A 56,293-nucleotide genomic window follows, 5' to 3' on the forward strand; every position below is an offset into this window, starting at 1 on the left:
TCGTCAAGCGTCAGGCGCTGGACCGCATCATGATCGGCTTTAACGGCGTGAAGCGCGCCAAAACCTCCAACCGTGCTGAAAACCCGCTGCTGCAGGACGTCAATAAAGGCTGGCTGCAGAAAATCCGCGAAGACGCGCCGGATCACGTCATGGGCAGCAAAACCGCAGAAGACGGCACCACTACTGCAGAACCAGTAAAAGTAGGTCCGGGTGGTAAGTATGTAAATCTTGACGCGGTGGTGATGGATACCGTCAACGAGCTGATCGATGTGGAGTATCAGGATGATGACGAGCTGGTTGTTGTCTGCGGACGTGAACTGCTGTCTGACAAGTATTTCCCGCTGGTCAACAAAGAGCAGGACAACAGCGAGAAAATCGCCGCCGATCTGATCATCAGCCAGAAACGCATGGGCGGCCTGCAGGCTGTGCGCGCGCCTTTCTTCCCGGCAAATGCCCTGCTGATCACCCGTCTGGATAACCTGTCCATCTACTGGCAGGAAGACACCCGCCGCCGTTCAGTTATCGACAACCCGAAACGCGACCGGATTGAAAACTTTGAATCCGTCAACGAGGCGTATGTGGTCGAGGACTACCGCTGCGCGGCGCTGGTAGAAAACATCGAAATCGGTGATTTCAGCGCGCCTGCCGCACCGGAAAGTGGGGAATAACGCATGAGCCTGAGTCCCGCACGGCAGCACCGCCTGCGCATTCAGGCTGAACAGGCCGCCCGTGAGGGCGGCAGTGTTCGCCATGCGTCGGGCTATGACCTGATGCTGCTGCAGCTGGCAGAAGACCGCCGCCGCCTCAAGGGTGTCCAGTCCACGGTGAAAAAGGCGGAAATCAAGGTGGAACTGCTACCGAAATATTCTGCCTGGGCAGAGGGCGTGCTGGCTGCCGAAGGCGCGCAGCAGGATGACGTGCTGATGTACGTGATGCTGTGGCGTATCGACGCCGGTGATTATGCCGGTGCGCTGGAAATCGGGCGTCATGCGCTGCGCCATGGCTGGGTTATGCCGCTGGGCAACCGTAACGTGCAGACCGTGCTGGCAGAAGAAATGGCAGACGCGGCGCAAAGCGCTCTGCTTGCTGCTGCCGGTTTTGATGCCGATCTGCTTCTGCAGACACTGGACCTGACAACCGATCTGGATATGCCGGACCAGTCGCGGGCGCGACTGCATAAAGCCATCGGCGCTGTACTGAGCGAAAGCAATCCGGCGTCTGCCCTGAATCACCTTACCCATGCGCTGCAGCTTGATCCCCGCTGCGGTGTGAAAAAAGAAAAGCAGCAGCTGGAGCGCAGACTGCGCAATGACAGCCGCTAAAGAACGTGCCCCGCGCACGGGCGGCACGGGATGGCGAAAGGCACTGCCACATCAAAATTCCGTCCACCGCCCACTTATTCAGGAGAAAGCCGCATGAAGTTTGTTGCGCCCGAACAGGTGCCGGAACAGGCGGAGGTCATCAAAAATACGCCGTTCTGGCCTGATGTGGACCTGTCGGAATTTCGCAGTGTGATGCGAACTGACGGCACGGTGACGCAGCCGCGTTTAAAGCAGGTTGTGCTGACGGCTATTTCTGAGGTTAACGCTGAGCTGTACGACTTCCGCAACCGCCAGCAGTTGCTGGGCTGGCGGACACTTGCAGATGTACCGGCGGATATGCTGGACGGCAAAAGCGAGCGTATCCAGCACTACCACAACGCCGTTTTTTGCTGGGCGCGTGCTGTGCTCAATGAGCGTTATCAGGACTATGACGCCACTGCGTCAGGCGTGAAGCGAGGGGAGGAACTGGCGGAGGCCAGCGGCGATCTGTGGCGTGATGCCCGCTGGGCTATCAGCCGGGTGCAGGATGCGCCGCACTGTACGGTGGAGCTTATCTGATGAAAGTGCGTGCGCATCAGTATGACACGGTGGACGCGCTTTGCTGGCGTCATTACGGGCGCACGCAGGGTGTCACTGAGCAGGTTCTGCAGGCAAATCCGGGGCTGGCTGAGTACGGCCCATTTTTACCGCACGGGCTGCAGGTGGAGCTGCCGGACATTACGGCGTCAACCACGGCGCAGACCGTCCAGCTATGGGACTGAATTATGACGCTTGAACGAATCAGCGCCTTTATCACTTACTGCATCGCCGTGCTGCTGGCATGGCTGGGCGATCTGTCGCTCAAGGACGCGTCAACGGTTGGCGGCGTACTGATTGGTGTGCTGATGCTGGCTATCAACTGGTACTACAAACACCAGTCTTTCAAATTGTTACGTGGCGGCAAAATTTCGCGGGGGGAATATGAATCCTTCAATCGTTAAGCGCTGCATTGTTGGGGCGGTGCTGGCTATCGCCGCCACGCTGCCCGGTTTCCAGTCGCTTCATACCTCCGTTGAGGGGCTGAAACTGATTGCCGATTACGAGGGATGCCGCCTGCAGCCTTATCAGTGCAGCGCAGGTGTCTGGACTGACGGGATCGGTAATACGTCCGGTGTGGTGCCGGGAAAAACCATAACGGAGCGGCAGGCGGCGCAGGGACTTATCACCAACGTGCTGCGCGTGGAGCGGGCGCTGGAAAAATGTGTGGTGCAGCCGGTGCCGCAAAAGGTCTATGACGCGGTGGTGTCGTTTGCTTTCAACGTGGGCACCGGCAACGCCTGCAGCTCCACGCTGGTTAAGTTGCTGAATCAGCGGCGCTGGGCGGATGCCTGCCATCAGCTGCCGCGCTGGGTATATGTCAAAGGTGTGTTTAATCAGGGGCTGGACAACCGCCGCGCGCGGGAAATGGCCTGGTGCTTAAAAGGAGTATAGCGAAATGAAATGGTTAAAAAGTTACTGGCTGCCGCTCTCGGTTCTGGCGCTCCTTGTGATGGTTGATGTGAATTTCCCGGCATCTCATGCGCTTTTCCCACTGGCGCTGGTTATGTGGTTTGAGTATGCCGCTTTTTCACTGGTTTGTTTTGCTGGTTTGTACTCCTGCACCCTGACGGGGAGTGATCGGCTACGCGTCCGTCAGTTGCTCAGCAGGGTGCTGGGGCTAATGGATAAAGTACCTCTCACCTGGTATCAGCGTCTCGCTCTTGCCTTTGTCATGTTGCTTGCCGGATGGAAGCTCACGGGGATGGTGTGTGTTTTTACAGTAGCCATGAGCTTAGCAATAAAAGATGAGCTAAAGGCACTGCGGGAATGAATCGTTTACTGGCAGTGGTTCTGGCGCTGGCACTTGCGGCGCTGGGCTGGCAGTCGTGGCGGCTTAACAATGCCAGCCACACTATCGAGACGCAGGGCGCGGCGCTGAAAAGCAAAACGCAGGAGCTGACGAAGAAAAACAGCCAACTGATCGGCCTGTCCATTCTGACCGAAACCAACAGCCGGGAGCAGGCGCGGCTTTATGCGGCAGCGGAACAGACCACCGCACTTCTGCGCAGCCGCCAGCACCGGATCGAGGAACTGAAACGTGAAAATGAGGATTTGCGCCGCTGGGCTGATACTCCTTTGCCTGCTGACATTATCCGGCTGCGGGAGCGTCCGGCCCTCGCCGGAGGTGCAGCTTACCGTGAGTGGCTGTCCCAGAGTGACGCAGTGCCGTCTGGAAAGGTCAGCGCCGCGCAGTAACGGCGATCTGAACGCGGTGCTGGATGAAACCGAGGCCGCCTGGGCGGTCTGTGCTGACAAAGTGGACACGATTATTGCGTGTCAGGAGCGAGACAGTGAACAAACCGCAGTCCTTACGCAGCGCGCTGAATAAAGCGGTGCCTTATGTCCGCGACAACCCGGACAAGCTGCACCTTTTCGTTGATAACGGCTCACTGGTGGCAACCGGTGCCAGCTCTATGTCATGGGAATACCGCTACACCCTGAACGTGGTGATCGAGGATTTCAGCGGCGATCAGAATCTGCTGATGGCTCCTGTGCTGCTGTGGCTAAGTGACAACCAGCCGGATGCTATCAATAACCCGGAGCTGCGCGAAAAACTGTTCACCTTTGAAGTGGATATTCTGCGCAACGATGTGTGCGATATCAGCCTGAACCTGCAACTGACGGAGCGCGTGCTGGTCAGCACTGACGGCAGCGTGTCAAGCGTTGAAGCGGCACCGGAGCCGGACGAACCCGAAGAAATGTGGACGGTGAAACGTGGATGAACTGCAGAGGGTGGATGACTGGCTGACGGCGCTACTGGCGAATCTGGAGCCTGCCGCGCGCAGCCGTATGATGCGGCAACTGGCGCAACAGTTGCGCCGGACGCAGCAGCAGAACATCAGGCTGCAGCGTAATCCTGACGGCAGCGGCTATGAGCCGCGCCGGGTGACAGCCCGCAGCAAGAAGGGACGCATCAAACGCCAGATGTTTGCAAAGCTTCGCACCGCAAAATACCTGAAAACCACCGCCAGTGCGGACTCCGCCAGCGTGCAGTTTGATGGCAAGGTGCAGCGCATTGCCCGTGTTCACCATTATGGCCTGCGGGATCGCGTCAGCCGAAAAGGCCCGGAGGTTCGCTACGCAGAGCGCCGCCTGCTGGGCGTGAATGAAGAAGTGGAAACCGTCACCCGTGACACCCTGCTGCGCTGGCTGGCGGGGTGATCTTTGTGCCACCGCTGGTACAAGCGCCCGCGCTGCCTCCCTTTTCCCTCTGATGGCAACCTTTCGTTATGAATGCACAACTGACCGAAATTATGCGCCTTATCACCAACCTGATCCGCACCGGCACCGTGACCGAAGTGGACCGGGAAAACTGGCTGTGCCGGGTGAGAGTGGGCGAGCTTGAAACCAACTGGATTAACTGGCTGACGCTGCGCGCCGGTGGTGCCCGTACATGGTGGTGTCCGTCGCCGGATGAGCAGGTGGTGGTCCTGAGCATGGGTGGCAATCTGGAAACAGCTTTTGTGCTGCCCGCCATCTACTCCAATCAGTTTCCGCCGCCGTCGGATTCGGTGGACGGTTGCGTGACGGAGTACCCGGACGGGGGATGGTTTGAGTATGAACCCGCCGCCGGACGATGGCATGTCAGGGGCATCAAATCCATGGTGATCGAGGCATCAGACAGCGTCACCTACAAAACCGGTGAGTTTGTGGTGGAGGCTGACACCACGCGCATTAACAGCGAGGTGGTGATCAATGGCGGCGTCACCCAGGGCGGCGGCGCAATGAGTTCTAACGGGATCGTAGTTGATGACCATGAGCATACAGGCGTTCTGAAAGGCGGCGCTAACACGGGAGGTCCGGTATGACGTTGTATATCGGTATGAGCAGGAATGACGGGCAGGCCATTGCAGATACAGACCATCTGCGCCAGTCGGTGCGGGATATTCTGCTGACGCCGCAGGGCAGTCGTCTTGCCCGCCGGGAATATGGCTCCCTGCTGTCTGCCCTGATTGACCAGCCGCAGAACCCGGCGCTGCGCCTGCAGATTATGTCTGCGGTCTATGTGGCGCTGAACCGTTGGGAGCCGCGCCTTACGCTGGACTCCATCATCATCAACGGCAATTTTGACGGCTCTATGGCGGTTGAGCTTACCGGGCACAGCAATAACGGCGCGCCAGTTTCCCTTTCCGTATCAACAGGAGCAGACAATGGCAGTCATTGATCTTTCCCGGCTACCGCCGCCACAAATTGTGGACGTGCCGGACTTTGAGGCATTGCTGGCAGAGCGTAAGGCCGCCTTTGTGGCCCTCCATCCGGCTGATGAACAGGAGGCTGTTATGCGCACGTTAGCGCTGGAGTCAGAACCTGTCACTAAACTGCTGCAGGAAAATACTTACCGCGAAATCCTGCTGCGCCAGCGTATTAATGAGGCTGCGCAGGCGGTCATGGTGGCCTATTCCATGGGAAATGACCTTGAACAACTGGCAGGTAACTGCAACGTGAAGCGCCTGACGGTAGTCCCTACCGATAATGACGCGGTGCCGCCGGTCGCCGCAGTGATGGAAAGTGATGAAGCATTACGCCAGCGCATTCCTGCAGCATTTGAGGGGCTGTCCGTTGCAGGGCCGACGGGAGCCTATGAGTTCCACGCCAGAAGCGCCGACGGGCGGGTGGCTGATGCCAGCGCAACCAGTCCGGCACCGGCTGAGGTGGTGCTTACCGTGCTGAGCCGCGAGGGTGACGGTACGGCAGGGGCTGACCTGCTGGCGGTGGTTGAGCAGGCGCTTAACAGTGAAAAGGTTCGCCCGGTGGCAGACCGCCTGACGGTGCGCAGCGCTGAAATTATTCCGTACAGCGTGGATGCAACGATCTTCCTTTATCCGGGGCCGGAGGCTGAGCCGGTGATGGCAGAAGCAAAAGCCAGCCTGCAGAAATACATCGCCAGTCAGACGCGGCTGGGACGTGATATCCGCCGCAGCGCCATTTATGCCGCGTTACATGTGGAGGGCGTCCAGCGTGTGGAACTGGCGTCCCCGCTGGAGGATGTGGTGCTGGATAAGACGCAGGCGGCGTCCTGTACAGAGTGGAGCGTCACCAACGGGGGCACGGATGAATAGTCTGTTGCCGCCGGGTTCGTCGCCGCTTGAACGCCGACTGGCGCAGACCTGCAGCGGGATTACCGATCTGCAGGTATCACTGCGGGATTTGTGGAACCCGGCAACGTGCCCGATCAGATTCCTGCCTTATCTGGCCTGGGCGTTTTCTGTTGACCGCTGGGATGAGGGCTGGACAGAAAGCGTCAAGCGCCGCGTTGTGCAGGACGCGTTTTATATCCATCAGCACAAGGGAACAACCAGCGCCGTGCGGCGCGTGGTGGAGCCGTTTGGCTTCCTGATCCGCATCATTGAGTGGTGGCAGACCGGCGAAACACCGGGGACGTTCCGTCTGGATATTGGCGTGCAGGACCAGGGCATAACAGAAGAAACCTATCTGGAACTGGAGCGCCTGATCGGTGACGCCAAACCATGCAGCCGTCATCTAGTTGGTATGTCCATCAACCTGCAGACAGGCGGCCCGTATTTTGTGGGTGCAGCCACCTACACCGGCGAAGAAATCACGATCTACCCCTATATCAACGAAACCATTATTTCCGGCGGCACCGCTTATGAGGGCGGGGCGGTCCATGTTATTGACACGATGAGAGTGAACCCATGAGCGCAAAATTTTACACCCTGCTGACGGATATCGGCGCGGCGAAACTGGCAAGCGCCGCCGCGCTCGGTGTCCCGTTGAAAATTACCCATATGGCGGTGGGTAGCGGTGGCGGTGTGCTGCCCACACCCAACGCGCAACAGACCGCGTTAGTGGCTGAGGAACGCCGCGCAGCGCTGAATATGCTGTATATCGACCCGCAGAACAGCAGCCAGATTATTGCAGAGCAGGTGATCCCGGAAAATGAGGGCGGGTGGTGGATCCGTGAAGTCGGCCTGTTTGATGAAACCGGCGCGCTGATTGCTGTGGGTAACTGCCCGGAGAGCTACAAGCCGAAGCTGGCGGAGGGCAGCGGACGCACGCAGACCGTGCGCATGGTACTGATTACCAGCAGCACCGATAACATCACCCTGAGAATTGACCCTGCTGTGGTTCTGGCAACCCGCAAATATGTGGATGACAAGGTGCTGGAGCTTAGGGTGTATGTGGATGATCTGATGGCTAAACACCTTGCCGCAGCGGACCCTCATACTCAGTACGCCACTAAGGAAAGCCCTACGCTGACGGGGACGCCGAAAGCACCAACTGCACCGGCAGGAACCAATACCACACAGATTGCCAGCACAGCTTTTGTGCAGGCTGTGGTCACGGCCCTAAATAACGCACTGGCGCTGAAAGCTCCACTGGCAAGCCCGACCCTGACCGGAACGCCAACGGCACCCACTGCTGCGCAGACCGTGAACAATACGCAGGTTGCCACCACGGCATTTGTGAAATCAGCTATTGCGGCACTGGTGGCATCATCCCCGGCGGCGCTGGACACACTGAATGAACTGGCGGCTGCACTGGGTAACGATCCGAACTTCGCCACTACCATGACGAATGCGCTTGCTGGAAAGCAGCAGAAAGACGCCACGCTGACCAACCTGAGTGGCAAGGATGTTGCGGGACTTCTTCAATACCTTGGTTTGACCTATTTCGCAGATAGAGGAAGTCTCGCTTTGCAGGATTTCGCGGGGCCACTCTCTTCAAAGGACAGCGTGACAGCGACGTCACCTGATGGCACTACACGTAAAATATCGCTCAATGCCACAAACGGTTTGCAAATAGTTATCTATGACGGGGGGCAGTATCGTGGCGCTATAAATGTTCCTACAAAAGCTGGGACGATGGCTCTTACATCTGATTTGGTTAATTTTGCTGATAAATCGAGCGCTGCAGAGCAATCTTTTACAGGACCAGTATCTTCTGGAGAAGGGCTCGTAGCAAAATATGGTGCCGCAAAAATAATTCTGTCAGCCCAAAACGGTCAGAGAATTGTTGTTTATACAAACGACACTTACCGTGGAGCTATTAATATTCCACTTCGTGACGGAACTATGGCGCTCCTGGATGATGTTACTAATGTTAGCGCAACGCTGCTGGGTATAACTCAGTCATGGCAGAACGTGAAAGCCAGCCGTAGTGCCGGGGTTACGTATACCAACTCAACAGGCAGGCCCATTGCAGTTTCAATCGCCGGAATAATGGCATCACGTCAGAATGGGGTTCAGTTGTCACTTGCCGTTAATGGCACAGAGGCTTCAAGTTTTGCCGTGACTGACAGCTCGTTTGACATCAGGGGTAACGTATTTGCGATTGTGCCACCAGGAGCAACTTACAACCTTACAGCAAGTAACATTAATTCAATTATAACCTGGTCGGAGCTTCGCTAATGAATACGGTAATCAAAGAGCAAAAATTCTTTAAAGACGTGGTCGGGGTGATTTTCTGCATCGATATCATGGAAATGAATGCTGACTCTTGGTGTGAGGAAATACAGGAAGGGTGGCAGGAAATTAGTGCCCATGAAGCGATGTTGCTTGCCAATCCTCCCCCGACGCAGGAACAGCTAATCGAACAGGTGAGCGCGCAGAAGCAGACTTTGATTTCTGAGGCGACTGCAATTATAGAGCCACTTAAGGATGCTCTGGAGGGTGGTTATATAGACGATGCAGACAAACCAAGACTGACTACGTGGCAAAAATATCGCTATGAGGTAACGAAGGTTGATCTAGCAAAACCTGTGTGGCCAGTTAAGCCTGCAGCATAGGAACCTTTGAAAGAAACTTTAACGTGGGCGACTGGCCCACTTTTATTTGCTTATGAATTGTGTCCTTCCCCACACAAAGCCCGAAGCGTGCGCCGCGCGCATATCAATCTGAACATAGACGCACCCCTGTAAACCGGAGAAATGCCTTATGGCTCAGGATTACCACCACGGGGTGCGCGTTGAGGAAATCAACGAGGGCACCCGCACCATTACCACGGTGAGCACCGCCATCGTGGGCATGGTCTGCACCGGCGATGATGCTGATGCGTCCATGTTTCCCCTCAATAAGCCAGTTCTGCTGACCGATGTGCTGACCGCCAGCGGTAAAGCGGGCGAGTCCGGCACGCTGGTCCGTTCGCTGGATGCGATTGCTGACCAGGCTAAACCCGTGACCGTCGTTGTGCGCGTGGCACAGGGCGAAACCGAAGCGGAAACAACCTCCAACATTATCGGCGGCGTAACTGCTGACGGTAAAAAAACGGGTATGAAAGCGCTGCTTTCGGCGCAGTCGCAGCTGGGCGTCAAGCCCCGCATTCTCGGCGTGCCGGGGCATGACACGCAGGCGGTTGCCACTGAGCTGCTGAGCGTAGCGCAGAGCCTGCGCGGGTTTGCCTATCTGTCCGCCTACGGCTGCAAAACGGTAGAAGAAGCAATTGCCTACCGTGACAATTTCAGTCAGCGCGAGGGGATGCTGATCTGGCCTGACTTTATCAACTTTGACACTGTGCTGAATGCAGAAGCGACGGCTTACGCCTCCGCCCGTGCGCTCGGCCTGCGCGCCAAAATTGACGAACAGACCGGATGGCACAAAACCTTGTCCAACGTGGGCGTGAACGGCGTCACCGGCATTTCCGCCGATGTGTTCTGGGATCTGCAGGACCCGGCAACCGATGCGGGACTGCTCAACCAGAACGACGTCACCACGCTTATCCGCAAAGATGGCTTCCGCTTCTGGGGTTCCCGTTGCCTCAGTGACGATCCGCTGTTTGCCTTTGAGAACTACACCCGCACAGCGCAGGTGCTGGCTGACACCATCGCAGAGGGGCACATGTGGGCAGTGGATAAACCACTTAACCCGTCACTCGCTCGCGACATCATCGAAGGTATCCGCGCCAAGCTCCGCAGCCTGGTGAATCAGGGGTATCTCATCGGGGCTGACTGCTGGCTGGATGAGTCCGTGAACGATAAAGACTCCCTGAAAGCTGGGAAACTCACCATCGACTACGACTACACGCCGGTGCCACCGCTTGAAAACCTGATGCTGCGCCAGCGCATCACCGATCGCTACCTGGTCGATTTTGCCAGCCGCGTCGCTGCATAAGGGGGAATCATGGCTTTACCACGCAAGTTAAAACACCTGAACCTGTTCAACGACGGGAACAACTGGCAGGGGATCGTTGAGTCTCTGACCCTGCCGAAATTCACCCGCAAGTTTGAGAAGTATCGCGGCGGCGGTATGCCGGGCGCGGTGGATGTGGACATGGGGCTGGATGACGGCGCACTGGACACGGAATTTTCAATCGGCGGCACCGAACTGCTGTTATTTAAGCAGATGGGCAAGGCCACGGTTGACGGCATCCAGCTGCGTTTCACCGGCTCCATTCAGCGTGACGATACCGGCGAAGTGCAGGCCGTTGAGCTGGTTGTGCGCGGGCGTCATAAAGAAGTGGATTCCGGCGAGTGGAAAACCGGCGAGAGCAGCACAACCAAAGTCAGCAGCACCAACAGCTACGCGAAGCTGACCATTAACGGTGAGGTGCTCTATGAGGTCGATCTGGTCAACATGGTAGAAATCGTTGATGGCGTGGACCTGATGGAAGCGCACCGTAACGCCCTCGGCCTCTGATTTAACTTAACGGCGCGGTGATCCGCGCCAGTATCTGATTAACAGGAAACGAACATGAGCGACAAGCTGACTGAAAAAACCGTACAACTGGATACGCCAATCTTGCGCGGTAAAACCCAAATCACCGAAATTGTGCTGCGTAAGCCTCAGTCCGGTGCGCTGCGCGGCACCCGCCTGCAGGCCATTATGGATATGGACGTGGGGGCCATGATGGCAGTGATCCCGCGTATTTCCACCCCAACGCTGACCGCACAGGAAATGGCTGAACTGGACCCCGCCGATCTCACCGCGCTGTCGGTCGAGGTGGTGACTTTTTTGTTGAAGAAGTCGGTGCTTGCCGGTTTACCGACAGCCTGACGATTGATGACCTGGTGGCAGATATCGCCACCATCTTTCACTGGTCGCCGTCCATCACTGACGTTATGCCGCTGACTGAGGTGCTGGAGTGGCGGCACAAAGCGATTCAGAGAAGCGGGGCCAGCGATGAGTGACAATAACCTGCGTCTGCAGGTGATTCTGAATGCGGTTGACAAGCTCACCCGCCCATTTCGATCCGCGCAGGCCAGCTCAAAAGAGCTGGCTGCCGCTATTCAGCAAAGCCGCGCCCGGCTGAAAGAGTTAGATTCTCAGGCGGGCAGAATTGATGGCTTCCGTAAGGCCAGCGCGCAGCTGGCAGTCACAGGTAACAGCCTTAAAGCCGCCCGCGAAGAAGCGGCAAAACTCGTCACGCAGTTTACTGCGACCAACCGCCCGACGGCAGCACAGGCCAGACTGCTTGAGCAGGCTAAAAATCGCGTCACCGATTTACAGGGAAAATATAACGGGCTGCGTCAGTCAGTGCAGCGTCAGCGCCTTGCGCTGAATGAGGCAGGGCTTGATACAAAGAAACTGAGCAGCGCACAGCGTGAGCTACGGCAGAACGCCGATGAAACCCGACTGGCACTGGAGCGACAGCAAAAATCCCTGAAACGCCTGGGTGAACAGCAGGCGAGAATGAATGCGGTTCGTGATCAGTATTCGCGCCGTCTTGAGGTTCGGGATCGCATAGCCGGAGCCGGAGCCACCACCACTGCTGCCGGGCTGGCAATGGGTGCGCCGGTTATGGCTGCAGTGAAAAGCTACGCCAGCATGGAAGATGCCATGAAAGGCGTGGCAAAGCAGATAAACGGGCTGCGGGACGATAACGGCAACCGCACGAAACAGTTTTATGACATGCAGGATGCCATCAAGGCCGCCAGTGAACAGCTGCCGATGGAGAATGGCGCTATAGACTATGCCGCGCTGGTTGAAGGGGGCGCGCGCATGGGGGTGACCAGCCAGGACGATCCTTACGAAGACCAGAAACGTGACCTGCTGGCCTTTGCATCCACGGCGGCAAAAGCTGCAACGGCTTTTGAGCTGCCAGCCGATGAGCTGGCGGAAGGGCTGGGAAAAATCGCGCAGCTCTATAAAGTGCCGACGCGCAATATTGAACAACTGGGCGATGCGCTGAACTACCTGGACGATAACGCCATGTCAAAGGGCGGGGACATTATCAACGTCCTGCAGCGTATGGGGGGCGTGGCTGACCGCCTTGACTTCCGAAAGGCTGCTGCGCTGGGTTCAACATTCCTTTCTTTGGGGGCCGCCCCGGAAATCGCCGCCAGCGCTTCTAATGCCATGGTGCGTGAGCTGTCCATTGCCACCATGCAAAGTAAACGCTTCTTTGAAGGTATGGATTTGCTGAAACTCAATCCGGCGGAGATTGAAAAGCAGATGACCACCGATGCCATGGGCACCATCCAGCGGGTTCTGGAGAAGGTCAACAATCTGCCGCAGGATAAACGCCTGTCAGCCGTGACAATGATTTTTGGTAAAGAGTTTGGCGATGATGCGGCAAAGCTGGCTAATAACCTGCCGGAGCTGCAGCGTCAGCTGAAACTCACATCAGGCAGTGGTGCTAATGGCTCCATGCAGAAAGAATCCGACATTAACAAGGATTCATTGTCTGCGCAGTGGTTGCTGGTTAAGACGGGTGCGCAGAACGCTTTCAGCAGCCTGGGGGAAACGTTGCGTCAGCCACTGATGGATATTATGGGCATGGTTAAGGGTGTGACCGGGGCGCTGCGTCGCTGGGTGGAGCAGAATCCTGAGCTGGCTGGCACGCTGATGAAAGTGGCGGCAGCTACGGCGGCGATCACCGTTGGGCTGGGTACACTTGCTGTGGCGGTGGCTGCGGTGCTGGGGCCGATTGCGGTGATTCGGTTTGGCCTGTCTGTGTTGGGGGTAAAAACATTACCTTCCGTTGCAGCAGCAGTAACACGTACTGGCAGTGCCCTGTCATGGCTGGCAGGTGCGCCACTTTCCCTGTTGCGTCGGGGTATGGCGTCATCCGGTGGCAGTGTCGGGTTACTGAGTGCCCCGCTTAATTACCTGCGTTGCTCAGCTGGAATAGCGGGTAATGCACTGAAAACGGTGGCAGGTGCGCCGCTTGCCGTGTTCCGTGCCGGTATGTCAGGCATCCGTAATATTATCGGTATGGTGATGAATCCGCTGGCGGCGTTGCGGGGTGGGCTGACAGCTACCGGTGGCGTATTGCGTTTTCTTGTTTCTGGTCCGCTGGCATTACTTCGCGGCGCGCTGTTTGGTATTTCCGGCATGCTGGGCGCGCTGCTAAGTCCGATAGGGATGGTTGTGGCTGCGCTGGCTGGTGTGGCGCTGGTTGTGTGGAAATACTGGCAGCCCATCAGTGCATTTCTGGGTGGCGTGGTGGAAGGGTTCAAAGCCGCTGCTGCACCCATCAGCGCCGCCTTTGAGCCACTCAGACCCATGTTTCAGTGGATGGGTGACAGGGTGCAGGCCTTGTGGGGCTGGTTCAATGATTTACTTACGCCGGTTAAATCCACTTCCGAAGAACTGAACAGCGCAGCTGCAATGGGGCGACGGTTTGGTGAGGCGCTGGCGGAAGGTCTGAATAGGGTGATGCACCCGCTGGAGTCTCTTAAATCCGGTGTGTCATGGCTACTGGAAAAGCTCGGTATTGTCAGTAAGGAGGCAGCAAAGGCGAAACTGCCTGCGCAGGTCACGCAGCAGCAATCCGCCACAGTGAACAGTGACGGCAAAGTGGTGTTGCCGCCGGGCGGGTTCCCGGCTTACGCAGGGATGTACGACACGGGCGGGATTATTCCACGCGGGCAGTTTGGCATTGTTGGAGAAAATGGCCCTGAAATTGTGAACGGACCGGCAAATGTCACCAGCAGGCGGCGTACTGCTGCGCTGGCCTCTGTCGTTGCTGGCGCGATGGGGGTAGCTGCGACACCTGCAGAAGTGGCTCCGCTTCATCCGTTCAGTCTGCCTGCGAGGGCATACCAGACGCAGCCAGTGAAGGCTGACAGCCCGCCGTCAGTTATTCGTTATGAGATAAATGCGCCCATTCATATCGTCGCGCAGCCGGGACAGAGTGCGCAGGATATTGCCCGTGAAGTGGCACGCCAGCTTGACGAGCGGGAACGCAGAGCCAGGGCAAAAGCGCGCAGCAATTTCAGCGATCAGGGGGGGTATGAATCATGATGATGGTGCTGGGTTTATATGTATTTATGTTGCGCACTGTCCCTTATCAGGAGCTGCAGTATCAGCGCAGCTGGCGACATGCAGCCAACAGCAGGGTGAACCGCCGCCCGTCAACGCAGTTTCTTGGCCCGGATAATGATTCACTGACACTGTCCGGGGTTCTGCTGCCGGAAGTGACTGGAGGCAGGCTGTCATTGCTGGCGCTGGAGTTGATGGCAGAGCAGGGAAAAGCCTGGCCTTTGATTGAAGGCAGCGGAACCATTTACGGCATGTTTGTTATTGAAAGTCTGAGCCAGACAAAGACGGAGTTTTTTGCCAGTGGAATGCCCAGGCGCATTGAGTTTACGATCACCCTCAAACGGGTTGATGAATCGCTGTCTGACATGTTCGGGAGCCTGAGTGACCAGCTCAGCAACCTGCAGGACTCTGCTGCCTCTGCGATTGGGGGGATTAAGAACACGGTAGGAGGATTGCTGCAGTGAACGTTAATTCTGATCTTCTGAATCTGAACAGCAAAAGCCCGGCTTTCAGTATCGTCATTGAAGGTAAGGACGTGACGACCGTGCTGGATACCCGCCTGATGAGTCTGACGCTGACGGATAACCGGGGCTTTGAAGCGGACCAGCTTGATCTGGAGCTGGACGACGCCGACGGGCTGATCGCCCTGCCGCGACGTGGGGCAGTGATTCAGCTGGCGCTGGGCTGGAAAGGCCAGCCGCTTTTCCCTAAAGGGGCTTTTACTGTGGATGAAATTGAACACAGCGGTGCCCCTGACCGGCTGACCATCCGGGCGCGTAGCGCAGATTTCCGTGAAACCCTCAATACACGGCGCGAAAAATCATGGCATCAGACAACGGTGGGGGAGGTGGTAAAGGAAATAGCCGCCCGGCATAACCTCAAAATGGCGCTGGGTAAAGACCTGACGGATAAGGCGCTGGATCATCTGGACCAGACCAATGAAAGCGATGCAAGTTTTCTGATGAAACTGGCGAGACAGTATGGGGCGATTGCTTCCGTTAAGGACGGGAATCTGCTGTTTATCCGGCAGGGACAGGGAAGAACGGCGAGCGGCAAGCCGCTGCCGGTTATCACCATCACGCGCAAAGCCGGTGACGGTCATCGGTTCACCCTTGCTGATCGTGGTGCCTATACCGGTGTTATTGCCAGCTGGTTGCATACGCGTGAACCCAGGAAAAAAGAGACAACCAGTGTTAAGCGTCGTCGAAAGAAAACCACCACACCCAAAGAGCCGGAAGCAAAACAGGGCGATTATCTGGTGGGAACGGATGAAAACGTGCTGGTTCTTAATCGTACCTACGCCAACCGGAGCAATGCAGAGCGCGCAGCAAAAATGCAGTGGGAACGTCTGCAGCGTGGGGTTGCTTCATTTTCCCTGCAGCTCGCTGAGGGGCGGGCTGATCTCTATACGGAAATGCCGGTGAAGGTCACGGGGTTTAAGCAGCCGATCGATGATGCAGAATGGACCATTACCACCCTGACGCATTCTGTCAGCCCGGATAATGGATTTACGACCAGCATGGAGCTTGAAGTGAAAATAGATGAGTTCGCAATGGAATGATTAGTTCCAAATTGCGAACAATGATGTATCATTATTGCGAACTGGTTAATAATGAGGGCTGATTATTATGATGAATTGTCCTATGTGCGGGCAGGCGGCACATACCCGAAGCAGCTTCCAGGTTTCCAATGAGACCAAAGAACGCTACAACCAGTGCACTAACATCGAATGCGGGCATACTTTCGTGACGCATGAGACTTTTGTGCGCTCAGTATGCCGTCCTCAAAAAATCAGCGCAGCACCGCCTCATCCAAAAGGTATGCAGGAACAATTTGCTTACTGAACCCGGCCCGCCATTGGCGGGTTTTTTTATGGCTGATGAGCGATGTGCAAAGTGGATGAGTGTCGATTTGCTAGCTGTAAACCATTTCGGATGGTCTAAGCATGCTACTTTTTCAAGCATCTGCAACGCCGGTGTGCGCAAGTATGGAGAAGCTATGAGTTCTGGTAAATATTGGATAAGCAATAACTACATTTACGGGCCGAAGGAGTCCGGTCGCTTCTGGATTTCAGGTGGGTACATCTATGGGCCAAGAAATTCAGGGAAGTATTGGATAAGCGGAAACTACATCTATGGCCCCAAGCATGGCGGTAAGTTTTGGATTAGTGGTGGTTATATCTACGGACCTTCTGGGTTGGAACTGCCTTGGTTGTCGTAGCGCTGCCGCCATTTTGTCGCCACTAACACCTAAGCAACGCTCTAACTGACTGATTATAAAGCTTACGAATTTCAGGCAACAAAAAACCCATCAACCTTGAACCAAAACGGCGGGGTTGATGGGCTCCACAAATTGGGGACATCAAAGAAAAGCAGTGGCAATAGTTATGACTGACGTCTTGAAGAAAAGTTCTGCTTACCTGCAAAAAATTTTCGTTTAAGAGTAAATTTCAGCGCTAACCAAGCCCAGGCCAGACAATGACGATGAGTGTCCCCGCTAATGTCAGCAGTACGTTGGCAATTGCGTAGGTCCCGGCATAGCCTAATGCGGGGATGTTGCTGCGTGCCGTATCGCTGATGATTTCCATTGCCGGAGCGCAGGTACGCGCGCCCATCATGGCGCCAAAAAGCAGGGCGCGGTTCATGCGCAATACGTAAGCACCGAATAAGAAACAGATGACAACCGGCACCAGGCTGACAACCAGGCCGGCAATCAGCATTTGACCACCCACGGCGCCAAGGCCATTGCCAATGCCGCTGCCCGCGCTTAAACCGACGCCTGCCATAAATACCATCAGGCCAAACTCTTTGACCATGTTCAGCGCCCCCTGTGGGATATAGCCAAACGTTGGATGGTTGGCACGCAGGAAGCCCAACATTATCCCGGCGAATAGCAGTCCAGCCGCGTTCCCGATGCCGAAGCTGAAATTACTGAACTGGAAGGTGATCATCCCGATCATCAGACCGATGATAAAGAAGGCGCAGAAGGCCAGCAGATCGGTCACCTGACTGTGAATGGAAATGAAGCCGATACGATCGGCAATGGTTTTGACGCGGCGAGCATCCCCACTGACCTGCAGCACGTCGCCTTTATTAAGCACGACGTTATCATCGATAGGCATTTCAATCTGGCTACGGATCACGCGGTTGAGAAAACAGCCGTGATCGGTCAGTTTCAACTGGGCCAGGCGGCGGCCAACGGCATTGTGGTTTTTCACCACAATCTCTTCAGTGACGATGCGCATATCGAGCAGATCGCGATCGAACACCTCTTTACCATTACGGAAGCTGGGATCGAGGCGGGCATGTGCATCAGGATAACCCACCAGGGCTATCTCATCGCCCATTTGCAGTACCGCGTCGCCATCCGGGTTGGCCAGGATGCCGTTGCGACGGATGCGTTCGATGTAACAACCGGTCTGGCGATAGATACCCAGCTCGCGCAGATTTTTGCCATCGGCCCATGCCACCAGTTCCGGGCCAACGCGATAGGCACGAATTACCGGCAGATAAACCTTACGGTTGGCATCAGTGTCCAGACCTCGTTCACGTGCGATTTGTTGGGCGCTGGTTTGCAGATCCTGATGCTGAAGTTTCGGCAGGTAGCGCGCGCCAACAATCAGACTGACCAAACCAATCAAATAGGTGAGCGCATAACCGAGGCTCAGGTTATCGAGGGCGGTTGAAAGCGATGTCCCCGACATTCCGGAATGGCGCAAGGTGTCACCCGCGCCGACCAGCACCGGCGTTGAGGTCATCGAGCCGGCCAGCATACCTGCCGTCAGGCCGATGTCCCAGCCAAATAGCTTACCCAGCCCCAGGGCGATCAGCATGGCGCTGCCGACCATCACCAGAGCAAGCATTAGATAATTTTTCCCATCGCGAAAAAAAATCGAAAAAAAGTTGGGACCGGCTTCGACGCCGACACAAAAAATAAACAGCATAAAGCCGAGATTTAATGCATCGGTGTTAATACTAAAGTGCTGTTGACCTAATAATAGGGACACCACTAAAACGCCAATGGAATTACCGAGTTGGACTGAACCCAGACGTAATTTACCCAGACACAGGCCCAGTGCCAGGACCACAAATAATAACAGGATGTAATTCCCATTTAACAAATCTGCGACGTTTATATTCACGGAGACTAACTTCTTGTTTACTAGTAAGCTATTGAAAGAAATGGCAATTTACGCTAATGTTTTTGCCAGAAATTAAGGGGCGACAGCTTCGTACACAGCCCCAAATAATGCAGCATAACAATATATGCGGTTAGTTTAATCTCATTACGTATCAACGGCTATAAGAATCGTGTGAGTGTGTTTTTGGCATGGAATGCCTGGTTACTTTATCTGACTGGACGCCTGCGGGCGAAAAGAGTGTTCGATAGAGAATGTGTCAGGAGGAACAATTGAAACATAAGCAAAGTTGGGCGGGTGCGGTCTGCTGCTTTGTGCTCTTTATTGTGGTGTGTCTTTCATTAACGCTGAACGTGAAAGGGGCATTCAGAGCGGCAGGGCATCCTGAGGTCGGATTGTTGTTTTTTATCCTGCCTGGTGCTGCAGCAAGCTTTTTCTCCCATCGTCGGGAGGTGCTCAAACCCCTTCTTGGTGCCATGTTGGCGGCGCCGTGCTGTCTGTTACTGATGCGGTTCGTTTTTATGCCGACGCGTTCGTTGTGGCAAGAGCTGGCATGGTTGTTTAGTGCGGTGTTTTGGTGCGCGCTTGGCGCATTGTGTTTTTTGTTTATCAGCAACTTGTTCAATCAGCATCATCGACGGAAAAAGAACTGAAGACGCCCTCCAGCGGAGGGCGTAGAAACGGCGATCAGGCGAACAGATTCATGTTCTCTTTTGCCCACGCTTCAAAATCCGTGCAGCCGCCGATGTGTTTTTGATCAACAAAAATCTGCGGAACGGTTTCAACTGGCTTACCTACCGTCTTTTCCAGATCGGCTTTCGTAATACCTTCGGCATGGATATCAATGTAGCGGAAGTTAAAATCGTCATGCTCATTGCTTAATTTTTCTGCTAATTCTTTTGCGCGCACGCAATACGGGCACCCTGGACGACCAAAAATAACGGCAAACATCTCTCTCTCCTCGAACTTATCAGGCCGGATGGCAATACTTGTTATGATGCCGCGATTTGTGACAGATGAAAAGCAGGTTCAGCCTGTTGCTTTGATATCCTCAAGCTATAACTGTTAAACACGACAAGCCGGAACGTTTTATAATGAAAGCCATTTCGCCGGGAGGCCGCTTATGCGCACAATTGGTGCATTACCCAAAAGCGTATTGATGCTGGAAATAATCGGGATGGTTTTGTTATCGCTGGCGCTGCTGTCGCTTAGCGATTACCTCACTTTACCCGCACCGCTTGGCAGTCCGTTAGCCTGCGTGGTGATGATATTTCTGGGTGTGCTGCTGATGCTTCCCGCCGCGGTGGTATTAACGTGGCGTATTGCTCAACTGGTTGCGCCGCAGCTGATGTCACGAACCCCTGGTGATTCTTCACGTTCAGACAGAGAAAAAAGAGATGACGCCAACCATTGATTTACTTCGTAGCCACCGTTCCATTCGCCATTTCACCGATGATGCCATTTCGGATGCGCAGCGGGAGGCGATTATTGCCGCCGCTCAGGGGACCTCAAGCTCCAGTTTTTTACAATGCACAACCATCGTTCGCATAACGGATAACGCCCTGCGTGAATCACTGGCTACTTTATCCGGCGGACAAAAACATGTGGTGCAGGCCGCCGAGTTCTGGGTGTTTTGCGCTGACTTTAATCGCCATTTGCAGATTTGCCCTGACGCGCAACTCGGGCTGGCGGAACAGCTGCTACTGGGCGTTGTTGATACCGCGATGATGGCGCAAAATGCGCTGACGGCGGCAGAGTCTTTGGGGCTTGGCGGCGTGTTTATTGGCGGTCTGCGAAATAATATTGAGCCGGTCACTGAACTGCTGAAGCTTCCGCAACATGTTCTGCCGTTGTTTGGGCTGTGCCTCGGCTGGCCTGCTGATAACCCGGATATCAAGCCGCGACTGCCAGCGTCGCTTGTGGTGCACGAAAATCAGTATCAGCCACTCAACAAAGACGTTTTGTCGCAATATGATGAGCAGCTCGCGCAGTACTATCTGACCCGCGGGAGCAATACGCGCCGTGACACCTGGAGCGACCATATTCGCCGCACCATCATTAAAGAAAGTCGTCCCTTTATCCTGGAATATTTGCATAAACAGGGATGGGCTACGCGCTAAAGATTTTAACGCAGTGTATGATACGCCAGCTTTTACCAGGTCATTCAGAGAGGTGCAGGGTGAAAATTGCCATTTTGTCCCGGGACGGAACGCTCTATTCTTGTAAGCGCCTGCGTGAAGCGGCGATGCAGCGTGGTCACCTGGTTGAAATTATCGATCCCCTTTCTTGCTATATGAACATCAGCCCGGCGGCGTCCTCTATTCATTACAAGGGCCGCCAGCTTCCTCATTTCGATGCAGTGATCCCAAGGATTGGTTCAGCGATTACCTTTTACGGTACCGCGGCGTTGCGCCAGTTTGAGATGCTGGGTAGCTATCCGCTGAATGAGTCGGTAGCGATTACGCGTGCGCGCGATAAGCTGCGTTCGCTGCAGCTGCTGGCGCGTCAGGGAATCGATTTACCCATCACCGGGATTGCTCACTCTCCGGACGATACCAGCGACATGATTGACATGGTTGGCGGCGCGCCGCTGGTGGTGAAACTGGTTGAAGGTACGCAGGGGATCGGCGTAGTACTGGCGGAAACGCGCCAGGCCGCAGAAAGCGTGGTGGATGCCTTTCGTGGGTTGAATGCCCATATTCTGGTTCAGGAATATATCAAAGAAGCGAAAGGGCGAGATATTCGCTGTTTCGTGGTAGGTGACGAGGTGGTGGCCGCCATTGAGCGCCGGGCCAAAGAAGGTGATTTTCGTTCTAATCTCCATCGCGGTGGGGTTGCCACTATTGCGAATATCACGCCGCGCGAAAGGGAAATTGCGCTCAAAGCCGCTCAGACAATGGGTCTGGACGTTGCTGGCGTTGATATTCTGCGTGCTGAACGTGGGCCGCTGGTCATGGAGGTCAACGCTTCTCCTGGCCTGGAAGGGGTGGAGAAAACTACCGGAATAGACATTGCCGGCAAGATGATCCAGTGGATTGAGCGTCACGCTACGCCTGAATTTTGCCTTAAAATCGGCGGCTAAGCACAATATCGATTGCGATCGTAGTATGACACGCTCTTTTTGCGTAAGCTGTGCCGGTATTTTTTCATCAATAGAGGTCGCACATTATTATGACATCACTGGTCGTTCCCACTCTGGATACGTTGCGTCAATGGCTCGACGACCTGGGCATGAGTTTTTTTGAATGCGATACCTGTCAGGCGCTGCATTTGCCGCACATGCAGAATTTTGACGGCATCTTTGATGCAAAAGTTGATTTGGTCGATAACGTCATTCTGTTTTCCGCGATGGCAGAAGTCAGACCTTCTGCACTACTGCCGCTGGCCGCTGATCTGTCTGCGATTAACGCCAGTTCACTGACGGTGAAAGCCTTTCTGGATATGCAGGATGATAATCTGCCAAAGCTGGTGGTCTGCCAGTCTTTATCCGTTATCCCGGGCGTGACGTTTGAGCAGTTCGAATATTTTGTTCGCCAGAGTGAAGAGCAAATATCGATGGTGATCCTCGAGGCCGGTGCGCATCAGCTGTTATTTAACGCTGAAGAAGAAGCGCAAAACAGCAACGCCGAAGTTCATTTCCTCCATTAATTCTTCCTGAATCTGGACATATATTGCGCAGCCGCTGCCAAAGCGGTTGCGTATTGCCTGTTTTTATTCTGCATTTAACCGTTCATTAAAGAATTATTCACCTCCATTCAGCGCCTTCCGCTGTATGTCATAGACAATTCATGCATAAAAAATTGATAAAAGACGTTTTTTAATCTGGGCTATATCCACAAATCCTGGCTAAAGTTATTCTTGCGAAGCTTATCAACGTCATCATTCAAACAGCCCCTTGTGGCCTGACCTGTGGCCACAATGCATATTGAATGCATGGGGGGATACCAGCGCGCAATAGCGGCGTGAGGAGAGGCCTCTCTTTTCATGGGTGCCGCTTGAAAGAATATGCACGTTTCTTGCATATCATTAGAGTGTGACATTTTTGTTCGGTTGTTAACGAACTTTCAGAAGGAAAGAGATTATGACCGCCTTAAATAAACGATGGTTACCAGGCCTGGTTGCGGGTGCTCTGATGGCCATCTCTGCTGGCACGCTCGCTGCTGAACAAAAAACGCTGCATATTTATAACTGGTCTGATTATATTGCCCCAGATACGGTGGCTAATTTTGAAAAAGAGACCGGAATTAAAGTTATCTATGACGTATTTGATTCCAATGAAGTGCTGGAAGGTAAGCTCATGGCTGGCAGTACCGGCTTTGACCTTGTCGTTCCATCCGCCAGTTTCCTTGAGCGTCAACTGACCGCGGGCGTCTTCCAGCCGCTGGATAAGAGCAAATTGCCTGGCTGGAAAAACCTCGATCCTGAATTGCTGAAGCTGGTGGGTAAACACGATCCGGACAACAAGTTTGCGATGCCGTATATGTGGGCAACAACCGGTATTGGCTATAACGTGGATAAAGTGAAAGCGGTACTGGGGCCGGATGCGCCGGTTAATAGCTGGGATCTGATCCTCAAGCCAGAAAATCTGGAAAAACTCAAAAGCTGCGGCGTCTCTTTCCTCGATGCGCCCGAAGAAGTGTTTGCCACCGTGCTAAATTATTTGGGTAAAGATCCAAACAGTACCAAAGCGGATGATTACACCGGAGCGGCAACCGATCTGCTGTTGAAACTGCGCCCAAATATTCGCTACTTCCACTCCTCGCAGTACATTAACGACCTGGCAAACGGTGATACCTGCGTGGCGATTGGTTGGGCCGGGGATGTATGGCAGGCGGCAAACCGGGCGAAAGAAGCGAAAAATGGCGTCAATATTTCCTTCTCAATTCCTAAGGAAGGTGCGATGGCCTTCTTTGATGTGTTCGCGATGCCAGCCGATGCGAAAAACAAAGACGAAGCCTATCAGTTCCTCAACTACCTGCTGCGCCCTGATGTAATTGCGCATATTTCTGACCACGTGTTCTATGCCAATGCCAACAAAGAAGCGACAGCACTGGTCAGCCAGGACGTTCGCGACAACCCGGGCATTTACCCGCCTGCCGATGTTCGCGCCAAGCTGTTCACGCTGAAAGTACAGGATCCGAAGATCGACCGTGTACGTACTCGCGCCTGGACGAAGGTAAAAAGCGGGAAATAACCCGATGTACGGGACGTGACCCGGCAGGATTTACGCCTGCCGGGCAGTGTTGAACCCGGACACATATAACCCGGCAATACGCACCACCGTGGTGCGTTATTTGCACCGTTTCTTTGTTTTATGCCGGAGAGCGCCTAATTGAATGATGCAACCCCACGCCCACAAGCGAAAATCCGCAAGGCGCTGACCCCGCTGCTTGAAATTCGCAACCTGACCAAGTCCTTTGACGGCCAGCACGCCGTTGATGACGTCAATCTTACTATCTACAAAGGCGAAATATTTGCTCTGCTCGGGGCGTCCGGCTGCGGTAAATCGACCCTGTTGCGGATGCTGGCGGGATTTGAACAGCCAACAACCGGGCAAATTATGCTTGATGGCGTCGATTTAGCGCATGTTCCGCCTTATCTGCGTCCGATTAATATGATGTTTCAGTCCTATGCCTTGTTTCCGCACATGACGGTAGAGCAGAACATTGCCTTTGGTCTCAAGCAGGACAAGCTGCCGAAGGCTGAAATCGCCAGCCGGGTGAGTGAGATGCTGGGCCTGGTGCATATGCAGGAGTTCGCCAAACGTAAGCCGCATCAGCTTTCTGGCGGTCAACGTCAGCGCGTGGCGTTGGCGCGTAGCCTGGCGAAACGCCCGAAGCTGCTGCTGTTGGATGAACCGATGGGGGCGCTGGATAAAAAGCTCCGTGACCGCATGCAACTGGAAGTGGTGGATATCCTTGAACGTGTCGGCGTGACCTGCGTGATGGTGACGCACGATCAGGAAGAAGCCATGACGATGGCGGGCCGCATTGCGATCATGAACCGTGGAAAATTTGTCCAGATCGGCGAGCCTGAAGAGATCTACGAGCATCCGACTACGCGTTACAGTGCAGAATTTATCGGTTCGGTTAACGTCTTTGAGGGGCTGCTGAAAGAACGTCAGGAAGATGGTCTGGTTATTGAGTCTCCAGGACTGGTACATCCGCTGAAAGTGGACGCAGACGCTTCCGTTGTCGATAACGTCCCGGTGTATGTTGCGCTGCGCCCGGAAAAAATCATGCTCTGCGAAGCCCCTCCGCCAGAGGGATATAACTTCGCGGTAGGCGAAGTGGTGCACATTGCCTATCTGGGTGATTTGTCGGTGTACCACGTACGTTTGAAAAGCGGCCAGATGCTGAGCGCTCAGCTACAAAATGAACATCGTTATCGCAAGGGATTACCCACCTGGGGTGACGAAGTCCGTTTATGTTGGGATGCGGACAGCTGTGTGGTGTTGACGGTTTAAGGAGCGAAGATGAGTACACTTGAACCTCCGGCGCGCGTGGATAACGTGGGGCGTTTCACGCTGTTTATGTCGCGGCTGCAAATGAAGCACGGGCGCAAGCTGGTCATCGCGCTGCCGTATGTGTGGCTGATGCTCCTGTTTCTGCTGCCGTTTCTGATCGTCTTCAAAATCAGTTTGGCTGAAATGGCGCGGGCTATTCCGCCGTATACCGACCTCATTTCATGGGCTGACGATCAGTTATCTATCACCCTCAATTTAGGCAATTTCCTGCAACTGACGGACGATCCGCTCTATTTTGATGCGTATCTGCAATCTTTGCAGGTAGCGGGGATTTCGACTGTCTGTTGCCTGCTGTTGGGATATCCGCTGGCATGGGCGGTCGCGCACAGCAAACCCTCGACACGCAATATTCTGTTGCTGCTGGTGATCCTGCCGTCCTGGACGTCATTTTTGATTCGTGTATACGCCTGGATGGGGATCCTGAAAAATAACGGTGTCCTGAACAACGTTCTGATGTGGCTGGGCGTTATCGACCAACCGTTGACGATTCTGCACACCAATCTGGCGGTCTATATCGGTATTGTTTACGCCTATTTGCCCTTTATGGTGCTGCCGATTTATACCGCGCTGACGCGTATTGATTACTCGCTGGTGGAAGCGGCGCTGGATTTAGGCGCCCGACCGTTGAAAACCTTCTTTAGCGTGATCGTGCCGTTGACCAAGGGCGGGATTATCGCCGGGTCAATGCTGGTGTTTATCCCGGCGGTTGGGGAGTTTGTGATCCCGGAACTGCTGGGCGGCCCGGACAGCATCATGATTGGGCGTGTGCTTTGGCAGGAGTTTTTCAATAACCGTGACTGGCCGGTGGCTTCTGCCGTCGCCATTATTATGCTGCTGTTACTGATTGTGCCGATCATGTGGTTCCATAAATATCAGCAAAAAAGCGTGGGGGAACACGGATGAATAACTTACCGGTCGTTCGCTCGCCGTGGCGTATTTTTATCCTGGTACTGGGTTTTACTTTCCTGTACGCGCCGATGCTGATGTTGGTTATCTACTCGTTTAACAGCTCCAAGCTGGTGACGGTCTGGGCGGGGTGGTCAACGCGTTGGTATGGTGAGCTTTTCCACGATAGCGCGATGATAAGCGCCGTCGGCATGAGCTTAACGATTGCCGCCTGTGCTGCGACGATGGCGGCAATTCTCGGTACCATCGCCGCCGTGGTGATGGTGCGCTTTGGTCGTTTTCGTGGATCAAATGGTTTCGCCTTTATGATCACCGCACCGCTGGTGATGCCGGATGTCATTACCGGTTTGTCGCTGCTGCTGCTGTTTGTGGCTTTGGCGCACGCCATCGGCTGGCCAGCGGATCGCGGTATGTTGACCATCTGGCTGGCGCACGTCACATTCTGTACAGCGTACGTGGCGGTAGTGATTTCCTCGCGTTTACGCGAACTGGATCACTCCATTGAGGAAGCGGCGATGGATCTAGGCGCCACGCCGCTGAAGGTCTTTTTCGTCATCACGCTGCCGATGATTATGCCGGCGGTGATCTCAGGGTGGTTACTGGCCTTTACGCTGTCGCTTGATGACCTGGTCATTGCCAGTTTTGTCTCTGGTCCTGGCGCCACAACGTTACCCATGCTGGTGTTCTCCAGCGTACGTATGGGGGTCAATCCGGAGATCAACGCGCTGGCGACGTTGATACTTGGCGTGGTAGGAATTATCGGATTTATCGCGTGGTATCTGATGGCGCGAACAGAAAAACAACGGATTCGCGATATCCAACGTGCAAGACGCGGCTGAAAAAACTAAAATCTGCCAACCTGTCTATACGGCGCAGCTGCGGTGGCTGCGCCGTTTTCATGGAAGACGACGCGTTGGGATTTTTTAAGAAATCATCCACATCACATGCCCGTTTAAACGTCCCTACTTTAGTGCAGGTGGCGGCGCTGGCTATTATCATGATCCGCTGTCTCGATCTGTTGATGATTTTTAATACGCTTGGGTTTCGCGGAACCAGCGAGTTTATTCATCGCAGCGTCCAGACCTGGAATTTGACGCTGGTGTTTCTGGGTAGCCTGGTGCTGCTGTTTATCGAAATTTACTGCGCATTTTCGCTGGTTAAAGGTCGGAACTGGGCGCGCTGGGTCTATCTACTGACCCAGATTATCGCCAGCGTCTATCTGTGGGCGGCCTCATTGGGCTATGGATATCCGGAACTGTTCAGTATTGCGGGAGAGTCCAGACGTGAAATCCTGCATACGCTGGTGATGCAAAAATTACCGGATATGCTGGTGTTGCTACTGCTGTTTGTTCCTGCGTCCAGCAGGCGGTTCTTCCGCTTGCAATAACGTGTATAATCTTCGCCCCCTGTTAATTTGTAGGTTTTTGTATGCAGTGCGCACTTTATGACGCCGAACGCTGCCGCTCTTGTCAGTGGATAACGCAGCCTGTCGCCGATCAACTCTTCGCCAAAACAGCCGATCTGCAGAATCTGCTGGCCGATTATCCGGTCGGAGAATGGTGCGCGCCGGTCAGCGGCCCGGAGAGCGCTTTTCGTAATAAAGCCAAAATGGTGGTCAGCGGCAGCGTGGAAAAACCGCTGCTGGGGATGCTGCATCGTGACGGTACGCCGGAGGATTTGTGCGAGTGTCCGCTCTATCCTGAGTCTTTTGCGCCGGTGTTTGCCGCACTTAAACCGTTTATCGCCCGTGCGGGGTTGACGCCCTATAACGTGGCGCGCAAACGCGGGGAGCTGAAATATCTGCTGTTAACGGAAAGCCGGTTTGATGGCGGTATGATGCTGCGTTTTGTTCTGCGCTCCGATGCGAAACTGGCACAACTGCGTACGGCGCTGCCATGGTTACAGGCGCAGCTTCCGCAGTTAAAAGTGATCACCGCCAATATTCAACCTGTGCATATGGCGATTATGGAAGGGGAGAGCGAAATCTTCCTGACGGAACAACAGGCGCTGGCTGAACGCTTTAACGATGTGCCATTGTGGATACGCCCACAGAGCTTCTTCCAGACCAACCCCGTGGTGGCTGGGTATTTATATGCCACGGCGCGCGACTGGGTGCGACAGCTTCCGGTTAATCACATGTGGGATCTGTTTTGCGGCGTCGGGGGTTTTGGTTTGCACTGCGCCACGCCGCAGATGAAACTGACGGGTATTGAAATTGCGCCAGAGGCCATTACCTGTGCGAAACAGTCGGCGCAGGAGCTTGGGTTGCAGAATCTGCATTTTCAGGCGCTGGATTCAACCCTGTTTGCTACCGCGCAGGGAGAAGTGCCGGACCTGGTGCTGGTGAATCCGCCTCGTCGGGGGATTGGGAAGCCGCTGTGCGATTTTCTCTCCCGCATGGCACCGCGTTTTATCGTTTACTCCAGCTGTAATGCACAAACCATGGCAAAGGATATCCGCGAGTTGCCTGGATATCGCATTGAACGCGTCCAACTTTTTGATATGTTCCCACATACCGCGCATTACGAAGTGTTAACTCTGCTCAGCCGACAATAACCGACATGCCTGATGGCGCTACGCTTATCAGGCTACGCAGAGATGTTGAAATGTAGGCCCGATAAGGCGCATGCGCTGCATCCGGCAAACGGCAAATGCAACATGCGAAAAAAAAGCCCGTACTTACGTACGAGCTCTTTCTCGAATATGGCGGTGAGGGGGGGATTCGAACCCCCGATACGTTGCCGTATACACACTTTCCAGGCGTGCTCCTTCAGCCACTCGGACACCTCACCATATTGTATTGCTGCCTGACCGCTTGGGGGGCAACGGGGCGCTACTATAGGGAGTTGCGCTAAAACGGTCAAGCAGAATTTACGTGTTAACTCTCGTTTGGTTACGCAATGTACATATTCCTCCGCCCGGACAGGCGCGGAGAATATGATTAGCGCTGCGAGTCCAGTTTTTCGCCGTTGGTCACGACTTCCTGGGCCTTGCTATAGCTCTCGATCAGCAACTGATAAGCCGGGAAGATTTTGGTATACACTTCCGCCCATTCAGCGGCGTCTTCACGGTTCCATGTCCCCTGAATTTCAGAAGCGACGGCGGCGGTATCCATCGGTATCACGCCAGCCTGAACAACACGTGCCAGGGTGATTTCCTGCGCCATTTTGCTGTAAGTACCGGAAGCGTCGATCACTGCGAAGACCTTGTAGCCCTCCGCAACCGCGCTGATGGCCGGGAACGCCATGCACACGCTGGTGATCGTACCGGCGATAATCAGCGTCTTACGACCCGTTGCTTTGACCGCTTTCACGAAGTCTTCGTTATCCCAGGCGTTGATTTCGCCTTTACGTGCTACGTATTGGGCATGTGGCGCATTGGCATGGATCTCTGGGATCAACGGGCCGTTAGGCCCCTGCGGTACCGATGCCGTGGTAATTACCGGCATCTTCGCCAGGGTTGCGATTTTAGCCAGCGCGGCGGCACGCGCACGCAGTTCCGGCATTGGCATATCGCCGACGGTCTGGAACAGCCCACTCTGATGATCGATAAGCAGCATGACAGAATCATTCACATCGATGACCGGACGTGAACCATTAAAGTTTGCAGGACTGGACATATTCTTCTCCTTCGATTCAGATTTGGCCAAAGCGGCCGGAGTTAAAATCGCGGACGGCTTCAGCGATTTCTTGTTTCGTATTCATCACAAACGGACCGTAACCTACAATCGGCTCGTTCAACGGTTCGCCAGACAGCAGCAGCACGCTGGCGTCGCTGGTGGCTTCAATGTGTAGCGTTTTCCCCTGCTGGCTTAGCACTACCAGTTGTGCTTCGCTGGCAGGCGTGGTGCCGTTTACGGTGATATTCCCTTTTAATACCACCAGAGCGGTGCTCCACCCTTCAGACTGGGACAACGTCAGCGGATGATTACGTTGCAGGCGCATATCCCAGACGTTCAGCGGTGAAAAGGTGTGTGCCGGGCCTTTCGTATCCTGATAGCTACCCGCGATCACGCGAACGCTGCCTGCATCATCGGGCAAGGCGACGGTGGGAATAACATCGCTGCTGATGCCCTGATAACCCGGTACGGCCATTTTGTCTTTTGCCGGCAGATTGACCCACAGTTGCACCATTTCCAGTTCACCGCCCTGACGGGTAAATTCCGGGGAGTGGAACTCTTCGTGTAATATTCCTGCACCAGCGGTCATCCACTGCACATCGCCAGGGCCGATAATGCCGCCGCGACCGGTTGAATCACGGTGTTCAACTTCGCCGCTGTAAACGATAGTCACCGTCTCAAAACCGCGGTGAGGGTGTTCACCTACGCCGCGTTTTTCGTTACCCGGCGTGAACGTATGCGGACCCGCGTAATCAAGCAGCAGGAACGGGCTTAATTGCTTAGCATGAGACTGGTAAGAGAACATCGAGCGAACCGGAAATCCATCGCCAACCCAGTGTGGGCGAGGTGCGGTGTAGACGCCTGTTACTTGTTTCATATGTGTCTCCTCAGTGGCGTTGTTTTGATGTGAATAAGCTTATATTCATGACAGCGAGCTGAGTAGTAGCTAAAATAGCTCTCACTGTCTCAAAAATAGGACAATGAAATGGCAAGGCCGGATCTCAATGATTTTGCATGGTTTGTGCATGTTGTAGAGGAAGGGGGATTCGCGGCGGCGGGTCGGGCGCTTGATGAACCAAAATCAAAACTGAGCCGACGAATAGCGCAACTCGAAGAGAGGCTGGGGGTACGACTGATTCAGCGAACCACCCGGCAATTTAACGTGACTGAAGTCGGGCAAACCTTTTACGAACACTGTAAGGCGATGCTGGTGGAGGCGCAGGCGGCGCAGGATGCCATTGCAGCGTTACAGGTTGAACCGCGTGGCGTTGTGAAGTTGACTTGTCCTGTCACATTGCTGCATGTGCATATCGGGCCAATGCTTGCCCGTTTTATGGCACGTTATCCTGACGTATCAGTACAACTGGAGGCCACTAACCGTCGTGTTGACGTCGTTGGAGAAGGTCTGGATGTGGCGATTCGCGTCAGACCTCGGCCATTTGAGGATAGCGACCTGGTGATGCGCGTCCTGGCGGACAGAGGACATCGCTTGTATGCCAGCCCGCAGTTAATTGAGCAGATGGGGGCGCTACACTCTCCGGCAGAGCTGACCCGTTGGCCAGGTTTGAGTCTGGCCTCTGGTAAACATGTGCATCGTTGGGAGTTATTCGGCCCGCAGGGCGCGCGGGCGGAGGTGCATTTCACGCCGCGTATGATCACCACCGATATGCTGGCGTTACGCGAAGCCGCAGTCGCCGGCGTAGGTGTTGTTCAACTTCCACAGTTGATGGTAAAAGATCAATTAGCTGCGGGTGAGTTGGTGGCGTTGCTCGACGGTTGGGAACCTAAGCGAGAAATTATTCACGCAGTCTTTCCATCACGCAGGGGATTATTACCGTCAGTGCGCGCATTAGTGGATTTCTTAACGGAAGAATATGCGCGGATGATTGAGGATTAAATACCAGGCTTCAGCCCACAAAAAAGGCCGGTTAAACCGACCTTTTATTATCTGGACGCCATTCGGGCGTTAAAAACAATCAGCGACTACGGAAGACAATGCGGCCTTTGCTCAGGTCGTACGGGGTCAGCTCAACAGTCACTTTGTCGCCCGTCAGGATGCGGATATAGTTTTTACGCATTTTACCGGAGATGTGTGCAGTAACCACGTGACCGTTTTCTAACTCTACGCGGAACATGGTATTAGGTAACGTATCGAGAACGGTACCCTGCATTTCAATATTGTCTTCTTTGGCCATCTAATCCTCTGGGGTATCACTACCGTAATTTGAACCGGCAAGATAATGCCGAAGTTCTTTTAATAAGTAAAGATTTGTGCGTTTAAAACACAGCAAATCGGGTTTGGCGCATTACTCTATCCACACACGGCAAAGCCGCACTTAAAGCGCAACGTGTAAGGGAACGAGGAGATAAACGATAGGCGTTGCCTGACGCGAACTGTTCCTTAACGGCGGCGGGGTAATGGGCTAAACCAACTCTGCGCGACAATTATAACACCCCGACAAAAAATGTGCCGAAAACATTCACTCCTGAGGTGAAAATAACGTCCTGGGAATCCAGAAATGGCTCGGTAGCCGCTGCTGGCGCAGTCTGCTCAGGTGCTCAAGGTACTCCCGACGCGGTGTTTCGACGGCGCCCAGCGAGGCTGTGTGGCTATTTAATACCTGGCAGTCGATTAATTTTCCGCCCTGACGGATAAATTCAGCGCAAAAAACAAGCAGTGCGGTTTTCGACGCATTTTCCTGACGGCTGAACATCGATTCGCCACAAAACAGCGTACCTTGCGCCACGCCATACATACCGCCCACTAATTCATTTTGTCGCCACACCTCAATTGAGTGGGCATGCCCCAGTTCGTGCAGGCGATGGTAAGCATCCACCACATCATGCGTTATCCAGGTGCCTTCTTCCCGGTCATTCGCGCAGCCTTCAATCACCTGACCAAACGCGTAATTGAGCGTCACGCGATAAGGCGAATTTTTATGAAAGCGTTTCATGCTGCGGCTGAGGTGAAATTTCTCGGGCCAAAGAATGGCGCGCGGATCGGGCGACCACCAAAGGATGGGGTCGCCAGGTGAAAACCATGGGAAAATACCGCGCTGATAGGCCATCAGCAGGCGGGCAGGGCTGAGATCGCCGCCAAGCGCCAACAAACCGTTAGGCTCGCGTAAAGCGCCTTCCGGTGACGGGAAGGCTATGGAATGGCGGGACAGTTGCACCAGGCGCATGACAGCGAAACTCCACTACGCGAGTTTGATCGTTCAATAATAGCTTACAGACGTTGCTTAAACTGGTAATAACGCCCCTGCCTGGCTAACAGATCTGCGTGATTACCTTGCTCAATAATTTGTCCGTTGTCCATTACTATTATTTGATCAAAACGTGACAGGCCACGCAGACGATGTGTAACCATTAATACGGTTTTGTTGCGCATGACATCGCTAATTAATTCAAGCATTTGACTTTCCGTTGTGGCATCCAACCCTTCGGTAGGTTCATCCAGCAGCATCAGCGGAGCATCGTGCAATAAGGCGCGGGCGATAGCCAGACGACGGAGCTCGCCGCCAGAAAGCTGACGACCGCCTTCGCCAAGCCAGGCGTTGAGTCCATCATCCTCAAGCAGTTTGTCCAGACCGACGCAGCACAACATCGCGGCTAATGCGTCATCGCCGGCGTGCGGTGCCGCCAGCAACAGGTTATCGCGAAGCGTAGCGCTGAACAGATGCACGCGCTGTGGCACGACGCTGATACTCTGGCGCAGCGTGGCTTCACTAAGGGTCGCAATCGGCTGTTCGTTAATCAGGATCTCGCCACTCTGCGGATCCCATGCGCGGGTTAGCAATTGCAATAACGTTGACTTACCACAGCCGGTGCGACCGAGAATCGCAATGTGTTCACCGGGGTTGGCTTGCAGGGAAAGTGTATCGAGCGCCTTTTGCGCCTGTCCTGGATAGCTGAATGACACATCGCGTAGCGTAAGGGTTACCTGCTCTGAAACCGAGGAACCCGTATCCGGGAAGGTCACTTCTGGCTGCTGTTCGGTCAGTTCGGTGATGCGCAGCGCAGAGGCAATAACCTGGCCGAGATGCTGAAACGCGCCGGTGACAGGCGCTAACGCTTCGAACGCGGCTAGTGCACAGAAGACAAACAGCGCGATCAGTGCGCCTGGCTGGGTGTTACCGCCCACGCCGCCTGAGGCCATCCATAGCATCATAATCACTGCCAGCGCGCCGACTAACAGCATGACCGCCTGCGACAACGCCGTTAATTCAGACTGGCGTCTCTGGGCTTCGTGCCACTGCAGCTCGGTGGCTTCCATTTGAGCGCGGTAGCGTTCACTGGCGCCAAAAATGGTCAATTCAGCCTGGCCCTGTAGCCAGGAGGTTAACTGCTGACGATATTGCCCACGCAGATGCGTCAGACTTTGTCCGGTGCTTTTGCCTGCCTGATAAAAGAGTGGGGGCAGAATAAATAAGGTCAGCAGCATAATACCGCCGAGGGTGATAGCCAGCGTGAAATCGAGAACGCTTAGCCCCAGCGTGACCACCATGATGACGACAAAAGCCCCCACCAGCGGGGAGATCACGCGCAAGTACAGATGATCGAGCGTGTCGACATCAGCCACCACGCGGTTAAGTAATTCACCCTGTCCATAACGGGACAGGCCCGCAGGAGAGAGCGGCAGTAGTTTGCTGAAGGTATAAATACGCAAATGCTGCAGCACACGGAACGTTGCGTCATGGCTGACCAGTCGTTCGAAATAACGCCCCGCGGTGCGGGTGATCGCTGCGCCGCGTACGCCTGCGGCAGGGAGCATATAGTTAAAGCTGTAAATCCCGGTGACGCCAACCACCGCAGAAGCCGACAGGAACCAACCTGAAAGCGTCAGTAAGCCAATACTTGCCAGCAGCGTGACGATCGCCAGAACGATCCCCAGCGTTAACATCCATTTGTGACGTTTATACAGCGTCAGATAAGGTAGCAAAGCGCGCATTTAGATGTCCTCCTGACGATGAGCCAGTAATGTCGCAAAAGCCCCGTTGGCTGAGCTAAGTTCGGTCCAGGTACCTTGTTCAACGATCTGTCCGTCCTGCATCACCCAGATAGCGTCCCAGTCAGCAAGATCTTCCAACTGGTGCGTCACCATCAGCGTGGTCTGGCGGCGAGATGCCGCGTTCAACGCCTGCATCACGAGTTGTTCGCTGTGCGCATCAAGGCTGGCGGCGGGTTCGTCCAGCAGCAGTAACTGACAGGGATTGAGTAAGGCGCGAGCAACGGCAACGCGCTGCGCTTGCCCGACGGAAAGTCGGGCCGCCTGATCGCCGACTGGCGTATCCACGCCCTGCGGCAGCAGCGGTAAAAACTCGCTGACCCAGGCGCTATCAAGTGCGGCTTGTAGCTGTTCTTCGCTGGCATCGGGGCGAGCCAGCAGAACGTTTTCGCGTAACGTGGCGGCAGGAAGCTGCGGATTTTGCCCAACCCATGACAGCTGTTTACTCCAGGAATCAGGTGACAGGTCGCGAAGTTCAAAGCCGTTAATGCGCAGCGATCCCCGATAAGAGAGGAAACCGGACAGGACATTAAGCAGCGAACTTTTACCGGAACCGCTGCGCCCAACCAGCACCGCACGTTGACCGGCTGCCAGGGTAAAGTTGAGCGGGCCGGCCAGCACTTTACCTTCCGGCGAAGTGATAATCAGATCGTGTGCCTCAAGTGAAACGGCGTCTTTCGTCGCCAGCTCAATGTCGCCACGCTCTGGATGAGCCAGCGGGGTTTCCATGAAGGTTTTCAGACTATCAGCTGCACCAACGGCTTGCGCTTTGGCGTGATAAAACGTGCCCAGATCGCGCAGGGGCTGGAAAAACTCCGGTGCCAGAATGAGCGCGAGGAAGCCTGCCGCCAGCGTGACGCCCGTCCCGTAGTGGCCGAAATCGAGTTCTCCGAGGTAGGAAAAACCGAAGTAAACCGCCACCAGCGCAATAGACAGAGAGGTAAAGAACTCAAGGACACCAGATGACAGGAAGGCCAGGCGCAGGACTTCCATGGTGCGCTGGCGGAAATCTTGCGACGCAGCGCGGATGCTTTCCGTTTCGGCTTCACCGCGACCAAATATTCTTAGCGTTTCCATACCCCGCAGACGATCGAGGAAATGACCGCTGAGGCGGGCAAGAGCCTGAAAATTGCGGCGGTTAGCATCGGCAGCGCCCATTCCGACCATTGCCATAAATAACGGGATCAGCGGGGCTGTTCCGAGCAGAATAAGAGCGGCTACCCAGTTTGACGGGAATACCGCCGCCACAATCAATAATGGGACGCATACGGCCAGCGCCATTTGCGGCAGATAACGTGCATAGTAATCATGCATATCGTCAATCTGTTCCAGGATCAGCGTGGCCCAGCTCCCGGCCGGTTTGCCCTGTATCCAGGCCGGACCAGCCTGTTGCAGACGGTCAAGCACCTGGCGGCGAATTTCAAAGCGAATATGTTGCCCTGCGTGAAACCCGACCCGTTCGCGTAACCAGACGACCCATGCCCGCAGGATGAAAATCAATACCAGCACGATGAACGGAAGCAGTAGCGCCTCTCGGGGAATGTTGGCCATGATCATATGGTCCAGAATGCGGGCCATGAGCCAGGCCTGAGCGACGATTAACAGACCACTCACGAACCCCAACAGGCGTGAAATGTTCAGCCATCGTTGGGAAATTACACTTTGCTGTTTTAACCAGCGGGTCAGCTCTTTTTGACGGGTTTTATTCATTGCACGCTTAGCAGGTGAGTTATTGGAATTTTTGGGCAGGGCAATGTTACAACGAGGCAAAAATAAAGGCGACTTATAGTCGCCTTTTTTACTTTTGTTACTGATTTGTAAAACTTATTTGCAAGCGTCCGCCAGACCGTCGAGATAACGTTCTGCATCAAGCGCGGCCATACAGCCCGTGCCCGCAGAGGTGATCGCCTGGCGATAAATATGATCCATCACGTCACCGGCTGCGAAGACCCCCGGAATGCTGGTTTGTGTGGCATTACCGTGAATACCGGACTGAACTTTGATGTAGCCGTTTTCCAGTTCAAGCTGACCGTCGAAAATGGCGGTATTCGGGCTGTGACCGATAGCGACAAACAATCCGGCAACGTCAAGTGACTCCACATTGTCAGTGTTTTGCGTATCGCGCAGGCGCAGCCCGGTTACGCCCATTTGATCGCCGGTTACTTCTTCCAGCGTGCGGTGGGTGTGCAACACGATGTTGCCGTTTTCAACTTTATCCATTAAACGCTTGATGAGAATTTTCTCTGCGCGGAAACTGTCGCGACGGTGAATCAAATGCACTTCAGATGCGATATTCGCCAGATACAGTGCTTCTTCAACCGCAGTATTGCCACCGCCAATCACCGCAACTTTTTGATTACGGTAGAAGAAACCGTCGCAGGTCGCGCAGGCGGAAACGCCGCGGCCTTTGAATGCTTCTTCTGAAGGCAGGCCCAGGTAACGTGCTGAAGCGCCGGTAGCGATGATCAGTGCGTCACAGGTGTACTCTCCGCTATCGCCGGTCAGACGGAAAGGGCGGTTTTGCAGATCAACTTTGCTGATGTGATCAAAAATGATTTCTGTATCAAATTTGGTCGCATGTTCGTGCATACGCTCCATCAGCAGCGGGCCAGTGAGATCGTGCGGATCGCCAGGCCAGTTTTCCACTTCTGTTGTTGTGGTCAGTTGACCACCTTTTTCCATACCGGTAATCAGTACCGGTTGCAGGTTAGCGCGTGCAGCGTAGACCGCAGCGGTATATCCCGCAGGGCCTGAGCCCAGAATAAGAAGTTTACTGTGTTTGGTTACGCCCATGAGATCCCCATAGTTGTTGGCAGGCAATGAGCAGGATTGTAGGGAATTTACAGGCGTAAAAAAAGAGTATGGCGATTTTGTTAACAATTTGTGTAATAGCAGAAACCGATGAGCGGGGGAATAAGTCGTAATACTATAACGATTTCTACTAAAAATCGGTCAGTTATAAGGTGATAAAATGACGATTTTCCATCGCTGCGAATGAATAACTGGCATGTTGTACTAAAAATTGATGTTTTGCTTTGACAATCACCTGCTGTTTTGCGAAAACAGTCAAGGAAGAAAAAAAATGTGTCATGTATGTGCTGCATAATCATGCATGTAGTTACCATGTTTACCGTGTTAGCGAAATCTACGCATGGTGTGGACAGATGCCATTCGTGATGTCGATAGCCGCCGACAGGCAACGGTCTTCTCACCATAAGCCCAGGCATTACAAACCGAAAATCCCTCTGGGTTGCGGTTTATTTTGATGGGTAGCGACTCTGAACAGTGATGTTGGTAGAGTCAGGCAGGAGTAGGGAAGGAATACAGAGAGACAATAATAATGGTAGATAGTAAGAAGCGCCCTGGCAAAGATCTCGACCGTATCGATCGTAACATTCTTAATGAGCTGCAAAAGGATGGGCGTATTTCTAACGTCGAGCTTTCTAAACGTGTGGGACTTTCACCAACGCCCTGCCTTGAGCGTGTGCGTCGGTTGGAAAGACAGGGTTTTATTCAGGGCTATACAGCGCTGTTAAACCCGCATTATCTGGATGCATCACTTCTGGTTTTTGTTGAGATTACTCTGAATCGTGGCGCCCCGGATGTGTTTGAGCAATTTAACTCTGCAGTACAAAAACTTGAAGAAATTCAAGAGTGTCATTTGGTTTCCGGTGATTTCGACTATTTGTTGAAAACACGCGTACCGGATATGTCGGCGTACCGTAAGCTGTTGGGGGAAACCCTGCTGCGTCTGCCTGGCGTGAATGACACACGTACTTATGTCGTAATGGAAGAAGTCAAACAGAGCAATCGTCTGGTAATTAAGACGCGCTAACACGGAACAGGTGCAAAATCGACGCAGTTTGATTACACTCCTGTTAATCCATACAGCAACAGTGCCGGGGCAACCCGGTGCTGTTGTCCGTTTTAGCATCGGGCAGGAAAAGCCTGAAACCTGGAGAGCCGTTTTTGAGCCAGGAATACACTGAAGACAAAGACGTCACATTGACGAAGTTAAGCAGCGGGCGCCGACTCCTGGAAGCGCTACTGATCCTTATTGCCCTTTTTGCCGTCTGGTTGATGGCTGCCTTACTCAGCTTTAACCCTTCGGATCCCAGTTGGTCGCAAACCGCGTGGCACGAACCTATCCATAATCTGGGGGGAATACCCGGAGCATGGCTGGCAGACACACTGTTCTTTATTTTTGGCGTCATGGCCTACACCATTCCCGTCATCATTGTCGGCGGCTGCTGGTTTGCATGGCGACACCAGGCCAGCGACGAATACGTCGATTATTTTGCCGTTTCGCTGCGTATTATTGGCGTTCTGGCGCTGATCCTTACCTCTTGCGGGCTTGCCGCAATCAATGCCGATGACATCTGGTATTTCGCCTCTGGCGGCGTGATCGGCAGCCTGCTCAGCACCACGTTGCAACCATTACTGCACAGTAGCGGCGGTACGCTGACGCTATTGTGCATTTGGGCTGCGGGATTAACGTTGTTTACCGGCTGGTCATGGGTGAGCATTGCGGAAAAACTGGGCGGCTGGTTACTCAATATCCTGACGTTTGCCAGCAACCGTACCCGTCGCGACGATACCTGGGTCGATGACGAAGAATATGAAGATGAAGATGAGTCTTTCGACACCGCTGATGGCAAACCTGATGAATCGCGTCGGGCGCGTATTCTGCGCGGTGCGTTAGCACGCCGTAAGCGTCTGGCGGAGAAATTTACCAACCCGCTTGGCCGTCATACTGATGCCGCGCTATTTTCCGGCAAACGCATGGATGATGAAGACGAAATTGAATACAGCGCTCGTGGCGTTGTTGCCGATCCTAACGATGTGCTGTTCTCCGGTAATCGTGCGACGCTGCCTGAATATGACGAACTTGACCCACTGCTGAATGGTCATTCGGTGACAGAGCCAGTTGCCGCCGCAGCTGCAGCGACAACGGCAGCTCAGGCCTGGAGCGCACCGGTTGATCCGCTGCTGCAAACATCGCCAGTGACCAATACCGTTATGGAGCAACCGGCCCCAGCCGTAGCCTGGCAAGCCGTGCCTGGTCCGCAAACCGGTGATGCGGTGATTGCGCCAGCGCCTGAGGGTTATCCTCAGCCAGCCCACTACGCTCAGCCACCGGTGCAGCAGCAGTATGAACCATGGCAGCAGGCGGTAGTGGAGGAGAGTCCGCAGCCGCAGGGATTTACCGCGGAGCACAACTGGCAGCCGGAACCTGCATATCAGCCGGAGCCCGTGCAGCAACCTGTTTATCAGCCGGAATCAACCTTTCAACAAAACGCTGCGCTCCAGCAGCCTGCGGTTGAACAACCGCCTGTAGTGGAACCTGAGCCGGTAGTTGAAGAGGTTAAACCGACTCGTCCGCCACTCTACTATTTTGAAGAAGTTGAAGAGAAACGTGCACGTGAGCGCGAGCAACTGGCCGCCTGGTATCAGCCGATTCCAGAGCCTGCTCAAGAGCCTGAACGTGTTAAGCCGTCTATGCCGACGGCAGCATCCATACCGCCCGTTGAGTCAGTTGCTGCCGCTGCCCCGCTGGCCGCTGGGGTGAAAAACGCCGCTTTAGGGGCGGGTGCGGCTGCCGCAGCTCCTGTCTTTAGTCTTGCGGGTAGCGGTGCACCGCGTCCACAGGTGAAAGAGGGGATTGGTCCGCAGTTACCGCGTCCGAATCGTGTGCGCGTGCCTACTCGTCGGGAGCTGGCGTCGTATGGCATAAAACTGCCGTCACAACGTATGGCTGAAGAGAAAGCGCGGGAAGAGCATCTTGATACAGATGCGTACAGTGACGAAGAAATTGACGCAATGCAGCAAGTTGAGCTGGCGCGTCAGTTCGCCCAGTCGCAGCAGCACCGCTATGGCGAGGAGTATCAGGATGATGCCAGTCAGACTGATGATGATTCAGCTGCAGAAGCAGAACTGGCTCGCCAGTTTGCCTCTTCCCAGCAGCAGCGCTATTCCGGTGAACAGCCTGCCGGAGCGAATCCGTTCTCGCTTGATGACTTTGAATTTTCGCCAATGAAAACGCTGGTGGATGATGGTCCACATGAGCCGCTATTTACTCCAGGCGTAATGCCGGAGCCTGCGCCGCAGTACCAGCAGCCTGTCGCACCGCAGCAGCATTACCAGCAGCCAGCGCAGCCAGTCGCACCGCAGCAGCATTACCAGCAGCCAGCGCAGCCTGTCGCACCACAACAGCATTACCAGCAACCGGCGCAGCCTGTCGCACCACAGCAGCATTATCAGCAGCCAGCGCAGCCAGTCGCACCGCAGCAGCATTATCAGCAGCCGGCGCAGCCTGTTACAGCGCCGCCGCAGGATAGCCTGATCCATCCGCTCCTGATGCGTAATGGCGACAGTCGTCCGGCGCACCGTCCAAATACGCCGCTGCCATCGTTGGATCTGCTCACGCCGCCGCCGAGTGAGGTTGAGCCGATAGATACTTTCGCTCTGGAGCAAATGGCTCGTCTGGTGGAGGCTCGTCTGGCGGACTTCCGCATTAAAGCCGATGTGGTGAACTACTCACCTGGTCCGGTTATTACCCGCTTTGAGCTTAATCTTGCTCCTGGAGTTAAAGCGGCGCGTATTTCCAACCTGTCGCGAGATCTGGCGCGTTCATTGTCGACCGCAGCGGTACGCGTGGTCGAGGTAATTCCGGGCAAACCGTATGTCGGGCTGGAGTTACCCAACAAAAAACGTCAAACCGTTTATCTGCGCGAAGTGTTGGATAACGCCAAATTCCGTGATAACTCATCTCCGCTGACCGTGGTACTGGGTAAAGATATTGCGGGCGAACCGGTGGTTGCCGATCTGGCGAAAATGCCGCACCTGCTGGTGGCAGGGACAACCGGTTCCGGTAAGTCGGTTGGGGTGAACGCCATGATCCTCAGCATGTTATACAAGGCGCAGCCGGAAGACGTTCGCTTTATCATGATTGACCCGAAAATGCTGGAACTGTCGGTTTATGAAGGCATTCCGCATTTGCTGACTGAAGTTGTGACCGACATGAAAGATGCCGCCAACGCCCTGCGCTGGAGCGTCAATGAAATGGAACGTCGCTACAAGCTGATGTCGGCGCTTGGCGTGCGTAACCTTGCCGGTTATAACGAAAAAATTGCTGAAGCCGCCCGTATGGGACGTCCGATTCCGGACCCGTACTGGAAGCCGGGCGACAGTATGGATGTTCAGCATCCGGTGCTGGAAAAACTGCCGTATATCGTTGTACTGGTGGATGAATTCGCCGACCTGATGATGACCGTGGGTAAAAAGGTGGAAGAACTGATTGCTCGTCTGGCGCAAAAAGCGCGTGCGGCGGGGATTCACCTGGTGCTGGCGACCCAGCGACCGTCGGTTGACGTTATTACTGGTCTGATTAAAGCGAACATCCCAACGCGTATCGCCTTTACCGTGTCCAGTAAAATTGACTCGCGTACCATCCTTGACCAGGGCGGCGCGGAATCGCTGTTGGGTATGGGTGACATGCTTTATTCCGCACCAAACTCAACGATCCCAGTGCGTGTACACGGCGCCTTTGTTCGTGATGAAGAAGTTCACGCTGTGGTTCAGGACTGGAAAGCGCGCGGTCGTCCACAATACGTTGACGGCATTACGTCTGACAGCGAAAGCGAAGGCGGCGGTGGCGGCTTTGATGGTGGCGAAGAGTTAGATCCGCTGTTCGATCAGGCGGTAAACTTTGTTACCCAGAAACGCAAAGCCTCAATCTCCGGCGTCCAGCGTCAGTTCCGTATCGGTTACAACCGAGCGGCGCGCATCATCGAACAGATGGAAGCGCAGGGAATTGTCAGCGAGCAAGGGCATAATGGTAATCGTGAAGTGCTGGCTCCGCCGCCCTTCGAATGATTGCAAAGTTAAGTAATTCAGTATTTTCTACTTTCCTCATGCTGATTTTTGGCCTGAAATGGATAGCAGAGGGATCTCCCCGTTGGGAGTGACGTATTTTGAGGAATAACAATGAAAAGAATCGCAATCACCTGTGCATTATTGTCGAGCTTTGTGGTGAGCAGCGTCTGGGCAGATGCTGCCAGCGACCTGAAAAGCCGCCTGGATAAAGTCAGTAGCTTCCATGCCAGCTTTACTCAGAAGGTCACGGACGGTAGCGGTGCGGCGGTGCAGGAAGGTCAGGGTGACTTATGGGTTAAACGTCCTAATCTGTTTAACTGGCATATGACGCAGCCTGACGAGAGCATCCTGGTTTCCGATGGTAAAACGCTGTGGTTCTTTAATCCGTTTGTTGAGCAGGCGACTGCGACATGGCTGAAAGACGCCACGGGCAACACGCCGTTCATGCTGATTGCACGTAACCAGGCCAGCGACTGGCAGCAGTACAATATTAAGCAAAATGGCGATGATTTCGTGCTGACGCCAAAAACCAGCAGCGGTAACCTTAAGCAGTTTACTATCAATGTTGGGCGTGACGGGACGATCCACCAGTTCAGCGCCGTTGAACAAGACGATCAGCGCAGCAGCTATCAGCTGAAATCTCAGCAGAATGGTGCGATTGAACCCTCTAAATTCACCTTTACCCCGCCGCAAGGTGTAACGGTTGACGATCAACGTAAGTAGAGGCGTGTGAGTGAGCAATCTGTCGCTCGACTTTTCTGATAATACTTTTCAGCCGCTGGCCGCGCGTATGCGGCCAGAAAATTTAGCGCAGTATATCGGCCAGCAGCACCTGCTGGCTGCTGGCAAACCCTTGCCGCGCGCTATCGAGGCCGGGCATCTGCACTCCATGATTTTATGGGGACCGCCGGGGACCGGGAAAACGACGCTTGCCGAAGTTATTGCCCGTTACGCCAACGCCGATGTCGAACGAATTTCGGCAGTTACGTCTGGCGTGAAAGAAATTCGTGAAGCGATTGAGCGTGCGCGTCAGAACCGTAATGCGGGTCGACGCACGATCCTGTTCGTGGACGAAGTTCACCGTTTTAATAAAAGCCAACAGGATGCATTTTTACCGCATATTGAAGACGGTACCATTACGTTTATTGGCGCCACCACTGAAAACCCCTCGTTTGAGCTCAACTCGGCGCTGTTGTCGCGTGCACGCGTTTATCTACTGAAATCGTTAACTTCCGACGACATTGAACAGGTGCTGGACCAGGCGATGTCAGACAAAGCGCGTGGTTATGGCGGCCAGGATATTGTTCTGCCGCCAGAAACGCGTCGGGCTATTGCCGAACTGGTTAATGGTGACGCGCGGCGGGCGCTGAATACGCTGGAAATGATGGCCGATATGGCCGAAGTTGATGATTCCGGCAAGCGCGTATTGAAACCAGAATTGCTCACCGAAATTGCCGGTGAACGTAGTGCGCGTTTCGATAATAAAGGCGATCGTTTTTACGATCTCATCTCCGCATTACACAAGTCGGTACGTGGAAGCGCCCCAGATGCGGCGCTTTATTGGTATGCGCGAATTATTACCGCTGGTGGCGATCCGCTGTACGTTGCCCGTCGCTGTCTGGCGATTGCCTCAGAAGATGTCGGCAATGCCGATCCCCGCGCCATGCAGGTGGCGATTTCCGCATGGGACTGTTTTACCCGCGTGGGACCCGCGGAAGGCGAACGCGCGATTGCTCAGGCGATTGTTTATCTGGCCTGTGCGCCGAAGAGTAATGCGGTTTACACCGCCTTCAAAGCCGCGCTGTCTGATGCCCGCGAACGTCCGGATTACGACGTGCCGGTTCACCTGCGCAATGCGCCGACTAAGCTGATGAAAGAGATGGGCTACGGTCAGGAGTATCGTTATGCCCATGATGAGCCTAATGCCTATGCCGCCGGAGAAGAGTACTTCCCGCAGGAAATGGCACAAACGCGCTATTATCGCCCCACAAACAGAGGTCTTGAAGGCAAGATTGGCGAAAAGCTCGCCTGGCTCGCCGGACAGGATCAAAATAGCCCTATAAAACGCTACCGTTAGTGTTATCGTTGCGGTAATGTTGTCTCTGTATCCCTGTGACCGCAGGCTGTGGTCACTTTCTCCTATTTTAATTCGATAAGCACAGGATAAGCATGCTCGATCCCAATCTGCTGCGTAATGAGCCAGACGCAGTCGCAGAAAAACTGGCAAGCCGGGGCTTTAAGCTGGATGTAGATAAGCTGCGCGCTCTTGAAGAGCGTCGTAAAGTTCTGCAGGTACAAACTGAAAACCTGCAGGCAGAGCGTAACTCGCGATCGAAATCCATCGGCCAGGCAAAAGCGCGCGGGGAAGATATCGAGTCTTTACGTCTGGAAGTGAACAAACTGGGCGAAGAGCTGGATGCCGCGAAAGCTGAACTTGATACCTTACAGGCCGAGATCCGCGACATTGCGCTGACTATTCCTAACCTGCCAGCGGACGACGTTCCGGTGGGTAAAGATGAAAATGACAACGTCGAAGTCAGCCGCTGGGGTACTCCGCGTGAGTTTGATTTCGAAGTGCGCGATCACGTTACCCTGGGTGAAATGCACACGGGTCTAGATTTCGCCGCGGCGGTTAAGCTGACCGGCTCTCGTTTTGTTGTTATGAAAGGGCAGATTGCGCGTATGCACCGTGCGCTGTCTCAGTTCATGCTGGATCTGCATACCGAACAGCATGGCTATAGCGAAAACTACGTCCCGTATCTGGTTAACCATGACACGCTGTACGGTACAGGCCAACTGCCGAAATTCGCTGGCGATCTGTTCCATACCCGTCCGCTGGATGAAGAAGCTGATAGCAGCAACTATGCGCTGATCCCAACAGCAGAAGTTCCGCTGACCAACCTGGTGCGCGACGAAATCATCGATGAAGATGCGCTGCCGATCAAAATGACTGCGCATACGCCGTGCTTCCGTTCTGAAGCAGGTTCTTACGGTCGTGACACGCGTGGTCTGATCCGTATGCACCAGTTCGATAAAGTTGAGATGGTGCAGATTGTTCGCCCGGAAGATTCGATGGACGCGCTGGAAGAGATGACCGGCCATGCCGAGAAGGTCCTGCAACTGCTGGGTCTGCCGTATCGCAAAATCATCCTGTGCACTGGCGACATGGGCTTCGGCGCATGCAAAACTTACGATCTGGAAGTGTGGATCCCGGCGCAGAACACCTATCGCGAAATCTCCTCTTGCTCCAACGTGTGGGATTTCCAGGCTCGTCGTATGCAGGCGCGTTGCCGCAGCAAATCCGACAAAAAGACCCGTTTAGTGCATACTCTGAACGGTTCCGGTCTGGCGGTTGGGCGTACGCTGGTTGCGGTAATGGAAAACTATCAGCAGGCTGATGGCCGCATTCAGGTTCCGGAAGTATTACGTCCGTACATGAATGGCCTGGAATTCATCGGTTAAGTTACCTTTCTCTGCTAAAAAAGCGCCTCAGGGCGCTTTTTTTATGCCCGTTTGACGTCGGACAATAACGACTACTCCCATAGGGGTAATACTGACTTCGAATGAAAGTCAGTATTTTTCTCTGTCTTTTAGCAAATTCAGTTTCTACCAGCCTGTATATCGATATTAACGTTATATAAAAAACTATACATCGAATATTTGTATTTTGTTTATTGTGAGCAGCAGAGTGAGCCACTATGAAAACTAAGATCCCCGATGCCGTGCTGGCAGCTGAGGTTAGTCGCCGCGGTTTGGTGAAAACGACGGCGATAGGCGGACTGGCGGTGGCCAGTAGCGCGTTTACCCTGCCATTTACCCGTATTGCAAATGCTGCAGAAGCCCTTAATCCGACACCGATTAATGAGAAAGTGATCTGGAGCGCGTGTACAGTGAACTGCGGCAGCCGCTGCCCGCTGCGTATGCATGTGGTCGACGGTGAAATAAAGTATGTCGAAACCGACAACACCGGCGATGACAACTATGACGGTCTGCACCAGGTCCGCGCCTGTCTGCGTGGTCGTTCCATGCGTCGCCGAGTCTATAATCCCGATCGTCTGAAATACCCGATGAAACGGGTTGGTAAGCGTGGCGAAGGAAAATTTGAGCGCATCAGTTGGGATGAAGCCTACGACATCATTGCCAGCAATATGCAGCGTCTTATCAAAGACTACGGCAATGAGTCTATCTACCTGAACTACGGTACCGGTACGCTGGGTGGCACCATGACGCGCTCGTGGCCGCCGGGTAAAACGCTGGTGGCACGGTTGATGAACTGCTGCGGCGGCTATCTTAATCACTACGGTGACTACTCTTCAGCGCAAATCGCTGCCGGGTTGAACTATACCTACGGCGGCTGGGCTGACGGTAACAGCCCGTCCGACATTGAAAACAGCAAGCTGGTGGTTCTGTTCGGTAATAACCCTGGTGAAACCCGTATGAGCGGGGGTGGGGTAACCTATTACCTTGAACAGGCGCGACAGAAATCCAATGCCCGCATGATCATTATCGATCCCCGTTATACGGATACCGGTGCGGGGCGTGAAGATGAATGGATCCCGATCCGTCCTGGTACTGATGCGGCGCTGGTCAATGGTCTGGCGTATGTCCTGATCACCGAAAACATGGTTGACCAACCGTTCCTCGACAAATATTGCGTGGGTTACGACGAGAAAAACTTACCGGCCGACGCACCGAAGAACGGTCACTATAAGGCGTATATTCTTGGGCAGGGTAAGGACGGCATTGCCAAGACCCCGGAGTGGGCGGCGCAGATTACCGGTATTCCCGCTGAACGTATCGTCAAACTGGCGCGTGAAATAGGTAGCGCTAAACCGGCATACATCAGCCAGGGGTGGGGGCCGCAGCGTCATGCTAACGGTGAAATAGCGACCCGCGCCATTTCTATGCTCGCTATCCTGACCGGTAACGTTGGGATCAACGGCGGCAACAGCGGGGCGCGTGAGGGCTCATACAGTTTGCCGTTTGAGCGTATGCCAACGCTGGAAAACCCTGTTGAAACCAGCATCTCGATGTTCATGTGGACGGACGCGATTGAGCGAGGCCCGGAGATGACGGCCCTGCGTGACGGCGTACGCGGCAAAGACAAGCTCGATGTTCCTATTAAGATGATCTGGAACTATGCCGGTAACTGTCTGATTAACCAACACTCTGATATTAACCGCACGCATGAAATCCTCCAGGACGAGAAGAAGTGCGAGATGATCGTCGTCATCGACTGTCATATGACTTCCTCGGCGAAATACGCAGACATTTTGCTGCCGGACTGCACTGCCTCCGAACAGATGGATTTTGCGCTGGATGCCTCATGCGGGAACATGTCCTATGTGATTTTCACCGATCAGGCGATCAAACCACGCTTCGAATGCAAGACTATCTACCAGATGACCAGCGAGCTGGCGAAGCGCCTTGGCGTTGAGCAGCAGTTTACAGAAGGTCGTACTCAGGAAGAGTGGATGCGCCATCTGTATGAGCAGTCGCGCAAAGTGATTCCTGAACTGCCTACGTTTGAAGAATTCCGTCAGCAAGGGATCTTTAAACAGCGCGATCCGCAAGGACATCATGTGGCGTACAAGGCATTCCGTGAGGATCCTAAAGCCAATCCGCTGACCACGCCGTCAGGTAAGATCGAAATTTATTCGCAGCAGCTTGCCGAGATCGCGGCAACCTGGGAACTGCCGGAAGGTGATGTAATTGATCCGCTACCGATTTATACCCCAGGCTTTGAAAGCTTAAACGATCCGCTGGTGGAGAAATTCCCTTTGCAGCTGACCGGCTTCCACTATAAGTCTCGCGTTCACTCGACCTATGGCAACGTCGATGTCCTGAAAGCATCCTGCCGCCAGGAAATGTGGATCAACCCGATGGATGCGCAGCGACGCGGTATTAACAACGGCGACAAGGTACGTATCTTTAACGATCGTGGTGAAGTGCATATCGAGGCGAAAGTGACGCCACGTATGATGCCCGGCGTGGTGGCATTGGGCGAAGGGGCCTGGTATGACCCGGATGCAAAACGCGTGGATCAGGGCGGTTGCATTAACGTCCTGACGACCCAGCGTCCGTCTCCTCTCGCAAAGGGGAATCCGTCACACACGAACCTTGTTCAGGTTGAAAAGGCGTAAGGAGTAACCGATGACAACCCAGTATGGATTTTTTATTGATTCCAGCCGTTGCACCGGTTGCAAAACCTGCGAACTGGCCTGCAAAGATTTCAAAAATTTAACCCCGGAAGTCAGCTTCCGCCGCATTTATGAATACGCAGGCGGCGACTGGCAGGAGGACAACGGCGTCTGGCATCAGAACGTCTTTGCTTATTACCTCTCCATTGCGTGTAACCACTGTGAAGATCCGGCCTGTACCAAGGTTTGTCCGAGCGGCGCGATGCACAAACGTGAAGATGGTTTTGTCGTTGTCGACGAAGATGTTTGCATTGGCTGCCGGTATTGCCACATGGCCTGTCCTTACGGCGCGCCACAGTACAATGTTGAAAAAGGTCATATGACTAAATGTGATGGCTGCCATGAGCGCGTCGCTGAAGGCAAAAAACCTATCTGCGTGGAGTCCTGCCCACTGCGTGCGCTGGATTTTGGTCCGATTGAAGAGCTGCGCAAAAAACACGGTACTTTGGCTGCGGTAGCGCCACTGCCGGGCGCGCACTTTACCAAACCAAGTATTGTCATCAAACCTAACGCCAATAGCCGCCCGACCGGGGATACTACAGGTTATCTGGCCAATCCGAAGGAGGTGTAAGATGGGAAGTGGATGGCATGAATGGCCGCTGATGATCTTCACTGTCTTCGGACAGTGTGTAGTTGGTGGCTTTATCGTTCTTGCGCTGGCGTTGATGAAAGGGGACTTACGCCCTGAATCGCAGCAGCGCGTGATTGCCTGCATGTTCGGGCTGTGGGTATTAATGGGCATTGGCTTTATTGCTTCCATGCTCCACCTGGGCTCACCGATGCGCGCCTTTAACTCACTCAATCGTGTAGGGTCTTCTGCGTTGAGTAATGAAATTGCCAGCGGCTCAATCTTCTTTGCCGTTGGCGGCATCGGCTGGCTGCTGGCAACGTTGAAAAAAATGTCGCCCGTATTACGCAATCTGTGGTTAGTTGTCACCATGGTACTGGGCGTGGTTTTTGTCTGGATGATGGTGCGCGTGTATAACACCATCGATACTGTGCCGACCTGGTACAGCATCTGGACGCCGCTGGGCTTCTTCCTGACGATGTTTATGGGCGGTCCGCTGCTGGGATATCTGTTGCTGAGAATTGCTGGCGTGGACGGTTGGGCGATGCGCCTGTTGCCGGCTATTTCAGTGCTTGCTCTGGTCGTGAGCGCCATCATGTCTGTAATGCAGGGGGCTGAACTGGCGACGATCCACAGTTCCATTCAACAGGCGTCTGCACTGGTTCCGGATTACGGCTCGCTGATGGCGTGGCGGATTGTCGCTCTGGCATTAGCGCTGTGCTGTTGGATTGTACCGCAAGTGAAAGGCTACCAGCCTGCAGTTCCGCTGCTTTCCGTCGCGTTTATTCTGCTGTTAGTCGGCGAGTTGATTGGTCGTGGCGTGTTCTACGGGCTGCATATGACCGTCGGTATGGCGGTTGCTAGCTAAATGACAAACCGGGGCATAGCCCCGGTTTTTTTTACTTCTGTTTAGTTAACGTGTCGTAGCTGGTCATCAGATTGCGATAATCAGGAATGTGATTAGAGAACAGCGTCGCCAGACCTTCGATATCGTTGCGCCAGTCGCGATGCAACTCACATGCGACACCAAACCACGTCATCAGTTGAGCACCGGCCTGGGACATTCGATCCCATGCTGAATGGCGAGTAATTTCATTAAACGTACCTGACGCATCGGTTACGACAAAGACATCAAAACCTTCTTCAATAGCCGAGAGCGCAGGGAAAGCAACGCAAACTTCCGTCACGACACCGGCAATAATCAGCTGTTTTTTACCGGTCGCTTTCACTGCTTTCACGAAATCTTCGTTATCCCACGCGTTAATGTTTCCGGGGCGAGCAATATAAGGCGCATCGGGAAATTGAGCTTTCAGTTCCGGTACCAGTGGCCCGTTTGGTCCTGTCTCGAAACTGGTTGTCAGAATGGTTGGGAGTTTGAAGTATTTTGCTAAGTCGCCGAGGGCAAGCACGTTGTTTTTAAATTTATCGGGATCGATATCCCGAACCAGAGAGAGCAGGCCAGCCTGATGGTCGACCAGCAGTACTGCCGCATTATCTTTATCAAGTCTTACGTAAGGTTTAGTCATGATATTTCTCCTGTTCTGCATCAGTGGGGGAAATTTGATGAGTTTAAGTCTACAGAAAGAACGATATATGGATTAGATACCTAAATAAGAACTCACTGTTCTATTTTGAAGACAATGCAGATCTGCATCCCGCATAGAGTTTAGTAAGAAATAAAAGTAAGGGGAGTCCATGAAATTTTTCGACTGAACGCAACGCGAGATTTTTGTTTTAGATCAATAAAAACAAGCAGATGTGTTTTTGTGTTTTTTATCTATTCACATTAAGAATCAGTAATGCAAATCGATCGTCCGGAAAGCGCTTCAGCCCTTTGATTGCGCCGATTGACAATGTTTTTGGCAGTGGCATGATGCGCATGAAATTTGAACTTCCTCACGGTTTTTATTCATGTCCATCTATACCCGTCCCGTCATGCTGTTGCTGTGCGGGCTGCTTCTGCTGACCCTGGCGATCGCCGTGTTAAACACGCTCGTCCCGCTTTGGCTCGCCCATGAAAATTTGCCCACCTGGCAGGTAGGTGTGGTGAGTTCTTCCTACTTTACCGGCAATCTGGTAGGGACGTTGCTGACCGGGTATTTAATAAAACACCTTGGTTTTAATCGCAGCTATTACATTGCCTCGCTTATTTTTGCCGCGGGCTGTATCGGCCTGGGGGTTATGGTGGGGTTCTGGAGCTGGATGACCTGGCGTTTTATCGCCGGTGTTGGCTGCGCCATGATTTGGGTGGTAGTGGAAAGTGCGCTGATGTGCAGCGGGACTTCGCGTAATCGCGGACGCTTGCTTGCCGCCTATATGATGATCTATTACGTGGGGACGTTTTTAGGCCAGCTACTGGTTAGTAAAGTATCAACAGAATTGATGAACGTCCTGCCGTGGGTGACGGGTACGATCCTGGCTGGTGTTTTGCCATTGCTCTTTACGCGCATTGCCAATCAGCAGGGTGATGAACAGCAGTCTACCCCTATTACCTCCATGCTGAGGCTGCGTCAGGCGCGTCTGGGCGTTAACGGCTGTATTATTTCCGGGATTGTGCTGGGGTCTTTGTATGGCCTGATGCCGCTGTATCTCAACCATCAAGGGGTGAGCAACGCCAGCATTGGTTTCTGGATGGCGGTTCTGGTTAGCGCCGGTATTCTGGGGCAATGGCCGATTGGCCGCCTGGCAGACAAGCTGGGACGCCTGCTGGTTTTACGCGTCCAGGTCTTCGTGGTTATCGTCGGAAGTATCGCCATGCTGAATCAGGCGGCGATGGCGCCTGCGTTGTTTATGTTGGGTGCGGCAGGTTTTACCCTCTATCCGGTGGCGATGGCCTGGGCCTGTGAAAAGGTTGAACATCATCAGTTGGTCGCCATGAATCAGGCATTGTTATTAAGCTATACCGTTGGCAGCCTGCTTGGTCCTTCATTCACCGCAATGCTGATGCAGAATTATTCCGATAATCTGTTATTCATTATGATTGCCAGCGTATCGTTTATTTATCTGCTGATGTTGTTGCGTAGCGCCAGACATACACCGACTCCGGTGGCTCACGTATAAAGCGCGCCAGACGGTATGCAAGGCAAAATGTTTGCATACCGTGACTCATTTTCCCATTGCGGGTATGCCGGAAGTTGCGAGGTATTCGCATGCTTTCAGCGTGCAGTGAAGTTGCGCCTGACTGGTCATACTCGTCAGCTGTTGTAAATGCTCCCCTTCATCCAGCCAGCAAACCAGTTTTTGAATCATTTCAATATGTCGGGTGCTGCTGGCAGCCGCCAGGACAATAATTAACCGCACATCTGGATGCCCTGGAAAAGGCACCGCCTCTTTCAGACACAAGAGCGACAAATGTGTCTCACTGCTTATCACTCCTTCTTCCGGACGAGCGTGCGGCAGGGCAAACTCAGGGCTTAAGATGTACCACGGACCCAGTTGTTCTGTTTCACGGATGATTGCCTGAGCGTAGGCGGACGTAATCGCGCCCAGTTCTTCCAGAGGCTGGCAAGCCAGCGTCACGGCCTCCTGCCAGGATCGGCATTGTTCACGAAACTGACAGGCAGAAAATAGCGCAGATGTCATTGTGTTCTCCTTATTTCAGAGCAGCAGACCGCATTGCGGTCTGCCAACCCGAACTATCTCAGGGCTTCAAAGAGTGCGGTCGCCGAAATACCGTATTTCTCTTTCAACTGGCGGCTATTGCCTGATTCCGTAAACGTATCTTGTGTCCCCAGTCGGATTAATCTCGTGGTTAATCCTTCCTCCGCCAATACTTCAGCAACCTGTCCGCCAAGCCCACCGGTGATCGTGTGATTTTCAATCGTTGCGATCTGCGGGCAGTTGGCAATCAGTTGCAGAAAGCGCTGGCGGTTAAACGGTTTTAGCATGGCGACGTGAATCAGCTTGCCACGTTTTCCCTGGGCGCACAGCTGCACATAACCTGCGCTTGCCTGCTCCAGAACGGTCCCTTCATAGAGAATGGCGAAGTCATTGCCTGAGTCCTCCACGGCGGCGATATCGGTCACTCGCGGAACGGTAGATTTATCGCGCACGGGCATAGGTTCTCGGGCTACGCGAATATAGACCGGACCGGGAATGTTTACTGCCTGTTCAAATGCGGCCTCAACTTCTTCAGCGTCGGCAGGCGTTAGAATGGTGAGCCCCGGCAGTACGCGCGTCAGGGCCAGATCTTCCAGCGCATGATGCGATGCGCCGTCAGGTCCATCATCCATTCCTGGGTGGCTGCCAACTAATTTAATGTTAGCTTTGGCGTAGCACGCCTGGCGCAGTTGAGTCCAGGCGGTGCCTGTCACAAACATCGCAAAGTTAACGTAGAACGGAATATTTCCTTCCAGCGCCTGGCCAGTGGCAAAACTCATTGCCGATCCTTCCGCAATACCCATTTCAAAGAAAGCGTCTGGATAGATGGCCTGGAACTGGTCAGTGCGGGTGGAGCTGGCTAAATCACTATCAATGGCGACAATGGGATAGCCCTTTTTTTTCAGGGCAATGAGTGCGTTACCAATTTCATCACGTGGGGCTTTCATCACTGCAACTCCTCCATAGCCTGCTGATATTGTTCGGTGGTTGGGGTTTTTGAATGCCAGTCACCGTTATTTTCCATATAGCTAACGCCACTGCCTTTGGTGGTATGCGCAATAATGGCGACAGGTTTTCCTTTCAGATGGCGTGAAAGCATCAGCGTGTCGGCAACCTGATGCATATCGTTACCGTTATGGAGTTCGAGTACGTGCCAGCCGAAAAGACGCACTTTGTCGGCCAGAGGTTCCAGATTCACCACCTGATTAACGGGGTCGTGGGAGGAAAAACCGTTGTAATCGATAATTGCCACCAGGTTATCCATCTTCATATGGCCTGCCTGTTGTAGCGTTTCCCAGATTTGCCCTTCGTGCATTTCGCCATCGCCAATGATGGCAAAAACGCGCTGTGATTCCCCCCGCTGTTTTTTGGCCGCCGCCATACCAAAGGCAATGGATAATCCCTGGCCCAGCAGGCCGGTTGTTGCATCGACTTCGGGCAGAGATTTGATGCTAGGGTGCCCCTGTAAACGTGAGTTAATTTGTCGAAAAGTATTAAATTCGCTGCGCTCAATTTTGCCTTTTTGATGCAACATGGCGTACTGAGCAGCAACCGCATGACCTTTGCTCATGACCACGCGAGCGCGAGGGGTGCAGGAGAAGTCCACCTCTTGATCGTAAATCCAGGTCAGAATGTCGATGATGGACAATGCACCGCCAGGATGGCCAATGCCTGATTCATAAATCATGGTGACAATATCCCGGCGAGCAGCCAGCGCATGGGATTTTAATTCGTCAATATTCATGTTCATTCCTTATCAGGGCAACATTTTGCCGATGTAATAAACCACTAAGCCGAGGGCGACAAAATCTGTCTCCGGGAAGCTAGTACCGGACAATCCAACCGACTCCATGATGGGATAGATGAGTGCCGGGCCAATACCAATTAATATGCCAGTGACAAAGCTACCGGCGATGGCCCCTTTCCAGCCTCCTGACGCATTACCGAAGACGGCGGCGGTAGCACCAATGAAGAAGTAGGGGATGGCGACGGGGATAATGACCGTTTGCCCAATTAATGCGAGTACCCCCATAACCACCAATCCACCCACAAAGGAAGAGATGAAACCTAAAACGGTGGCGGTTGGGGCATACGGAAAGACGACTGGGCAATCCAGTGCGGGTTTGGCGTTCGGGATAAATTTTTCAGAGATGCCCAGAAATGCCGGGACTATTTCTGACAACAGCAAGCGAACGCCGGTGATGATGATATAAAGCGATGCGGTAAACGTGAGTGACTGGAATAGCGGATAAACCAGCCAATGCATTCCACCGGCGGCGGCCGTTACCGCTTCTTCGCCTGCGGCAAGCGCCGCGATGTAATAGAAAATACTGACAGAGATGGACACGGAGACGATGTAGTCTTTAAAAATCCCCAACCATCCGGGAAGATTTAGCTTTTCTGTTGACTGCTTAGGATCACCCACTTTCGAACCGATCCATCCCGATAGCGCGTAGGCCAGAGTAACGTAATGACCCATCGCGATTTCATCATTACCGGTAATCTTACGCATCCACGGCTGAGCGATAGCTGGATAGACACAGGCCGCAAGCCCCAGCAGTATGGAACCGACGATGATTGTTGTTACATCGCTGTAGCCAAGCGCCTTAAGCGTAACGGTTAAGAGGGCAGACAGATACAGATTATGTTGGCCAGTCAGGAAGATGTATTTGAACGGCGTTACGCGGGCAAAAAACAAGTTCCAGCCGAAACCAACGACCATGATGAGTGAAACGCACATGGCAAACTTGGTTTGTGCCAGCCCAGTTAACGCTTCGGCTAACGGCATCACACCTTTCAGACCGAATCCATCGCTGAATAAGGTCTGAAAATTACCTAAGGATGTCACCGCAATCCCTGCTCCGCCGGCAAATACCAGAAATCCGACGATGGTTTTAAAGGTACCTGAAAGCACTTTTTCGATGGGTTTACGCTGGATAAGCAAACCAATTAGCGCAATAAAGCCAACTAAAAGTGGGGTTACACCCAAAATGTCGAATACAATGAACTTTAGGAGATCCATATTTCCCCCGGAGAGGTTAGTTGTTTTGAACAACGCTGGTGAGCGCAGATTCCATTTCTTCGCTGTTCATCAGATCGGTGATACCGATTGCTCTGAACCCGGCGGCTTCTACCTCATCGGTCAGGTCGCTCATGGTGATCACGAAGTCGATGTTTTGCCAGGTTCGTAGCCCTGACAGGACATCGTGTTCAAGATCGATATCCCAGCCATGTTTATCGATGACTTTTTGGGCTTTGATTTTCAGCATTAGCGAACTGCCCATACCGGTACG

62 protein-coding genes and 1 tRNA gene (2 of these 63 cut by a window edge) are annotated in these 56,293 nt (G+C 53.9%); 47 read left to right on the forward strand and 16 right to left on the reverse strand.

Annotation, left to right across the window (positions count from 1 at the left end; translation table 11 throughout):
- From OGV75_RS12825 to OGV75_RS12950, 26 genes are all read left to right on the forward strand, one after another.
- Positions 1–668, forward strand: the 3' portion of a protein-coding gene (locus OGV75_RS12825) for a phage major capsid protein, P2 family (RefSeq protein ID WP_048232602.1). It extends 397 nt beyond the left edge of the window; 668 of the gene's 1,065 nt are visible here — the last part of the coding sequence; its start codon lies beyond the left edge, outside the window; its stop codon occupies positions 666–668.
- A 3-nt stretch (positions 669–671) separates the two neighbouring features.
- Positions 672–1,322: a phage terminase small subunit gene (gene gpM / locus OGV75_RS12830; protein ID WP_000059171.1), complete on the forward strand. Its 651-nt coding sequence runs from the start codon at positions 672–674 to the stop codon at positions 1,320–1,322.
- A gap of 93 nt (positions 1,323–1,415) precedes the next feature.
- A complete protein-coding gene (locus OGV75_RS12835; RefSeq protein ID WP_286480737.1) occupies positions 1,416–1,880 on the forward strand; it encodes a head completion/stabilization protein in 465 nt (154 codons plus the stop codon).
- Positions 1,880–2,083 carry a tail protein X gene (locus OGV75_RS12840; protein WP_000868184.1) on the forward strand — a complete coding sequence of 68 codons (204 nt, stop codon included), beginning with the start codon at positions 1,880–1,882 and terminating at the stop codon, positions 2,081–2,083. The genes OGV75_RS12835 and OGV75_RS12840 overlap by 1 nt, the downstream gene beginning before the upstream one ends.
- 3 nt (positions 2,084–2,086) lie before the next feature.
- Positions 2,087–2,302 (forward strand): HP1 family phage holin, encoded by a 216-nt coding sequence (locus OGV75_RS12845; protein WP_000171565.1) that lies wholly within the window; start codon positions 2,087–2,089, stop codon positions 2,300–2,302.
- The gene (locus OGV75_RS12850) at positions 2,283–2,792 is read left to right on the forward strand and encodes a lysozyme (RefSeq protein ID WP_001069891.1); all 510 of its coding nucleotides are present in this window, start codon (positions 2,283–2,285) and stop codon (positions 2,790–2,792) included. Before OGV75_RS12845 ends, OGV75_RS12850 begins: the two co-directional genes overlap by 20 nt.
- A 4-nt stretch (positions 2,793–2,796) precedes the next feature.
- A complete protein-coding gene (locus OGV75_RS12855; RefSeq protein WP_000871620.1) occupies positions 2,797–3,171 on the forward strand; it encodes a DNZ54_00345 family protein in 375 nt (124 codons plus the stop codon).
- Complete coding sequence (gene lysB / locus OGV75_RS12860) at positions 3,168–3,596, forward strand: Rz-like lysis system protein LysB (protein ID WP_266188879.1); 429 nt, start codon at positions 3,168–3,170, stop codon at positions 3,594–3,596. Before OGV75_RS12855 ends, lysB begins: the two co-directional genes overlap by 4 nt.
- The gene (gene lysC, locus OGV75_RS12865; protein WP_286481015.1) at positions 3,484–3,729 is read left to right on the forward strand and encodes an Rz1-like lysis system protein LysC; all 246 of its coding nucleotides are present in this window, start codon (positions 3,484–3,486) and stop codon (positions 3,727–3,729) included. The genes lysB and lysC overlap by 113 nt, the downstream gene beginning before the upstream one ends.
- Complete coding sequence (locus tag OGV75_RS12870) at positions 3,692–4,123, forward strand: phage tail protein (protein ID WP_181512359.1); 432 nt, start codon at positions 3,692–3,694, stop codon at positions 4,121–4,123. Before lysC ends, OGV75_RS12870 begins: the two co-directional genes overlap by 38 nt.
- Positions 4,116–4,562, forward strand: coding sequence for a phage virion morphogenesis protein (locus OGV75_RS12875; protein ID WP_286480739.1), 447 nt, complete (start codon positions 4,116–4,118; stop codon positions 4,560–4,562). Before OGV75_RS12870 ends, OGV75_RS12875 begins: the two co-directional genes overlap by 8 nt.
- 68 nt (positions 4,563–4,630) lie before the next feature.
- Complete coding sequence (locus OGV75_RS12880; RefSeq protein WP_286480740.1) at positions 4,631–5,209, forward strand: phage baseplate assembly protein V; 579 nt, start codon at positions 4,631–4,633, stop codon at positions 5,207–5,209.
- On the forward strand, positions 5,206–5,565 hold the full coding sequence (locus OGV75_RS12885) for a GPW/gp25 family protein (protein ID WP_023226479.1): 360 nt from the start codon (positions 5,206–5,208) through the stop codon (positions 5,563–5,565). Before OGV75_RS12880 ends, OGV75_RS12885 begins: the two co-directional genes overlap by 4 nt.
- Complete coding sequence (locus OGV75_RS12890) at positions 5,552–6,460, forward strand: baseplate assembly protein (RefSeq protein ID WP_286480741.1); 909 nt, start codon at positions 5,552–5,554, stop codon at positions 6,458–6,460. Before OGV75_RS12885 ends, OGV75_RS12890 begins: the two co-directional genes overlap by 14 nt.
- Entirely contained in the window at positions 6,453–7,058 is a 606-nt protein-coding gene (locus tag OGV75_RS12895) for a phage tail protein I (RefSeq protein ID WP_286480743.1), read from the forward strand. The genes OGV75_RS12890 and OGV75_RS12895 overlap by 8 nt, the downstream gene beginning before the upstream one ends.
- On the forward strand, positions 7,055–8,770 hold the full coding sequence (locus tag OGV75_RS12900) for a phage tail protein (protein ID WP_286480744.1): 1,716 nt from the start codon (positions 7,055–7,057) through the stop codon (positions 8,768–8,770). Before OGV75_RS12895 ends, OGV75_RS12900 begins: the two co-directional genes overlap by 4 nt.
- A complete protein-coding gene (locus OGV75_RS12905) occupies positions 8,770–9,147 on the forward strand; it encodes a tail fiber assembly protein (protein ID WP_286480745.1) in 378 nt (125 codons plus the stop codon). The genes OGV75_RS12900 and OGV75_RS12905 overlap by 1 nt, the downstream gene beginning before the upstream one ends.
- A gap of 148 nt (positions 9,148–9,295) precedes the next feature.
- Positions 9,296–10,468, forward strand: coding sequence for a phage tail sheath protein (locus OGV75_RS12910; RefSeq protein WP_286480746.1), 1,173 nt, complete (start codon positions 9,296–9,298; stop codon positions 10,466–10,468).
- Positions 10,469–10,477: 9 nt separating this feature from the next.
- Positions 10,478–10,993 carry a phage major tail tube protein gene (locus tag OGV75_RS12915; RefSeq protein WP_058109221.1) on the forward strand — a complete coding sequence of 172 codons (516 nt, stop codon included), beginning with the start codon at positions 10,478–10,480 and terminating at the stop codon, positions 10,991–10,993.
- 54 nt (positions 10,994–11,047) lie between these two features.
- Entirely contained in the window at positions 11,048–11,350 is a 303-nt protein-coding gene (locus tag OGV75_RS12920; RefSeq protein ID WP_286480747.1) for a phage tail assembly protein, read from the forward strand.
- 14 nt (positions 11,351–11,364) lie between these two features.
- Positions 11,365–11,484, forward strand: a complete 120-nt coding sequence (locus OGV75_RS12925) for a GpE family phage tail protein (protein ID WP_001397628.1) — start codon at positions 11,365–11,367, stop codon at positions 11,482–11,484.
- Positions 11,477–14,542, forward strand: coding sequence for a phage tail tape measure protein (locus OGV75_RS12930; protein WP_286480749.1), 3,066 nt, complete (start codon positions 11,477–11,479; stop codon positions 14,540–14,542). The genes OGV75_RS12925 and OGV75_RS12930 overlap by 8 nt, the downstream gene beginning before the upstream one ends.
- On the forward strand, positions 14,539–15,024 hold the full coding sequence (locus tag OGV75_RS12935) for a phage tail protein (RefSeq protein WP_000980407.1): 486 nt from the start codon (positions 14,539–14,541) through the stop codon (positions 15,022–15,024). The genes OGV75_RS12930 and OGV75_RS12935 overlap by 4 nt, the downstream gene beginning before the upstream one ends.
- Positions 15,021–16,121 carry a phage late control D family protein gene (locus OGV75_RS12940; RefSeq protein ID WP_046669939.1) on the forward strand — a complete coding sequence of 367 codons (1,101 nt, stop codon included), beginning with the start codon at positions 15,021–15,023 and terminating at the stop codon, positions 16,119–16,121. The genes OGV75_RS12935 and OGV75_RS12940 overlap by 4 nt, the downstream gene beginning before the upstream one ends.
- 67 nt (positions 16,122–16,188) lie before the next feature.
- Positions 16,189–16,404 carry an ogr/Delta-like zinc finger family protein gene (locus tag OGV75_RS12945; RefSeq protein ID WP_058842448.1) on the forward strand — a complete coding sequence of 72 codons (216 nt, stop codon included), beginning with the start codon at positions 16,189–16,191 and terminating at the stop codon, positions 16,402–16,404.
- Positions 16,394–16,780, forward strand: coding sequence for a hypothetical protein (locus tag OGV75_RS12950; protein ID WP_286480750.1), 387 nt, complete (start codon positions 16,394–16,396; stop codon positions 16,778–16,780). Before OGV75_RS12945 ends, OGV75_RS12950 begins: the two co-directional genes overlap by 11 nt.
- Positions 16,781–17,015: 235 nt before the next feature.
- On the opposite strand, the gene OGV75_RS12955 is transcribed toward OGV75_RS12950, so the two are convergent.
- A complete protein-coding gene (locus OGV75_RS12955; protein ID WP_016152406.1) occupies positions 17,016–18,701 on the reverse strand; it encodes an aspartate:alanine antiporter in 1,686 nt (561 codons plus the stop codon).
- 269 nt (positions 18,702–18,970) lie between these two features.
- On the opposite strand from OGV75_RS12955, the gene OGV75_RS12960 reads away from it, so the two are divergent.
- Positions 18,971–19,351: an inner membrane protein YbjM gene (locus OGV75_RS12960; protein WP_016152407.1), complete on the forward strand. Its 381-nt coding sequence runs from the start codon at positions 18,971–18,973 to the stop codon at positions 19,349–19,351.
- Between the two features lie 34 nt (positions 19,352–19,385).
- On the opposite strand, the gene OGV75_RS12965 is transcribed toward OGV75_RS12960, so the two are convergent.
- Positions 19,386–19,649, reverse strand: coding sequence for a GrxA family glutaredoxin (locus tag OGV75_RS12965; RefSeq protein WP_016152408.1), 264 nt, complete (start codon positions 19,647–19,649; stop codon positions 19,386–19,388).
- A 172-nt stretch (positions 19,650–19,821) separates the two neighbouring features.
- Between OGV75_RS12965 and OGV75_RS12970 the strand changes: the two genes are divergently transcribed.
- The 10 genes from OGV75_RS12970 (at position 19,822) to rlmC (ending at position 28,686) form a co-directional block, all read left to right on the forward strand.
- Positions 19,822–20,112: a YbjC family protein gene (locus OGV75_RS12970; RefSeq protein ID WP_104651569.1), complete on the forward strand. Its 291-nt coding sequence runs from the start codon at positions 19,822–19,824 to the stop codon at positions 20,110–20,112.
- On the forward strand, positions 20,096–20,818 hold the full coding sequence (gene nfsA / locus OGV75_RS12975) for a nitroreductase NfsA (RefSeq protein WP_104651570.1): 723 nt from the start codon (positions 20,096–20,098) through the stop codon (positions 20,816–20,818). Before OGV75_RS12970 ends, nfsA begins: the two co-directional genes overlap by 17 nt.
- A gap of 59 nt (positions 20,819–20,877) precedes the next feature.
- Positions 20,878–21,780, forward strand: a complete 903-nt coding sequence (rimK, locus tag OGV75_RS12980) for a 30S ribosomal protein S6--L-glutamate ligase (RefSeq protein ID WP_016152412.1) — start codon at positions 20,878–20,880, stop codon at positions 21,778–21,780.
- 89 nt (positions 21,781–21,869) lie between these two features.
- Entirely contained in the window at positions 21,870–22,346 is a 477-nt protein-coding gene (locus OGV75_RS12985) for a type III secretion system chaperone family protein (protein WP_029139469.1), read from the forward strand.
- A 433-nt stretch (positions 22,347–22,779) separates the two neighbouring features.
- On the forward strand, positions 22,780–23,892 hold the full coding sequence (gene potF, locus OGV75_RS12990; protein WP_104651571.1) for a spermidine/putrescine ABC transporter substrate-binding protein PotF: 1,113 nt from the start codon (positions 22,780–22,782) through the stop codon (positions 23,890–23,892).
- Between the two features lie 138 nt (positions 23,893–24,030).
- Positions 24,031–25,164, forward strand: a complete 1,134-nt coding sequence (gene potG, locus OGV75_RS12995) for a putrescine ABC transporter ATP-binding subunit PotG (RefSeq protein WP_016152415.1) — start codon at positions 24,031–24,033, stop codon at positions 25,162–25,164.
- A gap of 9 nt (positions 25,165–25,173) precedes the next feature.
- The gene (gene potH / locus OGV75_RS13000) at positions 25,174–26,127 is read left to right on the forward strand and encodes a putrescine ABC transporter permease PotH (protein ID WP_016152416.1); all 954 of its coding nucleotides are present in this window, start codon (positions 25,174–25,176) and stop codon (positions 26,125–26,127) included.
- Positions 26,124–26,969 (forward strand): putrescine ABC transporter permease PotI, encoded by an 846-nt coding sequence (gene potI / locus OGV75_RS13005; protein WP_016152417.1) that lies wholly within the window; start codon positions 26,124–26,126, stop codon positions 26,967–26,969. Before potH ends, potI begins: the two co-directional genes overlap by 4 nt.
- A 59-nt stretch (positions 26,970–27,028) precedes the next feature.
- The gene (locus OGV75_RS13010) at positions 27,029–27,517 is read left to right on the forward strand and encodes a YbjO family protein (protein ID WP_016152418.1); all 489 of its coding nucleotides are present in this window, start codon (positions 27,029–27,031) and stop codon (positions 27,515–27,517) included.
- A gap of 41 nt (positions 27,518–27,558) precedes the next feature.
- A complete protein-coding gene (gene rlmC, locus OGV75_RS13015; protein ID WP_286480752.1) occupies positions 27,559–28,686 on the forward strand; it encodes a 23S rRNA (uracil(747)-C(5))-methyltransferase RlmC in 1,128 nt (375 codons plus the stop codon).
- A 148-nt stretch (positions 28,687–28,834) separates the two neighbouring features.
- Here rlmC and OGV75_RS13020 read toward each other — a convergent pair.
- From OGV75_RS13020 to OGV75_RS13030, 3 genes are all read right to left on the reverse strand, one after another.
- Positions 28,835–28,922 (reverse strand) — tRNA-Ser (locus OGV75_RS13020).
- A gap of 149 nt (positions 28,923–29,071) precedes the next feature.
- Positions 29,072–29,749 carry an isochorismatase family protein gene (locus OGV75_RS13025; protein ID WP_016156101.1) on the reverse strand — a complete coding sequence of 226 codons (678 nt, stop codon included), beginning with the start codon at positions 29,747–29,749 and terminating at the stop codon, positions 29,072–29,074.
- Positions 29,750–29,765: 16 nt separating this feature from the next.
- Positions 29,766–30,626, reverse strand: a complete 861-nt coding sequence (locus OGV75_RS13030) for a pirin family protein (RefSeq protein WP_286480753.1) — start codon at positions 30,624–30,626, stop codon at positions 29,766–29,768.
- 108 nt (positions 30,627–30,734) lie between these two features.
- Here OGV75_RS13030 and OGV75_RS13035 point away from each other — a divergent pair, with 108 nt between their 5' ends.
- Entirely contained in the window at positions 30,735–31,646 is a 912-nt protein-coding gene (locus OGV75_RS13035; protein ID WP_016156103.1) for a LysR family transcriptional regulator, read from the forward strand.
- 79 nt (positions 31,647–31,725) lie between these two features.
- Here the strand turns inward: OGV75_RS13035 and infA are convergent, their stop codons facing one another.
- The 5 genes from infA to trxB all read right to left on the reverse strand — a co-directional run bounded on the left by infA (position 31,726) and on the right by trxB (position 37,550).
- Positions 31,726–31,944 carry a translation initiation factor IF-1 gene (infA, locus tag OGV75_RS13040; protein ID WP_002211347.1) on the reverse strand — a complete coding sequence of 73 codons (219 nt, stop codon included), beginning with the start codon at positions 31,942–31,944 and terminating at the stop codon, positions 31,726–31,728.
- 285 nt (positions 31,945–32,229) lie between these two features.
- Positions 32,230–32,934, reverse strand: coding sequence for a leucyl/phenylalanyl-tRNA--protein transferase (aat, locus tag OGV75_RS13050; protein WP_016152424.1), 705 nt, complete (start codon positions 32,932–32,934; stop codon positions 32,230–32,232).
- A gap of 44 nt (positions 32,935–32,978) precedes the next feature.
- The gene (gene cydC, locus OGV75_RS13055; RefSeq protein ID WP_286480754.1) at positions 32,979–34,700 is read right to left on the reverse strand and encodes a heme ABC transporter ATP-binding protein/permease CydC; all 1,722 of its coding nucleotides are present in this window, start codon (positions 34,698–34,700) and stop codon (positions 32,979–32,981) included.
- On the reverse strand, positions 34,701–36,467 hold the full coding sequence (gene cydD, locus OGV75_RS13060; RefSeq protein ID WP_286480755.1) for a heme ABC transporter permease/ATP-binding protein CydD: 1,767 nt from the start codon (positions 36,465–36,467) through the stop codon (positions 34,701–34,703).
- A gap of 114 nt (positions 36,468–36,581) precedes the next feature.
- Positions 36,582–37,550, reverse strand: coding sequence for a thioredoxin-disulfide reductase (trxB, locus tag OGV75_RS13065; RefSeq protein WP_047359391.1), 969 nt, complete (start codon positions 37,548–37,550; stop codon positions 36,582–36,584).
- 547 nt (positions 37,551–38,097) lie between these two features.
- Here trxB and lrp point away from each other — a divergent pair.
- From lrp to OGV75_RS13105, 8 genes are all read left to right on the forward strand, one after another.
- Complete coding sequence (gene lrp / locus OGV75_RS13070; protein WP_002439523.1) at positions 38,098–38,592, forward strand: leucine-responsive transcriptional regulator Lrp; 495 nt, start codon at positions 38,098–38,100, stop codon at positions 38,590–38,592.
- 134 nt (positions 38,593–38,726) lie between these two features.
- On the forward strand, positions 38,727–42,632 hold the full coding sequence (ftsK, locus tag OGV75_RS13075; RefSeq protein WP_286480757.1) for a DNA translocase FtsK: 3,906 nt from the start codon (positions 38,727–38,729) through the stop codon (positions 42,630–42,632).
- A gap of 111 nt (positions 42,633–42,743) precedes the next feature.
- Complete coding sequence (gene lolA, locus OGV75_RS13080; protein ID WP_003831898.1) at positions 42,744–43,355, forward strand: outer membrane lipoprotein periplasmic chaperone LolA; 612 nt, start codon at positions 42,744–42,746, stop codon at positions 43,353–43,355.
- A gap of 10 nt (positions 43,356–43,365) precedes the next feature.
- A complete protein-coding gene (rarA, locus tag OGV75_RS13085) occupies positions 43,366–44,709 on the forward strand; it encodes a replication-associated recombination protein RarA (RefSeq protein ID WP_016152429.1) in 1,344 nt (447 codons plus the stop codon).
- 92 nt (positions 44,710–44,801) lie between these two features.
- A complete protein-coding gene (serS, locus tag OGV75_RS13090) occupies positions 44,802–46,094 on the forward strand; it encodes a serine--tRNA ligase (protein ID WP_003831902.1) in 1,293 nt (430 codons plus the stop codon).
- Positions 46,095–46,330: 236 nt separating this feature from the next.
- The gene (gene dmsA, locus OGV75_RS13095) at positions 46,331–48,775 is read left to right on the forward strand and encodes a dimethylsulfoxide reductase subunit A (protein ID WP_286480758.1); all 2,445 of its coding nucleotides are present in this window, start codon (positions 46,331–46,333) and stop codon (positions 48,773–48,775) included.
- A 10-nt stretch (positions 48,776–48,785) separates the two neighbouring features.
- Complete coding sequence (locus OGV75_RS13100; protein ID WP_046274693.1) at positions 48,786–49,403, forward strand: DMSO/selenate family reductase complex B subunit; 618 nt, start codon at positions 48,786–48,788, stop codon at positions 49,401–49,403.
- A 1-nt stretch (position 49,404) separates the two neighbouring features.
- Complete coding sequence (locus tag OGV75_RS13105; RefSeq protein WP_016152432.1) at positions 49,405–50,268, forward strand: dimethyl sulfoxide reductase anchor subunit family protein; 864 nt, start codon at positions 49,405–49,407, stop codon at positions 50,266–50,268.
- A 31-nt stretch (positions 50,269–50,299) separates the two neighbouring features.
- Here the strand turns inward: OGV75_RS13105 and ycaC are convergent, their stop codons facing one another.
- Positions 50,300–50,926, reverse strand: a complete 627-nt coding sequence (gene ycaC / locus OGV75_RS13110; RefSeq protein ID WP_016152433.1) for an isochorismate family cysteine hydrolase YcaC — start codon at positions 50,924–50,926, stop codon at positions 50,300–50,302.
- Positions 50,927–51,311: 385 nt separating this feature from the next.
- Here ycaC and OGV75_RS13115 point away from each other — a divergent pair, with 385 nt between their 5' ends.
- On the forward strand, positions 51,312–52,460 hold the full coding sequence (locus OGV75_RS13115; protein WP_047414116.1) for an MFS transporter: 1,149 nt from the start codon (positions 51,312–51,314) through the stop codon (positions 52,458–52,460).
- A gap of 45 nt (positions 52,461–52,505) precedes the next feature.
- Here OGV75_RS13115 and OGV75_RS13120 read toward each other — a convergent pair whose 3' ends face one another.
- The 5 genes in view from OGV75_RS13120 to OGV75_RS13140 are tightly spaced (at most 53 nt apart) and all read right to left on the reverse strand, a layout consistent with a single transcriptional unit that may run on beyond the window.
- Positions 52,506–52,982 (reverse strand): PTS sugar transporter subunit IIA, encoded by a 477-nt coding sequence (locus OGV75_RS13120; RefSeq protein ID WP_046274696.1) that lies wholly within the window; start codon positions 52,980–52,982, stop codon positions 52,506–52,508.
- Between the two features lie 53 nt (positions 52,983–53,035).
- Positions 53,036–53,947 (reverse strand): transketolase family protein, encoded by a 912-nt coding sequence (locus tag OGV75_RS13125; protein WP_217124720.1) that lies wholly within the window; start codon positions 53,945–53,947, stop codon positions 53,036–53,038.
- Complete coding sequence (locus tag OGV75_RS13130) at positions 53,947–54,744, reverse strand: transketolase (RefSeq protein ID WP_019076395.1); 798 nt, start codon at positions 54,742–54,744, stop codon at positions 53,947–53,949. Before OGV75_RS13130 ends, OGV75_RS13125 begins: the two co-directional genes overlap by 1 nt.
- Before the next feature lie 12 nt (positions 54,745–54,756).
- The gene (ulaA, locus tag OGV75_RS13135; RefSeq protein WP_046274698.1) at positions 54,757–56,022 is read right to left on the reverse strand and encodes a PTS ascorbate transporter subunit IIC; all 1,266 of its coding nucleotides are present in this window, start codon (positions 56,020–56,022) and stop codon (positions 54,757–54,759) included.
- 16 nt (positions 56,023–56,038) lie between these two features.
- A protein-coding gene (locus OGV75_RS13140; protein ID WP_016152439.1) for a PTS sugar transporter subunit IIB crosses the window boundary here: on the reverse strand, positions 56,039–56,293 show its 3' portion. It continues 21 nt past the right edge of the window; only the last 255 of its 276 coding nucleotides appear in the window; its start codon lies off the right edge, out of view — the gene reads right to left on this strand; its stop codon occupies positions 56,039–56,041.

It is taken from the genome of Citrobacter sp. Cb028, from assembly GCF_030336705.1.
Taxonomy (GTDB): Bacteria; Pseudomonadota; Gammaproteobacteria; order Enterobacterales; family Enterobacteriaceae; genus Citrobacter; species Citrobacter braakii.

Excerpts from the sequence above, each read along its gene's own strand:
- gpM (WP_000059171.1), top strand. The coding sequence starts at position 672 with ATGAGCCTGAGTCCCGCACGGCAGCACCGCCTGCGCATTCAGGCTGAA.
- OGV75_RS12835 (WP_286480737.1), top strand. The coding sequence starts at position 1,416 with ATGAAGTTTGTTGCGCCCGAACAGGTGCCGGAACAGGCGGAGGTCATC.
- OGV75_RS12840 (WP_000868184.1), top strand. The coding sequence starts at position 1,880 with ATGAAAGTGCGTGCGCATCAGTATGACACGGTGGACGCGCTTTGCTGG.
- OGV75_RS12845 (WP_000171565.1), top strand. The coding sequence starts at position 2,087 with ATGACGCTTGAACGAATCAGCGCCTTTATCACTTACTGCATCGCCGTG.
- OGV75_RS12850 (WP_001069891.1), top strand. The coding sequence starts at position 2,283 with ATGAATCCTTCAATCGTTAAGCGCTGCATTGTTGGGGCGGTGCTGGCT.
- OGV75_RS12855 (WP_000871620.1), top strand. The coding sequence starts at position 2,797 with ATGAAATGGTTAAAAAGTTACTGGCTGCCGCTCTCGGTTCTGGCGCTC.
- lysB (WP_266188879.1), top strand. The coding sequence starts at position 3,168 with ATGAATCGTTTACTGGCAGTGGTTCTGGCGCTGGCACTTGCGGCGCTG.
- OGV75_RS12880 (WP_286480740.1), top strand. The coding sequence starts at position 4,631 with ATGAATGCACAACTGACCGAAATTATGCGCCTTATCACCAACCTGATC.
- OGV75_RS12885 (WP_023226479.1), top strand. The coding sequence starts at position 5,206 with ATGACGTTGTATATCGGTATGAGCAGGAATGACGGGCAGGCCATTGCA.
- OGV75_RS12890 (WP_286480741.1), top strand. The coding sequence starts at position 5,552 with ATGGCAGTCATTGATCTTTCCCGGCTACCGCCGCCACAAATTGTGGAC.
- OGV75_RS12895 (WP_286480743.1), top strand. The coding sequence starts at position 6,453 with ATGAATAGTCTGTTGCCGCCGGGTTCGTCGCCGCTTGAACGCCGACTG.
- OGV75_RS12900 (WP_286480744.1), top strand. The coding sequence starts at position 7,055 with ATGAGCGCAAAATTTTACACCCTGCTGACGGATATCGGCGCGGCGAAA.
- OGV75_RS12905 (WP_286480745.1), top strand. The coding sequence starts at position 8,770 with ATGAATACGGTAATCAAAGAGCAAAAATTCTTTAAAGACGTGGTCGGG.
- OGV75_RS12910 (WP_286480746.1), top strand. The coding sequence starts at position 9,296 with ATGGCTCAGGATTACCACCACGGGGTGCGCGTTGAGGAAATCAACGAG.
- OGV75_RS12915 (WP_058109221.1), top strand. The coding sequence starts at position 10,478 with ATGGCTTTACCACGCAAGTTAAAACACCTGAACCTGTTCAACGACGGG.
- OGV75_RS12920 (WP_286480747.1), top strand. The coding sequence starts at position 11,048 with ATGAGCGACAAGCTGACTGAAAAAACCGTACAACTGGATACGCCAATC.
- OGV75_RS12930 (WP_286480749.1), top strand. The coding sequence starts at position 11,477 with ATGAGTGACAATAACCTGCGTCTGCAGGTGATTCTGAATGCGGTTGAC.
- OGV75_RS12935 (WP_000980407.1), top strand. The coding sequence starts at position 14,539 with ATGATGATGGTGCTGGGTTTATATGTATTTATGTTGCGCACTGTCCCT.
- OGV75_RS12945 (WP_058842448.1), top strand. The coding sequence starts at position 16,189 with ATGATGAATTGTCCTATGTGCGGGCAGGCGGCACATACCCGAAGCAGC.
- OGV75_RS12965 (WP_016152408.1), bottom strand. The coding sequence starts at position 19,649 with ATGTTTGCCGTTATTTTTGGTCGTCCAGGGTGCCCGTATTGCGTGCGC.
- OGV75_RS12970 (WP_104651569.1), top strand. The coding sequence starts at position 19,822 with ATGCGCACAATTGGTGCATTACCCAAAAGCGTATTGATGCTGGAAATA.
- nfsA (WP_104651570.1), top strand. The coding sequence starts at position 20,096 with ATGACGCCAACCATTGATTTACTTCGTAGCCACCGTTCCATTCGCCAT.
- OGV75_RS12985 (WP_029139469.1), top strand. The coding sequence starts at position 21,870 with ATGACATCACTGGTCGTTCCCACTCTGGATACGTTGCGTCAATGGCTC.
- potF (WP_104651571.1), top strand. The coding sequence starts at position 22,780 with ATGACCGCCTTAAATAAACGATGGTTACCAGGCCTGGTTGCGGGTGCT.
- potH (WP_016152416.1), top strand. The coding sequence starts at position 25,174 with ATGAGTACACTTGAACCTCCGGCGCGCGTGGATAACGTGGGGCGTTTC.
- potI (WP_016152417.1), top strand. The coding sequence starts at position 26,124 with ATGAATAACTTACCGGTCGTTCGCTCGCCGTGGCGTATTTTTATCCTG.
- OGV75_RS13010 (WP_016152418.1), top strand. The coding sequence starts at position 27,029 with ATGGAAGACGACGCGTTGGGATTTTTTAAGAAATCATCCACATCACAT.
- rlmC (WP_286480752.1), top strand. The coding sequence starts at position 27,559 with ATGCAGTGCGCACTTTATGACGCCGAACGCTGCCGCTCTTGTCAGTGG.
- OGV75_RS13025 (WP_016156101.1), bottom strand. The coding sequence starts at position 29,749 with ATGTCCAGTCCTGCAAACTTTAATGGTTCACGTCCGGTCATCGATGTG.
- OGV75_RS13030 (WP_286480753.1), bottom strand. The coding sequence starts at position 30,626 with ATGAAACAAGTAACAGGCGTCTACACCGCACCTCGCCCACACTGGGTT.
- OGV75_RS13035 (WP_016156103.1), top strand. The coding sequence starts at position 30,735 with ATGGCAAGGCCGGATCTCAATGATTTTGCATGGTTTGTGCATGTTGTA.
- infA (WP_002211347.1), bottom strand. The coding sequence starts at position 31,944 with ATGGCCAAAGAAGACAATATTGAAATGCAGGGTACCGTTCTCGATACG.
- aat (WP_016152424.1), bottom strand. The coding sequence starts at position 32,934 with ATGCGCCTGGTGCAACTGTCCCGCCATTCCATAGCCTTCCCGTCACCG.
- cydC (WP_286480754.1), bottom strand. The coding sequence starts at position 34,700 with ATGCGCGCTTTGCTACCTTATCTGACGCTGTATAAACGTCACAAATGG.
- cydD (WP_286480755.1), bottom strand. The coding sequence starts at position 36,467 with ATGAATAAAACCCGTCAAAAAGAGCTGACCCGCTGGTTAAAACAGCAA.
- trxB (WP_047359391.1), bottom strand. The coding sequence starts at position 37,550 with ATGGGCGTAACCAAACACAGTAAACTTCTTATTCTGGGCTCAGGCCCT.
- lrp (WP_002439523.1), top strand. The coding sequence starts at position 38,098 with ATGGTAGATAGTAAGAAGCGCCCTGGCAAAGATCTCGACCGTATCGAT.
- lolA (WP_003831898.1), top strand. The coding sequence starts at position 42,744 with ATGAAAAGAATCGCAATCACCTGTGCATTATTGTCGAGCTTTGTGGTG.
- serS (WP_003831902.1), top strand. The coding sequence starts at position 44,802 with ATGCTCGATCCCAATCTGCTGCGTAATGAGCCAGACGCAGTCGCAGAA.
- dmsA (WP_286480758.1), top strand. The coding sequence starts at position 46,331 with ATGAAAACTAAGATCCCCGATGCCGTGCTGGCAGCTGAGGTTAGTCGC.
- OGV75_RS13100 (WP_046274693.1), top strand. The coding sequence starts at position 48,786 with ATGACAACCCAGTATGGATTTTTTATTGATTCCAGCCGTTGCACCGGT.
- OGV75_RS13105 (WP_016152432.1), top strand. The coding sequence starts at position 49,405 with ATGGGAAGTGGATGGCATGAATGGCCGCTGATGATCTTCACTGTCTTC.
- ycaC (WP_016152433.1), bottom strand. The coding sequence starts at position 50,926 with ATGACTAAACCTTACGTAAGACTTGATAAAGATAATGCGGCAGTACTG.
- OGV75_RS13115 (WP_047414116.1), top strand. The coding sequence starts at position 51,312 with ATGTCCATCTATACCCGTCCCGTCATGCTGTTGCTGTGCGGGCTGCTT.
- OGV75_RS13120 (WP_046274696.1), bottom strand. The coding sequence starts at position 52,982 with ATGACATCTGCGCTATTTTCTGCCTGTCAGTTTCGTGAACAATGCCGA.
- OGV75_RS13125 (WP_217124720.1), bottom strand. The coding sequence starts at position 53,947 with ATGAAAGCCCCACGTGATGAAATTGGTAACGCACTCATTGCCCTGAAA.
- OGV75_RS13130 (WP_019076395.1), bottom strand. The coding sequence starts at position 54,744 with ATGAATATTGACGAATTAAAATCCCATGCGCTGGCTGCTCGCCGGGAT.
- ulaA (WP_046274698.1), bottom strand. The coding sequence starts at position 56,022 with ATGGATCTCCTAAAGTTCATTGTATTCGACATTTTGGGTGTAACCCCA.